The 57,671-nt window shown below is 39.0% G+C and carries 49 protein-coding genes and 1 tRNA gene (2 of these 50 cut by a window edge); 24 read left to right on the top strand and 26 right to left on the bottom strand.

What is annotated here, in order from left to right:
* Window positions 1-140 carry the 5' portion of a DUF3891 family protein gene (locus ACYVHJ_RS15240; protein ID WP_339901198.1) on the bottom strand. 601 nt of this gene lie to the left of the window's left edge, so 140 of the gene's 741 nt are visible here — the first part of the coding sequence; its start codon is at window positions 138-140; the stop codon falls past the left edge of the window.
* A 343-nt stretch (window positions 141-483) separates the two neighbouring features.
* Entirely contained in the window at window positions 484-2,676 is a 2,193-nt protein-coding gene (locus ACYVHJ_RS15235) for a carbohydrate binding family 9 domain-containing protein (RefSeq protein WP_460516193.1), read from the bottom strand.
* Between the two features lie 180 nt (window positions 2,677-2,856).
* Here ACYVHJ_RS15235 and ACYVHJ_RS15230 point away from each other — a divergent pair, with 180 nt between their 5' ends.
* The 9 genes from ACYVHJ_RS15230 (at window position 2,857) to ACYVHJ_RS15190 (ending at window position 12,816) form a co-directional block, all read left to right on the top strand.
* Window positions 2,857-4,380, top strand: coding sequence for a sulfatase-like hydrolase/transferase (locus ACYVHJ_RS15230; protein WP_460516190.1), 1,524 nt, complete (start codon window positions 2,857-2,859; stop codon window positions 4,378-4,380).
* A gap of 366 nt (window positions 4,381-4,746) precedes the next feature.
* Window positions 4,747-6,090, top strand: coding sequence for a DegT/DnrJ/EryC1/StrS family aminotransferase (locus ACYVHJ_RS15225; RefSeq protein WP_460516187.1), 1,344 nt, complete (start codon window positions 4,747-4,749; stop codon window positions 6,088-6,090).
* A 185-nt stretch (window positions 6,091-6,275) separates the two neighbouring features.
* A complete protein-coding gene (locus ACYVHJ_RS15220; RefSeq protein WP_460516184.1) occupies window positions 6,276-7,691 on the top strand; it encodes a TlpA family protein disulfide reductase in 1,416 nt (471 codons plus the stop codon).
* A 228-nt stretch (window positions 7,692-7,919) separates the two neighbouring features.
* Complete coding sequence (locus ACYVHJ_RS15215) at window positions 7,920-9,086, top strand: hypothetical protein (protein ID WP_460516181.1); 1,167 nt, start codon at window positions 7,920-7,922, stop codon at window positions 9,084-9,086.
* Between the two features lie 433 nt (window positions 9,087-9,519).
* Window positions 9,520-10,779, top strand: coding sequence for a putative DNA modification/repair radical SAM protein (locus ACYVHJ_RS15210; protein ID WP_460516178.1), 1,260 nt, complete (start codon window positions 9,520-9,522; stop codon window positions 10,777-10,779).
* A gap of 3 nt (window positions 10,780-10,782) precedes the next feature.
* Window positions 10,783-11,562: a TIGR03915 family putative DNA repair protein gene (locus ACYVHJ_RS15205; protein ID WP_460516175.1), complete on the top strand. Its 780-nt coding sequence runs from the start codon at window positions 10,783-10,785 to the stop codon at window positions 11,560-11,562.
* A 509-nt stretch (window positions 11,563-12,071) separates the two neighbouring features.
* The gene (locus tag ACYVHJ_RS15200) at window positions 12,072-12,215 is read left to right on the top strand and encodes a hypothetical protein (protein ID WP_460516172.1); all 144 of its coding nucleotides are present in this window, start codon (window positions 12,072-12,074) and stop codon (window positions 12,213-12,215) included.
* Between the two features lie 55 nt (window positions 12,216-12,270).
* Entirely contained in the window at window positions 12,271-12,540 is a 270-nt protein-coding gene (locus ACYVHJ_RS15195) for a hypothetical protein (protein WP_460516169.1), read from the top strand.
* Window positions 12,541-12,816: a GLPGLI family protein gene (locus ACYVHJ_RS15190; protein WP_460516326.1), complete on the top strand. Its 276-nt coding sequence runs from the start codon at window positions 12,541-12,543 to the stop codon at window positions 12,814-12,816.
* 216 nt (window positions 12,817-13,032) lie between these two features.
* Here the strand turns inward: ACYVHJ_RS15190 and ACYVHJ_RS15185 are convergent, their stop codons facing one another.
* The 6 genes from ACYVHJ_RS15185 to mltG all read right to left on the bottom strand — a co-directional run bounded on the left by ACYVHJ_RS15185 (window position 13,033) and on the right by mltG (window position 18,714).
* A complete protein-coding gene (locus ACYVHJ_RS15185) occupies window positions 13,033-13,455 on the bottom strand; it encodes an energy transducer TonB (RefSeq protein ID WP_460516166.1) in 423 nt (140 codons plus the stop codon).
* A gap of 482 nt (window positions 13,456-13,937) precedes the next feature.
* Window positions 13,938-14,807, bottom strand: coding sequence for a hypothetical protein (locus ACYVHJ_RS15180; RefSeq protein ID WP_460516163.1), 870 nt, complete (start codon window positions 14,805-14,807; stop codon window positions 13,938-13,940).
* Window positions 14,808-16,045: 1,238 nt separating this feature from the next.
* Window positions 16,046-16,130 (bottom strand) — tRNA-Ser (locus tag ACYVHJ_RS15175).
* A 164-nt stretch (window positions 16,131-16,294) separates the two neighbouring features.
* On the bottom strand, window positions 16,295-17,251 hold the full coding sequence (locus ACYVHJ_RS15170; protein ID WP_460516161.1) for a YihY/virulence factor BrkB family protein: 957 nt from the start codon (window positions 17,249-17,251) through the stop codon (window positions 16,295-16,297).
* Complete coding sequence (locus ACYVHJ_RS15165; RefSeq protein ID WP_460516158.1) at window positions 17,248-17,664, bottom strand: acyl-CoA thioesterase; 417 nt, start codon at window positions 17,662-17,664, stop codon at window positions 17,248-17,250. Before ACYVHJ_RS15165 ends, ACYVHJ_RS15170 begins: the two co-directional genes overlap by 4 nt.
* Entirely contained in the window at window positions 17,665-18,714 is a 1,050-nt protein-coding gene (gene mltG / locus ACYVHJ_RS15160; RefSeq protein ID WP_460516155.1) for an endolytic transglycosylase MltG, read from the bottom strand.
* Between the two features lie 220 nt (window positions 18,715-18,934).
* Here mltG and ACYVHJ_RS15155 point away from each other — a divergent pair, with 220 nt between their 5' ends.
* The 6 genes from ACYVHJ_RS15155 (at window position 18,935) to ACYVHJ_RS15130 (ending at window position 26,893) form a co-directional block, all read left to right on the top strand.
* Window positions 18,935-19,564: an L-threonylcarbamoyladenylate synthase gene (locus ACYVHJ_RS15155; RefSeq protein WP_339903967.1), complete on the top strand. Its 630-nt coding sequence runs from the start codon at window positions 18,935-18,937 to the stop codon at window positions 19,562-19,564.
* Between the two features lie 63 nt (window positions 19,565-19,627).
* Window positions 19,628-20,257, top strand: a complete 630-nt coding sequence (locus tag ACYVHJ_RS15150) for a WbqC family protein (protein ID WP_460516152.1) — start codon at window positions 19,628-19,630, stop codon at window positions 20,255-20,257.
* 90 nt (window positions 20,258-20,347) lie between these two features.
* Entirely contained in the window at window positions 20,348-22,873 is a 2,526-nt protein-coding gene (locus ACYVHJ_RS15145; RefSeq protein ID WP_460516149.1) for an ATP-dependent Clp protease ATP-binding subunit, read from the top strand.
* A gap of 207 nt (window positions 22,874-23,080) precedes the next feature.
* The gene (locus ACYVHJ_RS15140) at window positions 23,081-24,010 is read left to right on the top strand and encodes a hypothetical protein (RefSeq protein WP_460516146.1); all 930 of its coding nucleotides are present in this window, start codon (window positions 23,081-23,083) and stop codon (window positions 24,008-24,010) included.
* 212 nt (window positions 24,011-24,222) lie between these two features.
* Window positions 24,223-25,569: a DegT/DnrJ/EryC1/StrS family aminotransferase gene (locus tag ACYVHJ_RS15135; protein WP_460516143.1), complete on the top strand. Its 1,347-nt coding sequence runs from the start codon at window positions 24,223-24,225 to the stop codon at window positions 25,567-25,569.
* A gap of 31 nt (window positions 25,570-25,600) precedes the next feature.
* On the top strand, window positions 25,601-26,893 hold the full coding sequence (locus ACYVHJ_RS15130; protein ID WP_460516140.1) for an NHL repeat-containing protein: 1,293 nt from the start codon (window positions 25,601-25,603) through the stop codon (window positions 26,891-26,893).
* Between the two features lie 39 nt (window positions 26,894-26,932).
* Here the strand turns inward: ACYVHJ_RS15130 and ACYVHJ_RS15125 are convergent, their stop codons facing one another.
* Window positions 26,933-29,215, bottom strand: coding sequence for a GH92 family glycosyl hydrolase (locus ACYVHJ_RS15125; RefSeq protein ID WP_460516136.1), 2,283 nt, complete (start codon window positions 29,213-29,215; stop codon window positions 26,933-26,935).
* An 8-nt stretch (window positions 29,216-29,223) separates the two neighbouring features.
* Complete coding sequence (gene galE, locus ACYVHJ_RS15120; protein WP_339904230.1) at window positions 29,224-30,243, bottom strand: UDP-glucose 4-epimerase GalE; 1,020 nt, start codon at window positions 30,241-30,243, stop codon at window positions 29,224-29,226.
* Between the two features lie 478 nt (window positions 30,244-30,721).
* On the opposite strand from galE, the gene rpsU reads away from it, so the two are divergent.
* From rpsU to hpf, 3 genes are read left to right on the top strand one after another with little or no spacing between them, the layout of a single operon-like run.
* Window positions 30,722-30,916: a 30S ribosomal protein S21 gene (rpsU, locus tag ACYVHJ_RS15115; protein WP_014020953.1), complete on the top strand. Its 195-nt coding sequence runs from the start codon at window positions 30,722-30,724 to the stop codon at window positions 30,914-30,916.
* Window positions 30,917-30,973: 57 nt separating this feature from the next.
* Entirely contained in the window at window positions 30,974-31,858 is an 885-nt protein-coding gene (locus ACYVHJ_RS15110) for a site-specific integrase (protein ID WP_460516131.1), read from the top strand.
* A 31-nt stretch (window positions 31,859-31,889) separates the two neighbouring features.
* Window positions 31,890-32,195 carry a ribosome hibernation-promoting factor, HPF/YfiA family gene (gene hpf / locus ACYVHJ_RS15105; protein WP_339906174.1) on the top strand — a complete coding sequence of 102 codons (306 nt, stop codon included), beginning with the start codon at window positions 31,890-31,892 and terminating at the stop codon, window positions 32,193-32,195.
* Window positions 32,196-32,250: 55 nt separating this feature from the next.
* Here the strand turns inward: hpf and ACYVHJ_RS15100 are convergent, their stop codons facing one another.
* Both ACYVHJ_RS15100 and ACYVHJ_RS15095 read right to left on the bottom strand, forming a co-directional pair.
* Window positions 32,251-33,903 carry an ArnT family glycosyltransferase gene (locus ACYVHJ_RS15100; protein ID WP_460516128.1) on the bottom strand — a complete coding sequence of 551 codons (1,653 nt, stop codon included), beginning with the start codon at window positions 33,901-33,903 and terminating at the stop codon, window positions 32,251-32,253.
* A 303-nt stretch (window positions 33,904-34,206) separates the two neighbouring features.
* The gene (locus ACYVHJ_RS15095; protein ID WP_460516125.1) at window positions 34,207-35,301 is read right to left on the bottom strand and encodes a Gfo/Idh/MocA family protein; all 1,095 of its coding nucleotides are present in this window, start codon (window positions 35,299-35,301) and stop codon (window positions 34,207-34,209) included.
* A gap of 330 nt (window positions 35,302-35,631) precedes the next feature.
* Here ACYVHJ_RS15095 and ACYVHJ_RS15090 point away from each other — a divergent pair, with 330 nt between their 5' ends.
* Entirely contained in the window at window positions 35,632-36,585 is a 954-nt protein-coding gene (locus tag ACYVHJ_RS15090) for a glycosyltransferase family 2 protein (RefSeq protein WP_339903872.1), read from the top strand.
* A complete protein-coding gene (locus tag ACYVHJ_RS15085; RefSeq protein ID WP_339903873.1) occupies window positions 36,566-37,414 on the top strand; it encodes a lysylphosphatidylglycerol synthase transmembrane domain-containing protein in 849 nt (282 codons plus the stop codon). Before ACYVHJ_RS15090 ends, ACYVHJ_RS15085 begins: the two co-directional genes overlap by 20 nt.
* Window positions 37,415-37,601: 187 nt before the next feature.
* Here the strand turns inward: ACYVHJ_RS15085 and ACYVHJ_RS15080 are convergent, their stop codons facing one another.
* The 6 genes from ACYVHJ_RS15080 to ACYVHJ_RS15055 form a co-directional block, all read right to left on the bottom strand.
* On the bottom strand, window positions 37,602-38,297 hold the full coding sequence (locus tag ACYVHJ_RS15080) for a hypothetical protein (protein WP_460516121.1): 696 nt from the start codon (window positions 38,295-38,297) through the stop codon (window positions 37,602-37,604).
* Window positions 38,298-38,547: 250 nt separating this feature from the next.
* Window positions 38,548-39,378: a translation elongation factor Ts gene (gene tsf / locus ACYVHJ_RS15075; protein ID WP_339903875.1), complete on the bottom strand. Its 831-nt coding sequence runs from the start codon at window positions 39,376-39,378 to the stop codon at window positions 38,548-38,550.
* Window positions 39,379-39,485: 107 nt separating this feature from the next.
* Window positions 39,486-40,247: a 30S ribosomal protein S2 gene (gene rpsB / locus ACYVHJ_RS15070; protein WP_303613842.1), complete on the bottom strand. Its 762-nt coding sequence runs from the start codon at window positions 40,245-40,247 to the stop codon at window positions 39,486-39,488.
* A 44-nt stretch (window positions 40,248-40,291) separates the two neighbouring features.
* Window positions 40,292-40,678 carry a 30S ribosomal protein S9 gene (gene rpsI / locus ACYVHJ_RS15065; protein ID WP_339903877.1) on the bottom strand — a complete coding sequence of 129 codons (387 nt, stop codon included), beginning with the start codon at window positions 40,676-40,678 and terminating at the stop codon, window positions 40,292-40,294.
* A gap of 12 nt (window positions 40,679-40,690) precedes the next feature.
* Window positions 40,691-41,134, bottom strand: coding sequence for a 50S ribosomal protein L13 (gene rplM, locus ACYVHJ_RS15060; protein ID WP_014020964.1), 444 nt, complete (start codon window positions 41,132-41,134; stop codon window positions 40,691-40,693).
* Window positions 41,135-41,531: 397 nt separating this feature from the next.
* Window positions 41,532-41,930, bottom strand: coding sequence for a GreA/GreB family elongation factor (locus ACYVHJ_RS15055; RefSeq protein WP_339903878.1), 399 nt, complete (start codon window positions 41,928-41,930; stop codon window positions 41,532-41,534).
* Window positions 41,931-42,648: 718 nt separating this feature from the next.
* Here ACYVHJ_RS15055 and ACYVHJ_RS15050 point away from each other — a divergent pair.
* The 3 genes from ACYVHJ_RS15050 to ACYVHJ_RS15040 all read left to right on the top strand — a co-directional run bounded on the left by ACYVHJ_RS15050 (window position 42,649) and on the right by ACYVHJ_RS15040 (window position 46,609).
* Complete coding sequence (locus ACYVHJ_RS15050) at window positions 42,649-43,932, top strand: dienelactone hydrolase family protein (RefSeq protein WP_460516114.1); 1,284 nt, start codon at window positions 42,649-42,651, stop codon at window positions 43,930-43,932.
* Window positions 43,933-43,998: 66 nt separating this feature from the next.
* Window positions 43,999-45,240, top strand: a complete 1,242-nt coding sequence (locus tag ACYVHJ_RS15045; protein ID WP_460516111.1) for an NRAMP family divalent metal transporter — start codon at window positions 43,999-44,001, stop codon at window positions 45,238-45,240.
* Between the two features lie 142 nt (window positions 45,241-45,382).
* Window positions 45,383-46,609, top strand: coding sequence for an amidohydrolase family protein (locus tag ACYVHJ_RS15040; RefSeq protein WP_460516108.1), 1,227 nt, complete (start codon window positions 45,383-45,385; stop codon window positions 46,607-46,609).
* An 84-nt stretch (window positions 46,610-46,693) separates the two neighbouring features.
* Here ACYVHJ_RS15040 and ACYVHJ_RS15035 read toward each other — a convergent pair whose 3' ends face one another.
* From ACYVHJ_RS15035 to ACYVHJ_RS15005, 7 genes are all read right to left on the bottom strand, one after another.
* Entirely contained in the window at window positions 46,694-48,193 is a 1,500-nt protein-coding gene (locus ACYVHJ_RS15035) for a YfcC family protein (RefSeq protein WP_460516105.1), read from the bottom strand.
* A 416-nt stretch (window positions 48,194-48,609) separates the two neighbouring features.
* Window positions 48,610-48,981, bottom strand: a complete 372-nt coding sequence (locus tag ACYVHJ_RS15030; protein ID WP_460516102.1) for an iron chaperone — start codon at window positions 48,979-48,981, stop codon at window positions 48,610-48,612.
* A 168-nt stretch (window positions 48,982-49,149) separates the two neighbouring features.
* A complete protein-coding gene (locus ACYVHJ_RS15025) occupies window positions 49,150-50,064 on the bottom strand; it encodes a CPBP family intramembrane glutamic endopeptidase (RefSeq protein ID WP_460516099.1) in 915 nt (304 codons plus the stop codon).
* Window positions 50,065-50,287: 223 nt separating this feature from the next.
* On the bottom strand, window positions 50,288-52,669 hold the full coding sequence (locus tag ACYVHJ_RS15020) for a zinc-dependent metalloprotease (RefSeq protein ID WP_460516096.1): 2,382 nt from the start codon (window positions 52,667-52,669) through the stop codon (window positions 50,288-50,290).
* 402 nt (window positions 52,670-53,071) lie between these two features.
* The gene (locus ACYVHJ_RS15015) at window positions 53,072-54,016 is read right to left on the bottom strand and encodes an alpha/beta fold hydrolase (protein WP_460516094.1); all 945 of its coding nucleotides are present in this window, start codon (window positions 54,014-54,016) and stop codon (window positions 53,072-53,074) included.
* A gap of 79 nt (window positions 54,017-54,095) precedes the next feature.
* Entirely contained in the window at window positions 54,096-54,785 is a 690-nt protein-coding gene (locus ACYVHJ_RS15010; protein WP_460516092.1) for a helix-turn-helix transcriptional regulator, read from the bottom strand.
* Between the two features lie 455 nt (window positions 54,786-55,240).
* Window positions 55,241-56,194 (bottom strand): SDR family oxidoreductase, encoded by a 954-nt coding sequence (locus tag ACYVHJ_RS15005; RefSeq protein WP_460516090.1) that lies wholly within the window; start codon window positions 56,192-56,194, stop codon window positions 55,241-55,243.
* A gap of 337 nt (window positions 56,195-56,531) precedes the next feature.
* Here ACYVHJ_RS15005 and ACYVHJ_RS15000 point away from each other — a divergent pair, with 337 nt between their 5' ends.
* Window positions 56,532-57,464, top strand: a complete 933-nt coding sequence (locus ACYVHJ_RS15000; RefSeq protein WP_460516087.1) for an NAD(P)-dependent alcohol dehydrogenase — start codon at window positions 56,532-56,534, stop codon at window positions 57,462-57,464.
* Here the strand turns inward: ACYVHJ_RS15000 and ACYVHJ_RS14995 are convergent, their stop codons facing one another.
* Window positions 57,465-57,671 carry the end of a Crp/Fnr family transcriptional regulator gene (locus ACYVHJ_RS14995; RefSeq protein WP_460516085.1) on the bottom strand. The gene runs 378 nt beyond the window's last position, so the window shows 207 of its 585 coding nt (coding positions 379-585); the start codon falls outside the window, past its right edge; the stop codon is at window positions 57,465-57,467.

Raw genomic sequence — 57,671 nt, 5'->3', positions numbered from 1 at the left:
TCACTAATAGCGATAAGCGTTTCTATCCAATAAATGGGTCTATAAACTTCTTTAATTTCGTTAGCAATCTTTCCTGCCAACAAACCATGTGACTCATGTAATATAATATGAAGTCCAACTATGGATTTATTTACGATCATAATATTTAGTTTATATTAAAATGAAAAATGCGATTTAAGAACCAGTATTTTGGAATTTCCATAATGTTCCAAAATAACTTTTAATTGGCCTACTTGTTTTTATGAGCTTTTTCAACATTACTTCTCTACCAATTTTGATGCCCAAATTTTGAAGGCTTTGATAAATAAGAAATCAGAAAAACAGAATCTTTTTGTCAAAATAAGAGGCCTATTTGCAGCCAACTTCACTGGTGAAAAATGACATTTCAAACTTTATAAAACTTCCGTCCTCGCTATTAGCCTTATTGAATGCCCAGTAAGTAGTGTTTTTCTCTATGTTCGGATAAAATCTTTTTAGGTAAATTTAAAACCTCAAGGTATAGGCCAGTTTCATAATGGATTGAGTTTCCATGACATTGAATCGGTCTGTAAACCTTTGCCAGTTGTGATTATGGACGATAAAAAAAGTATTGCCGGGATCAATCACCCAGATAAAACGGCTGTTGGTACCCAGTCTTTCAGTGAGATTATCGTATTGAATATTGAAATTTACCGAAACCCAAGGGGAAAAATCATAACTGCTGTTTAACCTTAAAAGGTGGGTTTTAAAATCCCCTTGTTCCAAATTGACACTACTATAGCTATACGTTGCCGTCATGTTAAGGCCGGTGAAAGGTCTAATAAACACATCTGCATCCAGTTGAACTTGCCTTCCTGTCCAAAATCCTATATTGGTCAGTTTGGCTGTGCCGCCGATTTTTCTAAACGGAGCCGAGGAAGCTTCTATGGAATATCCCCTATTATAATAGTTACCCTCAGGGATTAAGAATATTCCATCCCGCAAAATATCAAAAGTGAAATCCAAAAATTCATAGTTGTGCAAGAAAGAGAAATTGATAAAATCTCCTGTTTCAAAACGTAAGCCCAATGCCCTGATAGCATGGTTTACAGTGGCCGGTTGCCAATCCATCAGCATCAGGTATTCAAAATCATATTCCCAACTTAATTCTCTTAAAATAGCGCTTCTTTCCATTAAAGGGCTGTAAGCGACTGTCGGTTGAAGCCTCCTGAAACCAATTCTTGGAACAAATCCAACGGCTGGATTATAATTGACACCAAACTCCCGGTAGGAGACATGAGCCTCCCAGGGTTGGTTGGGGAAATTAAACCTGAAGCCTCTGACAGATCGATCCATGATGCTGCTGCTATCATTAAAAGAGGTTGGGCTATGACCTACAAAGAATGCCTGAAATTGGAAGTTTTTATTGCCCAAAAACTTGGAAGTACTTAGGTTAAGGTCTGCGCCTAAGGTTTCTCTCACCGGGAGGCTGTCTCCATCGGTGTCTCTACGGGTATAAATGGCTCCGATGGTACTTTCAGCAGAAATATTTTGAAGGACTCTTCCTACAGTAAAGTTTTCTCCTGGGAGCTCTCCTGATTCCCCCGTTCTTGTTTGTATAAAACCGATATCGGTGTTTTTTATGCGGCCAATAAGTCTGGCTCCATGTTTTATAGGTATTGCCCGGCCCTCTTGTAACCCTATCTTTCGACTGAAATAGGGGTTGGGATTACTGGAGGGGGCGAATACAAACACATTAGCCCCTTGAAGGAAAAAATCCCGTCTCTCCGGTAATACTATGGGAAACCTTGTGAGGTTAACTTGCCTGTCATCTACTTCTACTTCGGCAAAATCAGTGTTGATTGTGATTCCTGCTTTTAAATTGGGGGTAATGTTATAATTTAATTCACCACCTGCATTGAATGTAGTTTGCTTTGCCATGGATTTCTCAGGATCATTTCTTACCCTTGATTGAGAGGTAATGGCATAGGGTATAGCTTCTAATCCAATGCCCTGATTAATATTTGACAGGCCCAGAAGTTTCCCTGCATTCTGAGGTCTTTCGATTCCTTGATTTCTTTTAAAGCCTTCCCAAAGGGTGATTTCATTTTTCCTGCGAATGGTTCTAAGAAAATTTATACCCCAGGTATCATTTTTGGGATCAAAATTTAAGGTCATAAAGGGTATTCGAATTTCGGCAGACCATCCTTTGTCATCACGGGCCACCCATACTCTCCAAATCCCATTCCAGTCCCTATTGACCTCAGCACCTTGGCCTGTTCTTAAAATCCCGTCTCCCATAAGGCCATGGGGATTGATTTCGAAATAGAAAGCAGACCGTTGGTCATTGTAGGTGTCCAGAATAAATGCAAAGGTGTCATCCGTATCAAGAACTGCATCCCGCCTTTTCTGAAAGGCTTTGATACCATCCGGATCGCTGTCATAAAACCTTGCAACTATGTAAAGGTTGTTTTCGTCATATGCGATTTGTATAGCGGTTTGCTCAGTGGCAAGTTGCCCTTCGAGTGGTTCCTGTTGACGGAATGCCGTTGCTGCATTGATTTTAGAATAAAATGATTCATCCAGACGTCCATCCAGTTTAATCTGTTCAGTATCGGCTAGACGATAGGCGGTAATGTCTCTAGGTTTTTGGGCATAAAGCTCCGACAGTAGAGAAAAACATAAGATATAAGCAAAAAAATATTTTATTTTTGACATATTCATTTATAATTCACCAAATAAGTGAATAATTGGGATTTGTCTGAGCTTATTATACAAAAGGGCTGAGAATTGTGTTAATAGTTAAAGCGCTGGTTGATATTACGGAAATATTCACCGATAATTAATTGTTCTTACATTCTAATCCTAAAAAGGATAAATATAAACCCTATCAATAGCATGTTAATCCCAATAAAAACGCCCAAAAATCTATGCTGCTTACTATTCCTCTTATTTGGACTAACTCAAGCGGTGAATGCTCAAAATAATTGGGTCCAAAACAATAAAGTAACAAAGGGCGTGAATAGTGAGACAGGTCCAAATGTGGTCCTCATCCTTGCAGATGATATGGGCTATGCGGATCTTCAGGGATACGGTGGAGTTGCCAACACCCCAAACCTGGATGCTCTGGCATCTGAAGGGGTGAAATTCACCAATTGCTATGCCGGTGCTCCCAACTGTTCCCCTTCAAGGGTTGGACTTTTGACAGGTAGAATTCCGGCACGGGCGGGCATGTATAGCTACAGGCCTCCTGGGTCTGTAATGCACCTTCCGGACAATGAAATAACGATTGCCGAACTCCTTAAACCTGAGGGGTATCAGACCGCTCATTTTGGGAAATGGCACTTGAGTGTTCTTCCTCAAGATGAGGAACTCAATCAGCCACAACCGCACCAGCAGGGCTTTGATTATTCACTTGGTACGGAAAACAACGCCCAACCTTCCCATCTCAATCCTGTTAATTTTATTAGGAATGGAACCCCAATAGGAGAGCAGAAGGGGTATTCCTGTCAACTGGTAGCCGATGAGGTGGACCTTTGGTTTGAGCAAAATTATCAAAAAGAACAGCCTTTCTTCCTCTATGTGGCTTTCCATGAGCCTCATGCTAAGGTTGCTTCACCTGATAATTTAATCGCCAATTACCCAGAATATGACAAGAAAACCGCTGAATATTTCGCCAATATTGAAAACATGGATTTGGCCGCCGGTAGGATTTTGCAAGCCATAAAATCAAGAGGGTTGGATAATAATACAATGGTCTTCTTTGCATCGGATAACGGTCCATATCGGATAGGTTCTCAAGGCGAACTTCGCGGATTGAAAGGGGAGGTATATGATGGGGGCATCAAGGTTCCCGGGATTTTTTCCTATCCCGGAATTTTTCCCGGGAATAGGGAAATTGACACTCCCATATGGTTTCAGGACCTACTTCCAACCATAGGTGAATTGTGCGAAGTTGTCATTCCTGAGGACAGGAAATATGATGGGATAAATTTGCTGCCCTTATTGAAAGGTGGGACTATAAATCGAGAAAAGCCCATGCTCTGGTATTTTTATAGAAGTTCTCCGGAGCTTGCCATGCGGATGGGGGATTATATGTTAATGGGCAGGTCCAATGATAAAGTACCAAGAACCCATGGGGTATCGGATATAGACATGGCTTTTATAAAAGGGATTCAACCCGAGTTTTTTGAATTGTACAATGTAAGTAGTGATGCCGGCCAACAAATGGATTTGGCAGCTGCCGAACCCGAAAAACTTGAAGAAATGAAAAGTGCCATGTTTACCTTACTGGAGGAGGTAAAAGAAGAAGGCCCCAACTGGGAAGGCCTTCCAAAATACAATGAGCAAAAAGCCAACCACAATAAGCCCGGAGAATTTATTCGTAACCAAAAGCGATTTTTGCTGAAGGGGAATGAGTGAGCTTAATTTTTAGCATCCTTCCTATTTCCTTAGAAAAGAGAGAAATTTTTTAATAATAGGGTTAATTTCAATTGATGGGAAATGGCAGGGAAGGAGAATCTATTCTATATGGACTTGATTTTACGCCTTTTTTCACAATTATATCAGAACCATCTTACAATTTTGGTTGACAGAACCTTTTATTGTCAGATTGAATCTAATGCATAAGTTGCTTACTAATAGATGATTGCCAATCCTGTGTATTTATTATTTATATAACTTATATTAGGGTGATGTCTGCTACTTGCTTATTATTTCATTTTTTTGATGAATAAAAGCTAGCAGTACTATTAAAACAATAGATCCTATTTACCTAGAACAACAGCCATGAACAAGAAATTAGACCGAAGGGATTTTATAGGGAACCTCTCGATGGCTGGTGCTAGCCTGGCCATCGGAATGCCCCAACTAAGTTTTGGGACGACAATAAATGATAAGCCTGCTTTATTGGGAGGCCCAAAGGCCCATCCTACAAGTTTTCCAAGTTGGCCTATCGTAGAAAAGTCTGATGAAAATGCGCTTTTGGAAGCCTTGCAAAGTAAGAAATGGGGACGTCTTAATGGCCAAGCAGTTGCCAGCTTTGAAGAAGCTTATAAAAACCTAAGTGGAGCCAAGCATTGCTTAGCTGTATCAAGTGGCACCAGTGCATTGTACACTGCTATGGGAGCTTTAGACATAGGCCCCGGTGATGATGTTATCATTCCTGTTTATACCTTCGTCGCAACTTACAATGTGGTGGTGCTGAATTATGCATTACCTAGGTTTGTGGACACAGATATAGAAAGTTTTCAGATAGAGGCCAATCAAATAGAGCAAGCTATTTCTCCGCAAACAAAGGTCATCATGCCAGTTCACATTGGTGGCTCTCCGGCAGATTTGGATACAATTCTTGAATTGGGTAAAAAACACGATATACCGATTGTGGAGGACGCCTGTCAGGCCCCTATGGCTGAATGGCGAGGTGAAAAGGTTGGGACTTTGGGGTTAGCAGGAGCAATTAGTTTTCAGTCCAGTAAAAACCTTACTTCTGGTGAAGGAGGGGCTTTGTTGACCAATGACAAGGAGTTTGCTGAAAGCTGTTATGATTTTCACAATCAGGGCAGGTATACTTTCGATCCAAACGAACCTTATTCTCCAACTCGAGGAACGAACCTGCGAATGACCGAATTTCAAGGAGGGCTATTGCTTGCTCAGATGAAAAGGTTCCCACAACAGGTTAATCATCGTTGGGACAACGCTGCCTTTTTAACCAGTCTCCTAAAAGAAATCCCGGGAATTCGCCCTGCTAAACTTTATGAAGGCGTCACCAAAAGTGCTTATCACCTCTATATGTTTAGGTATGACAAAAGGGAATTTCAGGGGATGGACCGCAGTAAGTTTTTGGAGGCTTTAAGAGCAGAAGGTATTCCGTGCTCAGGAGGTTATGGCATGTTGAACAAGGAGAAATACGTGACAGATCTTGCAAAAAACAAACACTACTTAAAGATCTATGGAGAAAAAACCATGAAAGATTGGCTGGAACAAAACCATTGCCCACAGAATGATCAGCTTTGTAAAGAAGCGGTTTGGTTTTCTCAATCCATGTTGCTTGGCACCCGAAAAGATATGGAGCAGATTGCCCAAGCGATTCAAAAGATTATGAAGTATGCCGGGGATTTAAAGAAAGCCTAACCATTGCATTTTGTAACTTGTAAAGATTCTGTCGTAAGTCCTAACTACTTATAGGATAATGTATTTATATATGAATGTGTTATGATTTTTTAACTTTTAGTTTTTAAAAACCTTCTGTACTTTTAATTACTCACCTAGAAGATTGAACAACAACATACAATTCATGAACCCTCTAAACTTTGATTATGAGTAACCCGATCAATTTTCCCCTGATTTTAATGATAATATTGTATGGTTGTTCCCAAAAAGAAGCACATCAGGATCCAACCATTATTGTTTCCGGAAAAATCGTAAATCTGGAGTCAGAAGAGGTTACCCTTTTTCAGCATGCAGAAATCGCTAGTGTAAAAATAGACGATGAAGGTAATTTCAAACTGAAATTTGAAGGTGACGATGGGTCAAGATATAGTTTGTCATCAGGAGGAACTCAACTTGAACTTTATCTTAGTTCGGGGGATAGCATTTATCTCACTGCAGACGGCAAGGACATCTTAAGTACATTTGAGTTTCAAGGGGATCATGAAAAAGAAAGCAAGTATCTCGTCGAAAAAGCCCAAAATGATAAAGGCTTAAGTGACATTAAATTGTTGCAGAATTCAAAAGAGGAGTATTTTAAAATAAAGGATAGCCTTTTTACACTTTCCGAAGCAAATTTTAAGGCATTTAAAATGAAAGAGGATATTGATCCGGAATTCATTATCCGAGAAGAAGGATATTACTATTTTGAGCCCCTTTGGTATGATTTACAATACCCTACTTATTATTCGCTTTTGACTGGCACACCAAAAGATTCAGTAGATTTTCCTATAGATGAAGTAATGGCTAAAATAGCTTCCATTCCTTTAGATCAAAAACAGTTTCTTAAAGTGGGGAGCTATACCCTACTTATCGAAACTCGGATTTCTAATTTAACCATTGAAATTCTGAAAAGTGATAAGACTTTGACATCGGAAGATAAAGCCAGGACCCTTGCAATAGATTCATTATTGAAAGATAAAAGTGTCAATGACTATTTTGTTTATACATCGATAAAGTCAAATATGGAAAATAGAGGACCTGTCTATGTGAAAGAAGCTTATGAGATGTTTATGAAGAAAAACGAAACCCCTAGGTATGAGAAGAGCTTAAAAAAAATAATGAATAAATGGGAAAGGATTGGCACTGGGAAAGATGTTCCTGATTTCACCTTCACCGATAGGGAAGGGCATCAAGTGAAGTTGAGTGATTTGAAAGGGGGCCTTGTTTATATTGATATTTGGGCTACTTGGTGTGGGCCATGTATCGCCGAACACCCTTATTGGGACAAATTGAAGTTAGAATATGCAGATAAAAAGGTGGCTTTTTTGACGGTGTCGATTGATGAAAACAAGGAAGCTTGGGAAAAGATGGTAAATACCAAAAAGATGGAAGGTTATCAGTTATATGCCAAAAACGCCAGGAAATCTGATTTTTCCCAATATTTTATGGTCAATTCTATTCCAAGATTTATTCTTTTAGATGAAAATAGCAAAATAATTGATCCACATGCTGAAAGGCCTTCCGGAATGATTCGAGAATCACTAGATAAACACCTGACCAATATAGATAGTAAGTCCCTGTAATATTTTGATAGGGCTTCTTTGTACCTAAATTTACGCTGTCTAGCGTTCATTCCCTCAGGCTGTGAATCCTGTTGGGATTATTCGTTTTGTAACCGGGGAAAACCTAATTTATTTTTGCTACCATAGGAATAGAATTGGTCTTTCCTTTTATCATAATTAACCGGTTATTAGTAGATTTATGAAAACCGGATTGTGGTTGGTTTAGAAATTTGCATTGAAAAAGCCGTTATGAGTGAAAATAAGAACAGCAAAAACTCCAGAAGGCAGTTTTTTGCTACTGCTGCTAAAAGTAGTCTAGTAGCATGTACTTTTGGGCTTCCCCTAAAGGAAGGGATTTCCAACCATTTTCTCAAGGGTTCTTCCTTTGAGATCAAAGATCCGGAAAAAACCAGTTGGCTTACAATCAATGGAGAATTATATGGTGCCAAACCCAATGATTTAGGGCCAATTGGTGGAGGTGAAGGATATACAATGCCTATTCTAAAGGGTGATTTTGAAGCAACAAATTTGGACGAGTTATTGGATGCCCTTGCCCAGGCAAAGTCGGGACAAGTAGTCTATATTCCGGATGAAACTAAAATTGACCTAACTACCAGGGTGTATATTGATAAACTTATTTTAGAGATTCCGGCTGGCGTTACCTTGGCTGGAAACAGGGAGTATCAGGGTTCCAAAGGTGGGTTATTGCTAAGCAATACTTTGAATACAAGCGTAATGATTCGACCGATGGGGTCAAATGTTAGGTTTTCAGGCTTGCGAATTCAAGGGCCAAATCCCGACCGACATTTGGAACATCACAAACGTTCTTTTGGTCCGAATGGATTGGGGCGTGATTATTACTATAAATTTCCGGTGTCAAGAGGGATAGTGACGGAGTTTTCGGAGTTGCAGGTGGACAATTGCGAAATCTCAGCTTTTTCCGGTAGTGGCATTTATTTGAAGAAGGGTTCTGGCCATCATATTCACCATAACTTTATCCATAAGTGCCAGTACAATGGGCTTGGGTATGGGGTAAGCCATGGCGCAGCTTCTTTAATTACCCAGTACAATTTATTTAACGAAAACCGACATTCCATTGCGGGTACAGGGATTTCCGGATGTGGATATATAGCCAGACACAATATCGAAATGGGGATTTCATTGAGTCACTGCTTTGACATGCACGGTGGTAGGGACAGAAAAGACGGCTCGGACATAGCAGGAACTACAATAGAGATCTATAACAATACCTTTAATGCACCCCAAACACCCGTAGTGATTAGAGGTATTCCGGAAGATAAATGTGACATATTCCAGAACTGGTTTGCCCAACACAAAGAGATAAAGCAGGCCGTTAAAGGGCTTTCTGAAAAAACACGAGCCATAAATAATGTCTATGTGGCTACAGTGAAGTAAAAGGTGTTAAACCAAAGGGCCCGAAACCCTATCCAAGACATCTAGAAATATCCTTTCCCCAATTTTCTTTTTTCATTAGATGGTAATTAGATTTTTAATACCTATGGTTCCAAGTGGGGGGTAGTTTATTTGTCATATAATTGATTGAAATTTAGTGAATTGTTTAAGTATTGCTTTTAAAGCTAGTGCAACATTATTAGCCTACTTTCCGTTTTTAGAATGCTTTGGAATGAACAAAGTTTGATGCTTTTTGTTTAGAATTAAGCTTTGTTTATACAGGCTATTGGGCAATAGGATTGGAGATAAAGGGGCTTGACAATGATGAGTTACCTCGACGAGGATTTCTATTAGGTTGGAAGATTAAATTTGAAATTTATCCAAGAGAAAGCAGTCACGAGGTCTTAAGCCAAAGCATTTTTCATTAGGGTCAAATATGGGATTTACACGCACACAAGAAAAATTAAAAATACTTGCAGACGCTGCCAAATATGATGTGTCCTGTGCATCCAGTGGTAGCAAGCGGAGCAACGCCAATAAGGGCCTTGGTGATGCGACAGGGATGGGGATTTGTCATTCCTATACCGAGGATGGGCGTTGTGTTTCCTTGTTGAAGATTTTGCTAACCAATTATTGCATCTTCGATTGTGCCTATTGTGTGACAAGGAAAAGCAATGACATCAAGCGGGCGGCATTTCAGGTGCAGGAAGTGGTGGACCTGACGATTAACTTTTACCGGCGCAATTATATTGAAGGATTGTTTCTGAGTTCAGGGATTTTTAAAAGTGCAGATTATACCATGGAACGGCTGGTGGCTGTGGCCAAGAAATTGAGAACTGAAGAAAACTTTAATGGCTACATTCACCTTAAATCCATTCCCGGGGCTTCGGATGAATTGATGAAGGAGGCCGGACTTTATGCAGATAGGCTGAGTGTGAATATTGAGATTCCCACCAAAGAAGGGTTGAAACTATTGGCTCCGGAAAAAAATCGTGAAGATTTTATCAAGCCAATGATAAAAGTTAAAAATGAGATCATTCAATACAAATCTGAAAAGAAACTTATAAAAAGCACCCCTCTATTTGCTCCCGGAGGGCAAAGTACGCAAATGATCATAGGTGCTAGTGGAGAAAGCGATCAGCAAATCATGTGGACCTCCAATTATTTTTATAAAAAGTTTGATTTAAAACGGGTTTATTATTCCGGCTATATACCAATCAGCTATGACTCAAGGCTGCCACATATTGGTTCGGAAGTTCCTATGTTAAGAGAAAACAGGCTTTACCAGACTGATTGGTTGATGCGCTTCTATGGATTCGAAGTGCATGAGATATTGAATGATGGGTACCAAAACCTTGATTTGGAAGTGGATCCTAAATTGGGATGGGCGCTGAGGAATTTGGAATTCTTTCCAGTGGATGTGAATACTGCTGACCGGGAAATGTTGGCACGTATACCGGGAGTGGGGATGAAATCTGTGCATAAAATCATTCAGGCAAGACGCTTTAGAAGACTAAATTGGGAGCATTTGCAACGCATTGGTATAGCCATGAACAGAGCCAAATATTTTCTTGTTTGTGCCTCACAAGATTTTGAACGGCGTGATTTGACAGGTCCTCAACTTAGGTCACTTATTGTTCAAAACACTACAAGTAAATATCAAAAAACATTAAGTCCACAACTGAATTTGTTTTGATAAATGCATAATCTTCAAGATTCCATACTTGTTTACGATGGTAGCTTTGATGGTTTTTTGACCTGTGTATTTCAGGTTTATGATTTGAAAATAAAACAGGTTATTATTCAAAAAGAGAATGAAACCCAAGCCTCTTTATTTGGTGGGACGAATGTAGTTGTTACAGACTCGGTAAAAGCTGATCGGGTTTGGAAGGGGCTAGGAAAGAAAATGTCAAATTCGGGAAGGTTGCGTATTTATTATGGGTTTTTAAGTGAGAAAAAAGGAGTAGAGAATTTATTATTGCGCTTTATTCAATATGTTTTTGGAAGTAGCCTACCGGTTGATTCAGATTTTTCTAACCCTGATGTTTTGGGATTGAGTAAACTAGCCAAAAGCGTGGGTCGCGAAAAACACCGTATGGAGGCTTTTGTCAGGTTTCGCTTGACCAAAGATGGTTTATACTTTGCCACAATTGAACCTGACTTTGATGTACTCCCGCTTATTTCCAAACATTTCCAACGAAGGTATGCCGATCAAAAGTGGGTGATTTATGACCTCAAACGAAATTACGGGCTCTATTATGACTTGCACACGATGGAAATCATAAATTTGACATTGCCTGAAGGTTTTGAGCCTACACTAACTTCTGCAGATTATTTTGCGGTCGAAGAAATGGAATTTCAAACCTTATGGAAGGACTATTTTGATAGTACAAACATTCCTTCAAGAAAAAACCTTAAGCTCCATGTTCACCATGTGCCCAAGCGATATTGGAAGTATTTAAGTGAAAAGAAAATTTGAATGGACTTGGTCTGATAAAGTTGAAGCAGCTTAATTCAAATAACTTGATATAAATGAGCATGCAAATTGGACTTTTGCCTGTTAGTGAATAGTATGATTTAGCTTTTGCCCTTACATTTTATTTTTTTTCTGCACCATCAGATATCCTTGCTTTATCTACTGTGATATTTAGATTAACCTTTTTGGATTATTTGGAAAGTAAGGAGGTATCAGAAGAATTAACCCTGCGTATGTACTGGGATCTTTCCGGACCTGAGGATTTTCTTCAGTAAAATGATCAGGAAATAAATTTTGTGAACTGGGAAATGGCATTTTTTACTAGTTAAGCTTGTGGCTATAGTTAATATAGTAATCGCAATAGAATTAATTACTGTATTTTAATAAATACAAACCACCTAGCATATGAGTACAAAAGTTGATATCGTTAAATAGATAGGTTTCAATGTTGGTATAGTTTGCCAATCTATTCCAGATATTCTGATTCAGCCAATTCTTAAATCATTCAAACAATGAAGTTAAAATACCTAAAAATCCTTATCCTAGTATTGATTTCCACAGGACTCAAAGCCCAAAATATAGTGGAGGAGGTAGAATATCGATACCGAATATTCTATGATAAAATTTACTCCAGTATGCCACACATTACCGAGTAGGAAAAAGGATAGAATCCTGCTCTCTTGGAATAATCCTGAAGGCTACAGCACTCGGATGAAACTTCAGTTTTGGCAGGAAAAAAGTATCTATACTTTCGGCGAACCCTATGAAGTCCGAAGTTACTCTTGGCAAGTAAAAGACTATTTGATTCAAAACAATTTAGAAGACCAGACCTATCTGAAATACATGGACCAAATGGGCAAAACCTATATCGTTCGTGACAGCCTAAATACTCCAAAATGGAGGGTAATGAACGAAATACGGGATATTCTGGGTCATATGTGTATGAAAGCTGTAGCTGAAGACAGCCTCAAAGGCCAATAGATCACTGCTTGGTTTGCATCAGATATTCCTGTCCCGACGGGGCCTGAGGAGCAATTCGGACTTCCGGGTTTGATTTTGGCTTATGACATCAACGATGGTATGCTCATTGTGGAGGCAGAGAAAATCACTTTTGGAGAACCGGAAGAAATCATCACCTTGCCAAAGAGAATGAGAGGGAAAGAAGTATCAGGTACTGAATATCACGACATAGCCCGAAAGTTTATCCAAACTTCCATCGAAAGTAGGAGAGCCTGGATGTGGGAAATAAGATATTAAGAAAGCTGTAGCAAGATTAGCCTAAAATAGGCAATTGAACTACTATTACCTGCTGAAATCGCTTTAAAATCAGCCACTTTGTTGTTATTTTCAATTTCGCCTGAGCGGTGCTATGCTAAAATCTCGACTGACTGATTTTCTTGCGACTATAGCACACCCGCATTTTATTTGCACTAGCCTTGGCAGGCTTTATTAGACTTTTTTCTTATTTCAGACTCAATAATTAAAATTAAAAGTAAGTTTTACATCCACTTTTTTATCATCTATTTCACCAGATTTCCAATTTGGCATTCTCTTCAGAGCCTTAACAATAGATTTATTTAGCCTTTTATCTTTTCCTTTAACAACCTGAATATCTCTAATACAGCCATTTTTTTCAATAATAAAACTTACATATGACCTACTCTTTTCACTCCTATTTAAGTACCTAGAACTAATATTTTCCTGAACAAATGAGTAAACCGCAACATTTCCCCCTTTAAACTCAGGCATTTTATCGGCAGTTAAATAGTTGCCAATAGAATCAACTTCATGATTAATGCTGTTATACACTACAGAGTTGGAGTCAACTATTTGACCTGATAGCTCTCCGGCAATCATTATGTGAATTGATGTAAATATTAATATTTTAAGATTCATAATCTATCTTTAATAGGGTAAGATTGAGTTCGTTATTATTATTATTAAGAAGTCTATGGGTTGACCATTAAATAATTTAACATAAAATTGCAATAGTGGATTATCAAAGAATTAGGGAAAGTTAAATTTACTTTTACAAAAGGAATAGCAGTTCCAAATTTATGGAACTGCTATTAACTGATGAAACAACGTTTGTAATTGTAAAAGTAACCAATACAATTAAAATATTTAGGTTTTACTTCTACCAAGTAGCCATTTAAACCCATAATAGCTTAAATAGAACCATAATATTGCAGCACCTATTGAGGTGTAAAAACCGATTTCTAATGGGTTAAAAGATCCGAAAGAACCAAAGGCCATAAATAAAATAGCCATGCAAAAACTACCAATTATAAATCGTTTTTTTAATTTTTCTATTTTAAAGTTATTATCCATTTTGTTAGCTTAAATTTTATTTTAATAAAGTGCAAGCAATTCATTTTTTATAAACGAAAACAGGATAATAAAAGACCTGATACAATACTATATGAGGCACCGGAAATAAAACCTCCTGCTCCACCAACCATTCCAGCACTAGCACATCCAGTAACAGTTCCTAATAATGGGAAAGCAACAGTTCCGGCAGTGGCACCTGCGTAACACCCTGCAACCGCACCACCAGCAAAACCAACAACAGCATCAGCCCAAACATTTCTCATATTAATGGAACATCCATATACTTGATTTTCATCTCTTTCACCTCCATTAATTTTATCTCTAACTTTTCCGATCCCATCATTGATAATAAAGTCAGAAACCGCTCTAGTTCCAGTGGAAAGTGAAAGTAGAGAAATCTTTTCCTCATAATTAAGTGAAGATTCTAAAATCTCATTTTGAAAAGAATTGGCGATTTTTTTTGCAGAATAAGGATCGTCTGTCTGAAGCAATTGTTCAACAAACTTATTGGACATTGAAATTTGTCTTGTATTAAAAATGCTCGCATCATTTAACCTTGGCTGTTCTGTTCTGGCATCAGGTTTGTTTTTTGAAATCAATAAATTTTGCATTCTAATGGAATAATTGTTGATCTGGTCTTCACTAAAGTAAAAGATTTCTTCATTTAACCCGTTCAAGATATCCATAAACAATTTTTCCTCAAAATTTGAATTAACGAATTGTGAAGTTGGTAACTTCTTATCCAACCTCTCAACGACCAGATCTAACCCAGTAAGATAGAAATTTTCCAATTGTTGAATTTCATGAGCATAATCTTCATCAATAGAATACTCCATAGGTGGAATTGATTCAATTTCCTTGCAGGAAATAATGAATAACAAGAAGGTTAAGGGATAATAAATTGCTAAATTTTTCATTGTAAAAAGACATTAATTTAAACATTTAATCTATAAAAAACACAAATTTCCGACATAGTCGGAACCGAGACTAGAATGATGATTTAAATCTTTAAACGTACTTCTTATTGTTAACAATCTCATTGAAATTAAAATAATTACATTTAAAATGCAAATAAATTGATAGAAAATAATAAGGTGCTCATTCTAAATTCAAATTTTAACCTTATTTTAGTACCAGTCGAAGTACCTAAAATGGCTAATAGATAGAATGCAGCATTTAAAAGGCATTGCAAACGCCAATCTGAAGGGATTCTTATATTAATACCAGTCCATACTCACACCAAAGGTTCATATGGTTGTATGAATTAGTTTAATGGGATTTTTTAGGCAATACAGCTTTTCCTGAAGTCCCTCTACGAATTTTTAAATAAATTCCTTACCAAGCCTCATGGTCCTTTAGAACTGATTTTTCTACACTACCCAAAATGAAACTACTACAGATGAAAAGTTGTGTTTTAATGAAATGATTTAAATAAAGAATGAGGTTGCTTTCGAAAACTTTGTATTGAAATAGAAGTAAAGAGATACCAGGCCAAATGTGGTAACTGCATGTAAGAACCCGATCAGGAATGCCAAAACGATGTCCTGATGAAGGTAGAAAACGATTTGGAGGGGTAGGGCAAATGACAAAAGACCGATAATATATCCTCAAGTAAAGGATTTGGTCTTTTGTGGTACCATGGCTCTGCCATAAAACGGACATTCAATCACATTGTGCTTTTTTAATTTTAGGATCAACGCAAATGGCTAATTTGAAACTTATTGGCAAAAGACCTGCATTACCTGCATTAATAGAGTGAGCCTCGGTAGCTGAAAGAGTGACAAATAAGATTTTAGAATTTGTAGAAAACTTTATAAGTGGGGTGACGGGATAATTACATCCAATGTATTCCAAACAAGAGTTCACCAATTTATTCAGAAACTGAATCAAATAAATTCAAATCCTCGACAGAAAATACAAACCATTTATAGTATCTGTATTTTATTGTTCAAAAATCAACACCCCAATTTGCACCCCTACAAAAAGACCTAACTAATTATATTTCAAATGATTTTTTTTTAGTTCAGCAGAGGAGGAGAGGGTTGAGCGTAAAGAAACAGTCCGGTGGACTGTTTTAGCGACGGGCCTGGTTGCTGGGTGGCTCCCAACGACTCAAAAAAAAAACAGCCTAGCAAATTGCTAGGCTGTTTTGGTGCAGAGGAGGAGGGATTCGAACCCCCGGTACCTCGCGGTACAACGGTTTTCAAGACCGCCGCATTCGACCACTCTGCCACTCCTCTAGTTGGGTCTGATGCTTAATATTGACTCGATTAATCTTCCGATTTTACAAGCCTAACTTTTTATAATTGTCGATCACTTCTCTTTTGATGTGAATCGGAAGGCAAAGGTAGCCCTAATTCTAATTAATGCAAATGCTGAAGGGGTAAAATTTTTCTAAAAAATGCTAATTTTTTGACAATGAAGGACTTGTTTTTTTGGAGGGCTTGGTGTGTAATGCCTTTTGGAGGCTTACATTGATCTCATATCCGACCAATACCAAGATGGAGGTTATCCATAGCCAAAGCATTAGTGCCAGCATGGTACCTATGGACCCATACAATTTATTGTAGCTCGCAAAATTAGTCAGGTAATAGGAGAATAAGAAAAAGCCCAAAGTGATAAGCAAGCCTGATACTACGGCTCCTGTGGAGAAAAAATTCCACTTCTTACTTACAGCAGGAGCTACCCTGAAGATGTAAGCATTGGTGATAACGAAGAGTAGCAGCAATACAAAAAACCTGAAAAAGGCCAGGGAGTAATAATATATATTGTTGGAGATGAATTCGAATTCGGAGATTTTAAAGAGCAATTCACTTCCTAATATCATGATGATAACAGCCCCGCAAATGCTAAGCACCAATACCAATACGATGCTAACAGCTATCAGTCGGGTTTGAAAAAAGCCCCTGTATTCTTTTGTACGATAAACAGCGTTAAATGCATTCATCAGTGAAATTACCCCGTTTGTGGACAAGTAAAGAGCAAAGAAAAAGCCCAGCGATAGCATGCCCTGCCGTGGTTTGCTAACGATGTCCATAATGGTGGGCGCCGCCTCGTTATAAATGCTCTCCGGTAAAATATCACTCACAAATACCAGGATATTAGATGTCGTTACATCATGGAAAAAATACTGGATATAGGGGATAATGTTTAATAAAAACAACAGCATAGGAAAGAGGGCAACAGTAAAACTGAATGCCATGGCACTGGCCCGCTCAAATACATCATCTTTCTGCAAGTGATGCAAGAAAATTTTACCTACATCATATAAGTTTTGAGCAGGGTTGCCAAAATGGATAGGCTTAAGGAGCAATGCCTTATCACTTAATCGCGCTAATATGCCGTTGAGTTTTTCTTTCACTCCTTTGAATTGAAATAAGGTTTGAGAAGTTCTATAAACCTCGCAGGAGGCCTGCATGGTCTATGGGTATCTGTTTTCAAAAAGGTAAGCAATGTTTCCCCAACATGAATAAGTTCCTCTTTCTCATTGAATATTTCATAATGAAAGCGGATACGTACACCGGGCATTTCCTTGATGCTGGTTCTGATGGTCAGGTTTTCATCATACCTGCCGGGCAAAAAAAACTTGCTGTGATTTTCCAACACGGGCATCATCACACCACTTTCCTCCATTTCTCGGTAAGAATAACCAACACTGCGAAGTGCTTCAACCCTGCCTACTTCATAATAGGTCGCATAATTCCCGTAATATACGTAACCCATTTGGTCCGTTTCTGCATACCTTACTCTTAGCTTGTGTTCCTTTATAAACATCTACTTGAAAATTTTAGCTGCGTTTAATGCGTTTTGATAGCGTCGGGCATTAATCATATGATCCCTAAGATTGGTGGCAAATGAATGATAACCCGAAAAATCCTCTTTGGCACAGAAATACAGGTAGTTATGTGTTTGGTAATTCAGGACGGCATTCAAAGAGCTGATCTCAGGTAACACTATTGGTCCCGGAGGTAGCCCTGCATATTTGTAAGTATTGTATGGGCTTTCTACCTCCTTGTGTACATTGAGCACCCTTTTGATGGTAAAATCCTTTAAGGCAAACAATAAAGTGGGGTCTGCCTGTAATGGAATACCTCGCTCCAATCGATTGATATAAACTCCAGCCACTATGGGGCGTTCATCTGCTTTATTTGTTTCTGATTGAACGATGGAAGCCAAGGTGGCTACTTCCAGAGGAGTCATTTGTATGGCTTCTGCTTTGGCTTGTCGCTCTTCTGTCCAGTACCTCTCATATTCCTTATACATGCGCTCAAATAATTCCAAGGGGCTAATGGTCCAATAAACTTCATAGGTATTGGGGATAAACATGGCCATTATCGTCTGACTGTTGAAACCATATTTTTCTACCAGAGCCTCATCTTGAATAATGGATAAGAAATCTTCTTTTCCCATCTCCAGTGTGCTTGTGATTTTCTCTGCCAGCTCCTGCTTTAACCTGATATTATTGAAGGTAATATTCACAGGGGTCTGCCTTCCGGAACGCAGTATGGTGATCAATTCTTTGTTGGAAAGTTTAGGCTGAATAACATAATGTCCCGGTTTCACTCCTCCTTCAGAATAATTCATGACCTTGGCTACAAAGCTAAAAGTAACTACCTCGTTTACAATTTTTCTGTCGAGCAGTTCCTGCCTCACTTGGGAGAAAGTGCTGCCCTTAGGGATGTTTAGCACGGCAGGGTCTTCACTGTCTATCAGTACATTGGGTGAGAAGAAGGCTTGGTAAAAATAAAAACTTAAAGAAGTGAGTAGTACAGAGAATGCAACTAGTCCTACTAATAGGTATTTTCTTTTTTTGTCTGTAAGCATTGTATCTATTGACTTTCCGGCCAATTGAAGGCCATAAATTGACTCGGCTAATGGTTTAATTGAAGGTACAAATATACTATTTAATCAGCTAGATGCTTTTTATGAAAAATAAATTATATTTAAAATTGATACTTGGCTTTTATTTTGTGGTATAATTGGTTTAATTTAAGCATAATTAAAAGCAGTGTATTGGCCTGTCCAAAGCTAAGTTGAATAAAATATGGCGGCGGTATTTATTAAATTGTATCCTGAAAACCCTGATCCTAGAAAGATTAGTCAGGTGATTGATGTTTTGCAAAAAGGGGGTGTGATTATTTACCCAACCGATACAGTTTATGGCATGGGTTGTGATATATTCAATCAAAAAGCCATTGAGCGGATAGGATTAATTAAGGGAGTGAAACCAAAGAAAGAACATTTTTCTTTTATTTGTTATGACCTCAGTAATATTTCTGAGTATACCAGATCACTGAGTACTCCCGTTTTTAAATTAATGAAAAAGGCACTTCCGGGTCCCTTTACATTTATATTGGCTGCGAATAATAAAGTGCCTAAATTGCTAAATAGCAAAAAGAAAACAGTTGGGATAAGAGTTCCTGACCACAGTATACCACGCCTACTTGTAAAAGAGTTGGGCCAGCCCATTTTAACCACTTCTATCCGAGATGAGGATGATGTCATTGAGTACAGCACTGATCCTGAACTTATTTATGAAAAGTACAAGGACCTAGTGGATGTTGTCATTGACGGTGGCTATGGAAACAATGTTGCCTCCACAGTGGTGGATTGTTCCTCGGATCAAATTGAAGTTTTAAGGGAAGGATTGGGGGAAATTTCGGAAATAATTTGATAATTTCTTCGTTTCTTTTGCCGGTGGCATTTCTTGGGATTAACTTTCGGGAAACCGAATAAGATGACCAAGGAAAGTAAGGTATTGACGACCGATTTATTGTATTTGCCTCCTCTGGCATATTTTGTTGCAATAAATGGAGCCAGTGAAGTTCATGTATATGCCGATGCGGTACTCAATAGGCAATCCTATGCAAACAAAGCAGAGGTACTTCTGGCCAATAAAAGGGAAACCCTCACTGTGCCGGTACATGGTTTAAGAAAGAGGCTTGCAATAAAGAATGTGAAAATAGATTACCATCAGAAATGGTTGAATGTTCACCTGAGAGGAATCAAAAGTGCTTATGGGAAATCACCATTTTTTGAGTATTTTTATGATGACTTGGAACAAATATATTTGCGAAAGCCTGAATTTTTAATAGATTTAAACTTGGAATTACTGACACTTTGTCTTAAGTTTTTACGATGGAATGTCAGTTTGGTAGTAAAGGAGAAAGTAGAGAACAGGAGCCAAGAAAACGATTTGAGGGGCTTAATTCATCCTAAGTCATTGATAGACAAGGGTAAAATTTATAAACCATCGCCCTATGTACAAATTTTTGGCGCAGACTTTGTTCCTAACCTCTCCATTGTGGATTTGTTGTTTTGTGAAGGTCCGGCAGCTAATGAAGTTTTGAACCTTTCCCGAAAGTAATTGAACAATAAGTGAAATAATTGTGTTTAATAACAAGTTCATTTGTATTAAATTGAGATTGAAATATTACCATAATAAAGGAAAGATATAATGGAAGCAAAATTTTCAAACAGAGTAAAAGAGGTGATCTCTCTTAGCCGCGAAGAAGCTTTGCGCTTGGGTCATGATTACATCGGTACAGAACACCTCTTGTTAGGAATGATTCGTGAGGGTGAAGGTGTAGCTGTTTCCATTCTAAAGAAATTGGGTGTGCCATTGGACGAGTTGAGGAATGCGGTGGAGCGGGCAGTAAAAGGTACGGCCAATCACAACGTGAAAAATCTTGCCAATATTCCCCTGACAAGACAATCAGAAAAAGTACTAAAAATAACTTATTTGGAAGCTAAGATTTTCAAAAGCCAATTGATAGGTACAGAACATTTGTTATTGTCAATTTTAAGGGATGAGGACAATATTGCTACGCAAATCCTTCAGAAATTTGACGCAACCTATGATACGGTGAAAGAAATGTTGGAATTTCAAACAGACCAAACCCCTAGGTCTGGTACTGAAGCCGATGATCCCGATGAAGAAGGTTCTAAATTATTTGGTGCCTCAGGCGGTGCTTCCGGAAGTTCTAAAGGTACTACCGAAAAATCCAGAACTCCTGTTTTGGATAATTTTGGAAGGGACCTTACTCGAATGGCCGAGGAAGACAAACTTGATCCAATCATAGGCAGGGAAAAAGAAATAGAAAGAGTTGCTCAGATTCTTTCCAGAAGAAAGAAAAACAATCCTATTCTAATTGGTGAACCTGGGGTGGGTAAAACAGCTATTGCCGAAGGCCTAGCCCTAAGAATTATCCAGAAAAAAGTTTCCCGGGTTTTGTTCAACAAACGAGTAGTAACGCTGGATCTTGCCTCACTTGTTGCTGGAACCAAATATAGAGGGCAGTTTGAGGAGCGTATGAAAGCCGTGATGAACGAGTTGGAAAAATCTCCAAATGTGATCTTATTTATTGATGAGTTGCATACTATTGTAGGCGCCGGTGGGGCCAGTGGTTCTTTGGATGCCTCCAATATGTTCAAGCCGGCACTTGCCAGGGGAGAAATACAATGTATTGGTGCCACTACTTTGGATGAATACAGACAATATATTGAAAAAGATGGGGCTTTGGCCAGAAGGTTTCAAATGGTAATGGTTGATGCCACCTCACCTGAAGAAACGGTTCAAATCCTTGAGAATATCAAAGATAAATACGAAGACCATCACAATGTATCCTATACACCGGAAGCAATCCAGGCCTGTGTCAATCTTTCTGATCGATACATCTCAGATCGTTTCCTGCCGGACAAGGCCATTGATATATTGGATGAAGCAGGAGCCCGGGTACATATCAACAATATTCATGTTCCTGAAAATATTCTTAAACTCGAGGAAGAGGTTGAGAAAATTAAAATAGAGAAAAACAGGGTTGTAAAAAGCCAAAAATACGAAGAAGCGGCTCAACTTAGAGACAAGGAGAAAAAGCTTCTAGAGCAATTGGAAAATGCCAAAGCCAAGTGGGAAGAAGAAAGCAAGACCAAGCGTTATGCGGTTGAAGAGGACAATGTAGCCGAGGTAATTGCCATGATGACAGGCATACCTACCCGAAGAATTGCCCAAAATGAAGGAGCGAAACTTCTGAATATGGGAGAAGAACTGAAAGGTAAGGTTGTCGGGCAAGATGATGCCATCAAGAAATTGACCAAAGCCATACAGCGGACAAGGGTGGGATTGAAAGATCCTAAGAAACCTATCGGCTCCTTTGTATTCTTAGGTCCTACCGGGGTAGGTAAGACTGAATTGGCAAAAATGCTTGCCACTTATCTGTTTGACAAGGAAGATTCACTTGTGAGAATTGACATGTCGGAATACATGGAGAAATTCAGTGTTTCCCGATTGGTAGGAGCGCCTCCGGGCTATGTAGGATATGAGGAAGGTGGGCAGCTGACAGAAAAAGTTAGAAGAAAGCCTTATTCTGTAGTCTTACTGGATGAGATCGAAAAAGCACATCCTGATGTATTCAATATCTTATTACAAGTATTGGACGATGGGGTTTTGACAGATGGTCTTGGCAGAAGGGTAGATTTTAGAAACACCATCATCATCATGACTTCCAATATTGGAGTTAGAGACTTAAAGGATTTTGGTGCAGGCATTGGTTTTGCCTCCAAAGCAAAAGAGGAGAATATGGACGAGGTAATGAAGTCCACCATTCAAAACGCGCTTAAAAAGGCATTTAGCCCTGAATTCTTGAACAGATTAGATGATGTAGTGATATTCAATTCTTTGAACAAGGAACATATCCATAAAATCATTGATATCAATTTAAAGAAACTGTTTGCCAGAATTACTGATCTGGGTTATACCATTGAGCTTTCAGAAAAAGCAAAGGATTTTCTCTCAGAAAAAGGATATGACAAACAGTATGGTGCTAGACCTTTGAATAGAGCCATACAAAAATATTTGGAAGATGCCCTTGCAGAAGAAATCCTTAAAGGAGAATTGTCTGAAGGAGATGTTATTCTTGCAGATTATTCAGGAGAAGGGGATGAGCTTGAAATTAAAGTAAATAATAAAGAGAAAGCTGATTAAAATTGGTCGTGTATTTCTTTAAGAAAAGGACAGTGAATGGCACTGTCCTTTTTTGTTTTTATGGCTAATTAATATTATCTACAGGGAGATTTCACTTGAACCTTTTCGTCGGCCATCGGGTTATTGATTATTATAATTGTCAGATAAGCAGCGAATACCAAGTTAAAGTTTGATTAATTTGAACCATGAGTTAAAAATATTACCCCAATGAGCTTTTTTATCGAAATGCTTCTAAAATTATTTTTTTTACTTTCAATCATACCTTTTTTACTTTCTGAAAAACTTCAGAAAAAGTATGACATGAAAATCAATGCTCAGATAGACTATGCTTTGTTTTCAGGGCCGGAAAAAGTGGCACTGATTGGAGAGAAATTTATTGAAGAGACCAGCGGCATGGCCGTTTCAAGAAAAAACCCTTCCTGGATTTATGTTCATAATGACAGTGGAGGAGAGCCTGAGGTTTATATTTTAGACACCTTAGGGACTTACCTGGGGACCTTGAAAATCGAAGGAGTGAAAAATCGGGACTGGGAAGATTTGGCCATGGGACCGGGGCCCCTAGATGGAGAAAACTACCTGTATATTGGAGACATAGGTGATAATTTTGGCAGGGAAGAGGAGTTAATCATTTACCGGGTTCAGGAACCCGATCAGCTAGATAGTGAAATAAGTGTAAAACCCGAAATAATTAAGCTAAGGTATCCGGATGGACCAAAAGATTCAGAAACCTTGCTGGTGGACCCAATTAGTGGTGATCTTTTTGTGTTGACCAAAAGGGAGTCCAAAAACACGCTTTATAAAGCAACGAAGGATTTATTGATTGATGGAAATGCTGTAGAACTGGAAAAAGTTTTGCAATTGCCTGTCACCCTCTCTGTTGGGGGAGATATTTCTGCAGATGGTTCTCAAGTGCTGATAAAAAATTACTGGGTGATTTACTACTGGTCCAGGATGGAAGGGGAGACTTTAGAGGAAGCACTTTCACGAAAAGCCGTTTTGTTGCCCTATGAGCCTGAGCCACAAGGAGAAGCCATTGCCTTTGAACCGGAAGGGGAGACCTATTTTACATTGAGTGAGAAGAAATTGCGAATAAATCCGGTTTTGTACAGATATGATAAAGCCAAAACTGGAGATTGACAGCCAGTAAATAGGTGCAATTAGTGATTATGTTTTTTCTGCAAAATTTGTCTTCAAAATGATGGGTTGTGTGAATATTTTCGATTCAGCTTAATAAAAAGGGTGCTATAAAGAGCCAAATATTGGGAAAAAATGTATTATTGAAAGCTTTACCATTTATCATCAGGTTTTCTCCTCCTTTTTGTATAATTTCCCTTAATAAATCATCGAATATGAAGTATACGAGAAGAGATTTTGTTAAAACCAATGCCGTTGTAGGTACTGGAGCCTTGATGGGTTTCAATTTTACTATGACAAATGTGAAACCTGCACTGACAGGTGGCAAGCCTGTGCGTACCGCCTCTTGGCCAAGTTGGCCAAAGTGGAATCCTGACACGGATGAACCTAGGGTATTAGAAGTATTAAGGAGCGGGGTTTGGTCCAGGTCTGAAGTAGTGCAAGCGTTTGAAAATATATGGGCTAAAACTACAGGATCAAAAAGATGCGTGACTGTCGTTAACGGTACCAATGCGCTTATAGCCTCATTAACACAAGCTGGCATAGGTGGTGGAGATGAAGTGTTGGTTTCCTCATATACCTTTATTGCAAGTGTAGCGGCCATACTACAGACGGGAGCAATGCCTGCATTTGTGGATTCAGATCCTGAAACTTTTCAGCTTGACCCTAAAGAAATAAAGAAGAAAATCAACAGCAAAACCAGGGCAATTTTGCCGGTACATATTTTGGGCTTGCCGGCAGATATGGACAGAATCATGTCCATTGCCAAACAAAACAACCTGATTGTTGTGGAAGATGCATGCCAAGGTTGGTTGGCAGAATATGACCATAAAAAAGTAGGCACCTTTGGTCTTGCCGGTTGTTTTAGCTTTCAGAATTCCAAAAATTTACCCATGGGAGAAGGAGGTGCCATCGTAAGCGACAACGATGAGTTTATGGACAAGTGCTTTTCTTACCATAACTATGGGTACCCATATGGATCCCTGGTTGGGGCTGTTAACCAAGGAGCTGTTATGGCAGGAACTAAACTCAGGCTAACGGAGTATCAGGCGGCCATTGGCTTGAGTCAATTGGAACGGTTGGATGATGAAACAAGATTGAGAGAGACCAATGCAAGCTATCTTAAAGAACAGTTGGAAGGCATTCCCGGGATTAGCACTTATGTCCTGTACCCAAAGGTTAATCGGGCAGTTTTTCACCTTTTCCCTTTCCGGTTTCATAGGGAAGGGTTCAAAGGGCTATCCAGAGATGTTTTTATAAAAGCTTTGCGAGCAGAGGGAATCCCCTGCAGTAGTGGCTACACTCCCCTGAATGATAAACTGTACTTAAAAGATGCTTTTAATTCCAAAAATTACCAGCGAATGTATCAGGCGGAAGAATTGGATTTTGAGAAATTTGTAGCTGAAAACCAATGTCCTATAACGGATAAGCTGTGTAACGAAGAGGCCATATGGTTGTCTCAGCGCATGTTGCTGGGGAGCCGCACTGATATGGACGATATAGCCAATGCCATAAAAAAGATTCATGAAAATGTAGAAGAATTACTTACCTATAAAGGATAATTTAATACCATAATTAAAATTGAACAAACCATTGAAATCAGAAAATAATAAAGAAGGGCTATTGGCACAAGCCTACTATTCAGGCTTTGAATTGGCCCATGACACTTACCAGGCCATGAGTTGTGCCTCAGACGGGAAGATTTACTATGTATTGTCCTCGGAGTCTGTAACCAAAGCCGGTCAACTGTACAGCTTTGATCCGGAGACTGAGAAGATAGAATGGTTAGCTGACCTTTCAGAGGCTTCCGGAGAAGGGGATAGCAATACCTTACCACAAGGAAAAAGTCATGTTCCTTTTTTTGAAAAAGAGGACAAATTGTATTTTGGAACCCATATAGGTGTTTATGAAATGATTGATGATATGGAGCGACTTCCCGTAAATCCAATGGATGGGGTCGCACCTTATTTGGGAGGACATTTCTTGAGTTTTGATATGAAGACCAAGGAGATAGAAGATCTTGGAATTGTTCCAGATGGAGAAGGGGTGTTAACCATGACCATGGACACCAAGCGAAATCAGATTTATGCACTTACATGGCCAAGCGGTAATTTTCTACATTTGGATTTGAATACCTCGAAACTAAAAGATTTCGGTCCAATTTCTGAGAAAGGTGAAGCTGGGATTGTAGGAGATGACTATAGGGTTTTGTGCAGGTCATTATTGGTTGTTCCGGATACCGGTAACCTGTATTATACCACCTCCAAAGGAGATATTTTCAGCTATAATCCCGAGAAAGAGGAGGGGCCTTCAAAGCTGCTTGACGTTCATATGAGAAGGGATTATTTTGGAGAGTATGATCCTAAAGTTCCCGGTAATATGGGCTACAATTGGAGAAGGATATTTTGGCATGAGGAAGATAATGTGGCATACGGGATTCATGGCAACTCCAATTACCTTTTTAAATTTGACCCGGAAAATGCAAAAATTGAACTACTGGACAGGCTTTCTTCGCTTCCTTCTAAAAGAATGGGAATGTTTGATCAGTTCAGCTATGGCTACCTGGGCTTTGACTTGGGGCCGGACAAAGAAACCTTGTATTACCTTACAGGAGGCCCATTAAGTGATAGACCCCCCATTGATGGAGCCAAGAAAATTGCCAAAGGTGCGGCCAAAGAGCTGGAAAATTTACATTTGGTAACCTACCATTTGCCTACAGGCACTTACAAGGATCATGGCCCGGCTTTTTATGAAGATGGAAGCATCCCTACTTATGTAAATGCCATAGCCATTGATAAAAGCAAAAATGTCTATACCATGGCAAGAATGCAAATGCCATTTGGAGAGATTCAGGATTTGGTGAAAATTCACTATCCTAAATCATAAAAAGATAAAAAAAGGAGCCTATTTTAGGCTCCTTTTTAATTATTTACTTTTTGAACTCATTATTAATTTTATCAGTCCTCCTTTGACAAGATCTTCATGCCTTAGTCCGATACCTTCGATCGTTTGACCATTGAAGGTTTTCTGAGAAAGATAATAATTGTTCGGTCCATTGTTTTCTGCCTGAATGGTGATTGACTTTCCGGGATAGTATTCTTCATTCAAGTGAATTACGGCTTTGTCAAAGATAGGGCTTCCCAATTCATAGATGGGGTTTTCTTCAGTGCCGGCATTCATCTGAAACAATCCCAGTTTCATCAACACGGCCAAAGAACCCATAAGTCCTTGGTCTTCATCTCCATTGAAACCGCTTTCGGGAGATAGCCCAGAAAATGCTGCCTCCAATACTTTTCTTGACCAATATTGTGTGAGATCAGGCCGGTCCAAATAATTGAATATATAAGCCGTCTGAATGGAAGGTTGATTTCCATAATTAATCGGAATTCTACGGTACTCGGGATGGGTTTCTACAGAATGGGAGGTTCCAGATGTAAAGCCCAGTTTTTCAGCCTTTTCAAATTGTTCGTTCAGTCGAGCAGCAGCTTTTTCTTTTCCACCCATTAGGCCGGCCAAACCTTCTATGTCATGGGGTACAAACCAAGTGAATTGCGCTCCATTGGCCTCTACATAACCTTTGGCATAGTTGTAGGGATCAAAGGGGTTGGCCCATTTTCCATCTACATTCTTAGGCCTGATCCAGCCACTTTCCGCATCGTAGAGGTTTTGGTAATTTTTTGAACGTGCCAAAAAATTATCAGCATCCTCTTTTTTGCCTAAAGCAAGTGCGAGTTGCGCAAGAGTCCAATCCTGATAACTGTACTCCAAAGTTTGTCCGGCACCTTGTTCATGTCCTCCAAAACGGCCTCTTGGGTTAGGGTAAGGAACGTAGCCCATTTTTATATAGTCTTCCACATTACCTCCTTTAGCAGTTTTGTGCTCATAACCTGACCTGCTCATCATTCCTCCGGGCATATGGTTTTTACGGAGTCCCTCGTATGCCTTGTCAATATCAAATCCTCTGATTCCTTTTTGGTAAAGCCCTACAAACAGTGGGGTGCTAGATGCACCGGTCATGACATAGGTGTAATTGCCTCCTGAAGGGCCCCGTGGAATCAAACCTCCATCTTGGTAATATTGAAGCAAACTGTTGGCAAATTCTTCAGCTATTTCCGGATATACCAAGCCCCACAATACATTAATGGTCCACTGAGCACCCCAAAAAGAATCGGAATTAAAGTGCCTAAAAAGTGGCTTTCCTTGGTCATCTACTGGCAATTGACCAACCCGGAAAGATGTTCCGGTATTGTCCGGGTAAGCACCATTTACATCACTAATGGTCCTTCTTCCTTGAAGAGATTTCCATAGATCTGTATAAAAACGCCTTTGTTGCGTTACTGTATTACCTTCTACTTCAATACGACCGAGAAGTTCGTTCCAAACCTCTTGGGTTTCTTTGACCACCTTGTCAAAATCCCAATGAGGAAGTTCTTCTTTCTTATTTAAGGCTGCATTTTCAGGCTTAGTATAAGAAAGTGCTACTTTCATTTGTAAAGGCTTTCCCTTACTTTTTCCAAAGCTCACTATTTTATGTGGAGAATCTTCAGACTCCACCCAATCCACTATGGGTTGATCAAACTCGACTTGGAAATAAACAGTCAAAGTGTTGGGCCTTCTGGATGTAGGGGAATTGGTGACTTGCCCTTCCAGTAGATATGGTGAAATTTGTTTTAAACTTCCATCGATCATTTTACTGGGTCCTAACACTCCTTCTAAATGGAATAAAATGGCCTGATTTTTATCTTCAGGAAAGGTGTACCTATGTAAGCCTACACGTTGGGTAGCTGTTAATTCTGCAGAAATACCATAGCGTTTTAGAAAGACTTTGTGGTAACCGGGCATTATGGTTTCCAAGTCCCTGTCGTAAGTAGAGTAATAGTCTGCCAGCAGATCCTCAGGAGCTGCATCAAAACTGACAGGCATCACAGAAACGCCGGACATTTGCCAGGCATGAATATGACTGAAACCTTTTACTGTATCCGAATTATACCTGTAACCACTTCCCCAAGCACCGTCAATTTCGTGATCAGGGCTTAAGTTAACCATTCCAAAAGGTCTGGTGGCGGCACTAAAATAAAACCATCTTGAGTTAGCGGCATCCAAAAGAGGATAGACTTTATCAATAGGTTTAGGTTCTGGGTTTAATTGGAATCCCATGGATGGGATTACCAATAAGATTGTTAATAAATTGACTAGGAGTTTTAGCATATTGATAGCTATTGTTTTTTAGAAAGTGCCAATTGCCAGTTCCAGCTGTCTCTTAGCGCTTCCTCCAAATTGAATCGGGCTTTCCAGTTTAATTCATCGTTGATTTTTGCTGTATCAGCCCAAACTTTAACCACGTCACCAGGTCTTCTGGGGCCGATTTTATAATTGAGGGGTTTACCACTTACTTTTTCAAAGGCCTTGATCACATCCATTACTGTGTTTCCATTACCGGTTCCCACATTGAAAATATCATAGAAAGGGGCTTCTTTTCCTTTAAGATGTGAAATGGCTTTTACATGTGCTTCTGCCAAATCCATTACATGAATATAATCCCTTACACAAGTACCGTCTGGGGTATCGTAATCATCTCCAAATACAGTCAATTCTTTCCTTATCCCTACACCTGTTTGGGTGACAAAAGGAACGAGATTAGAGGGAACTCCTAAAGGTAATTCACCTATTTCAGAAGATGTATGCGCACCAATCGGGTTAAAATACCTCAGGGCAATAGCGGATAAAGCAACCTTACTATTTACCTGATCCACTAGGATGTCTTCGCAGATCTTTTTGGTATTTCCATAAGGGCTTTCTGCTTTTTTCCTTGGTGTGGACTCTTTGACGGGGAGTTTGTCGGGCTGACCGTATACAGTACAGGAAGAAGAGAATACCAGGTTTACCACATTGTGTTTATTCATGGTTTCCAAAAGAACCACCAAACTACTGATATTGTTGTGATAATATTTTAAAGGAAGCATTGAGCTCTCACCTACAGCCTTGAAGGCAGCAAAATGAATCACTCCTGACAGTTTGTTTTCAGTAAAAATGCGGTCCATTAAAGCAGCATCGTTACAGTCTCCTTCGTAGCAAAGGATGTCCTGACCTGTGATTTTTTTTAATCCATCTAAAGCGCTTTTTTCTGAGTTTGAAAAATCATCGATGATGATGGGCTGGTAGCCGGCTTCCAAAAGAGCCACCGCCGTATGGGAACCTATATATCCGGCCCCACCAGTTATTAAAATATTTTCCATGCTCAAATATAAAGTTTTATCCTATTCATAGAAAGAAATCAAACTTAATATATCATGGGATGATTGCCCAATATATTATTTATGCCAAAGGAGGAGGCTTCAGAGGATTTATTGATTCAGTTATGCTTTTCTTCGAGCTATGTATTCATCGAGGGATGGAAGGCTTTATTTGACTAGGAACTTAGCATACATGATGGAAGGAAATCAGTTGATAGGACTCGGGATCCAAATGGGTTTCCGGTTTTGCTTTAAGAAGAAAAGGGAAATGGCAAGAGAACTATGCGGTTTACAAAAAAAAAACAGCAAAGCGCTGGCTTTGAATGTAAATGAGCGAGGCAGGTCTAAAAGGTTGGATTAGCCTTTATGTTGGCTATGTTGTACTGATAATAATTCGGAGAATTCTCTAATGGTTTTGGTGTTTGTTTTGGGGTGTCAATAAGTTTCTCTACCTTTGCAGGCTGAAAGGAGGTGTAATTATATGATCGTAGTAAACGTAAAAGAGAACGAATCTATCGAAAAAGCGCTAAAGCGTTTCAAGAAGAAGTTTGACAAAACTGGAGTCATCCGTGAATTGAGAAGCAGACAGGCTTTTGAAAAACCTTCTATCACTAGAAGAACAGAAGTAATTAAAGCAGCTTACAAGCAACGCATGCAAGAAGAAGAAGGTAAATAAGAAAACCTTTCTTTTTCAGAAAATATTGAGCATATTGATGTTTTATAAGACATCAATATGCTTTTTTCATTTATCAGCTATCTTGAACACGAGAAAAGAGTAAGCCGGCATACCATTTTGGCTTACCAAAAAGACCTGGACCAGTTTATGGAATTCATAAACACGGCTTTTGGTATGGCTCACCCTGAAGAGGCAGGTCATGCAGAAATTAGGGCTTGGATGGTTGACCTTATTGAAGATGGACTAGAAGTCGCTACAGTCAACAGGAAAATGGCCACTTTACGGTCATTTTATAAATTTTTATTGCGGTCTGAAATTATCAGTAAAGACCCTACTTTTAAAATCCGCTCCTTAAAAAAAGGGAGAAGCCTGCCCGCATTTATTCAGGAAAAGGAAATACAGACTTTATTAGAAGAAAGTAATTTTGCTCAAGATTTTGAAGGACAGCGAGATCGGATGGTCTTGCAAACCTTGTATCTCACCGGAATCAGGTTGTCTGAATTAATAGGTTTGGAGTGGTCTTCCGTGGACCTTAGTCAGTTACAAATAAAGGTTTTGGGAAAAGGTAAAAAATTTAGAATAATACCCATTTCCGATAGCCTTAGGAACGCCATTCTACTGTATAAAAAAGTTTTTGAAGATAGTTTTTCTATTCCAAACGAAAATGATTTCTTTATCGTTAAATCAAATAGAGAGCAGGCTTACCCAATGATGATTTATCGAATTGTAAAGAAATATTTAAATCTTTTTGTCCGAAACACCAAAAGTAGTCCTCACCTTATGAGGCATACCTTTGCTACTCATTTGCTTAATAAAGGAGCAGACTTAAACGCTGTCAAAGATCTTCTGGGCCATGCAAGTCTTGCTGCAACCCAGGTTTATACTCATAATTCTATTGAGAAACTTAAGGCTGTGTATGAACAAGCACATCCTAAAGCTTAAATTAAAGTTTAACTTTTAAACGTTTATTATTATGAAATTACAAATGCATTCAATTCGTTTCGTTGCTGATCAGAAATTGATCGATTTTATCCAGAGAAAAGCGGATAAACTTGACACCTATTTTGATCAAATCATGGATGGAGAAGTGTTTATGAGGTTGGATAAAAATGATAAGAGTGAAAATAAAATCGTTGAAATCAAACTGAATGTACCCGGAAAACAATTTTTTGCAAAAAGTCAAAACGACTCTTTTGAAGCTGCAGCAGACGACTCAATAGAAGCCCTTAGAAGGCAAATTAAAAAGCACAAGGAAAAGCTTGTTCTGGCCAAACAATAAATAATTGGTCATTTTAATATAATGAAAGGGTTGCTTATGGCAACCCTTTCTTAGTTCATACAGGAGACCTATCTATCCAATAATACTTTTTCCCCCATTTTATTTTCTCCTCAGCTGTGTTGCCGTTAATGATGGCCATTATCATCTCATTAATATATTTGGGATCCCAGTTTACACTAATTATCTCGCTTTGAGGAAACCTGTTTTCTAGCTTTTTTAGGTTGGGTTCGTCACAGATGATGTAAGCATAACTTTCAGGAACCTCATCAATGGAAGCAAATGTCTTCATTATATAATCGGGTCCTAGCCCTATTCTAATTTTACTGGCATAGTGAAGGTTCCCCAAAAAGGCAATTTTGCTGTTTTTAGGGATCTCATGGTTTTCAAAATAGGACTGAACTTGTCTCCCTTGGTTAGGAATGGACAATGGGTGAGTAATGATAGAAATGGATAGAAATAGCATTAAGATGGAGAGTCCAAGTGTTTGCAAGGGATGGTCAAGCTTTTCGGATCTCTTCCATAAGAACAAACTTAGAGCAAGGGCAATAAACCATTGGAAATAGATCCAGAAAGGCCCACCTAAACCCAAATGGGCAAAAAGGCCCACGGCTAATACCAGCCAGTTTATGGCCAAAAATAATCTGCTCCAAATTTTCATACCTTTATTCGAAGCAGGGTTTTTTCTGATCAATATACCGGCCAATAGGACGGCAGCCATGGGGGTCACCGGAAGCAGGTAGCGCTCATAAAATGTGGATACCATAGCAGTCATGCCGATAATGGATAAAACCCAAACAACTGCAAAGCCATAGATGGCTTTGTCTTGATCAAAAGTGGCTTTAAATCCAGCCACAACTCCTTTTAGTCGTAAGCCGATCCAAGGAATAAAAAGTAACACCATTAAGAGGACTGCAAAAACAAAATGTCTCACAATCATCCATACCCTATTTCCCACACGCATGCCCACTTGATCTTCAATAAAAGAATCTAGATAAACAGGGCCAAATTTCAAATACATGGCAATAAACCAAAATAGGGCAATAAATAAACCAATCCCAATGGCGGGGAGATACAAAAGTTTGGTGATTTTAATGCGGTTCCAGGGGTTAAATATCATATAAGCCATGGCTACAAAGCCCAAGGCTGCTGCCGGTAACCCTTTGGTTTCAAAGGCAAAAGCCAATCCCAAATAAAAAAACCAAAGGTATCTTTTAGGACTGTCGTTACCATACTTTAATAATCCGGTAACTCCTAGGGCTGCCAGTGTCATAAAAAAGGCCAGCAAAATATCAGGAATCGACCGGGTGCTACTAAAAATGATAATAGGGTGCGTTGCAATGATCCAAGCAGACCAAATAGGGAGCTTTGGGTTTTTGCCAATTATTTTTGCAATCTGATATACCAAAGGGATGATGCCGGCACCAAATAACAAGAACAATATTCTTGAAGAATAGGCCGCAACTCCCAGGGTTTTAAAGCCGGCAAGAACAAACCAATAGGTTAAGATTGGTTTTTTAAACCTTAATTCACCATTTCCTAGATATGTCGTAAGAAAATCTCCATTTTGCATCATCCGGATAGCCGCATCGGTATAATACATCTCATCCGGATAGTGTAAATGAAAATCTAAAGCGAATGGGCCGACCAAGACCAGAAAGGCGATCATGGGGAAGCCGTAGGAATTAATCCATTCCGGAGTTTTATTCATAGCTAAAAATTGATAAGAAGTAAAATTAAAAAAATAAAACGCTTGAATAGGCTATTCTAATCAAAAGTACTTTGAAAATTTTTGATCGGTATAATTTTTTCTGTTGAGGGGGCGGTTTTGGACTATATGTGTGGATATTGTGTGCGTCAGAAGATAGCAGTATTGTAACCTCCTTAGGCCACAATACTGCTGGTTTTAATGGATACGCCTGTTGAGGCGCAGTTTTACATCTATCAAATCAAATGAATCATAATTTCTAGGGTAGATGCGTATTTCGAGTACCTACAGAGTTTGGTGGTTGAACTATAATTTGACCCTTTTTCCCTTTTCGGCCGATTTCAATATGGCTTCAACTATTTTTATATCCCGAAGCCCTTCTTCTCCGGGCACCATAGGAGCTTTATTTTCTATAATGGCCAAGGCGTCATCATCCATTTGTTTGGTTTGCTGCCATGGGACTTCATAGCTATGATTAATTTTACCCAATGGGCTTTCTCCTTTAGCTCCTCCATAACTAGAATAAGGTTTCAAGTCGATGTCTCCTTTTTCACATTCTACGATCATAAAATTGGTTCCTTCTGCAAATGTGGTTCTAATGTCAGCAAATACTCCACCGGGGAACTCCAGTTTGGCTGTTACTTCGTCCGCAAGCCCATCTTTATAGATTTCCGGTCTGGTGGAGATTGCTTTGGCTGAATGTACAGCTATGGGCTCCATATTTGTTCCCAATCTTGCACCCTGGATGGCGTATACGCCCATGTCATAAATAACCCCGCCTCCCATTTCTTTTTTCTGTTTCCAATGGTCGGTCCTATTTTCTCTATAGCCGGCTTCGCAGTTCACATATTTTACCTTGCCTAGCTTTTCTTCTTTTATAATTGACCTGTACTCTTGGGTATTTGGTTCGTGATGTAAACGATAACCGATTGTAAGCTGTACATTATTCTTTTTACAGGAATTGATCATGTTTTGACATTCTTTGCTTGTTACAGCCATAGGTTTTTCACACCATACATGTTTTCCTGCATTGCTTGCCCTAACCACATATTCTTCATGCATGGATGGTGGAAGCACCACATAAACAACGTCAATGTCGGGGTTGTCAGCAATGGAATCAAAATTTTCGTAGTTGTATATGTTTTTTTCAGGGATCTGGTATTTTTCTTTCCAGGCAACAGCCTTTGAAGGAGTTCCAGTGACAATCCCTGCCAGGTAACAATGTTCCGTCTCCTGTAAAGCAGGTGCCAATAAGTCTGTGCTATAATAACCTAGGCCGACAAGTGCTACGCCGAGCTTTCTTTTCTTTTCGGATGCCAGCAAATGGTAAGGATTCATCAAAGCCAAACTACTTCCTAAGGCAAGTGATTTTAGGGCATTTCTTCTGGATTGCAAGTTCATTGGGTTCGGTATTTTGTATGGGTTAAAATCTTAAATGAAAATAAAAGACAATCTGACAAAACTGTATTTTTCTTTTATGATTAAAAAAACGAAAGAAATTCCATTTGATGAAATAATGGAATCTTCCCCAATAGAAATCAATTCTATTGTGTATTGCTATTTTAAGTTGTCATAGCACTCGTTTTGGATTAAATATAGGCAAATTTGTCTTCCCTTCAAAAAGAACACTAAGTTGTTAATATTAAAAATAATGATTTTTTAATAATAGGTTTTAAGGCTTCCATTTGTCATAGCTTTTAAAAAGCCTTAATTTCGTCCAAATTTTAAATCATGACTCAGCCTGAGATTTCCGTTGTCATTACCATTTTTAATGAAGAAGGTAATATTGCTCCCTTATTAGATGCCGTATATGAATCATTATCAGCCATTGACTATGAACTGATACTGGTAGATGATGGGTCTACAGATCGTTCGGTTGAGAAAATGAAGGCGCTGGCCAATGAAAGAACAAGGGTATTGGTGTTTAACAAAAATTATGGCCAAACTACTGCTTTGGCAGGAGGGATAGATCATTCCAATGGGAAGTATATCGTAACCATGGATGGCGACCTCCAGAATGATCCTAGTGATATTCCTATGCTGTTGAAAATGGTTAGGGATGAGGATTGGGACGTTGTGGCCGGGAGAAGGGCCAAGAGAAAAGATGGCTTTGTGCTCCGGAAGCTGCCCAGCAAAATGGCCAATTGGTTAATCCGCCACACAACTAAGGTGTTTCTTTCTGATTATGGCTGTAGCCTGAGAATATATAAAGCACATATTGCCCAAAATATGGGGCTTTACGGAGAACTTCACAGGTTTATTCCCGTTTTGGCAAAACAAGAAGGGGCACGCATGACGGAGGTAGATGTAAAGCATCACCCAAGGATTCATGGTGAGTCAAAGTACGGACTTAGTAGAACTTTTAAGGTCATTGCTGACCTTATTTTAATGCTCTTTTTTCAGAAATATTTTCAGCGACCCATACATATATTTGGTACATTAGGGCTTTTTGCATTCACAGGGGGAGTATTGGTGAATATTTATTTACTTGTACTCAAGCTAATGGGAGAGGATATCTGGGGGCGTCCCATACTTTTGGTAGGATTTATTTTATTACTTGGTGGAGTGCAGTTGATTACTACAGGAATAGTGGCTGAAATAATCGTTAGGACCTATTATGAATCCCAGGATAAAAAGACATATACAGTGAAAGCAATTTTTCAAGGTGATAAAAAAGAGGCTTAAATTTTTTCTTAAAATCCTACTTACCAGTCTGGCGCTGTATTTGGTTTTTAGTAAAATAGATACTAAAGAAACCTGGAAGGTGATTCAAACCTCTCATCTAGGATGGGTGTTCCTGGCTTGGATGTTTTTTGTAGCTTCAAAGTTGTTCAGTGCAATACGTCTGAACATTTACTTTAGGGATATTGGTCTTCGCTTACCTGAAATCAAGAATATAAAATTGTATCTCATAGGAATGTTTTATAATCTTTTCCTACCCGGAGGCATTGGGGGAGATGGTTATAAGGTTTATTTACTCAATAAGGTACATAAAACTCCTGTGAAACAATTGATCAATGCGGCCTTACTCGACAGAGGAAATGGCTTGGCAGTATTACTCTGGCTGATGTTTTGCCTGATGTTGCTCTTGAACTTACCCTGGGATTTCCCCATTACTATGTTTTGGCTGGGGATATTAGGAATTGTGTTTATCCCGATTGGATTTTATCTGGTGATGTTGCTTTTTTTTAAACAATTTATGGGCTCTGTGCCGTCCACCACCGGGTTTTCCTTTCTAAATCAATTGCTGCAATTGTGCAGTGCCTACTTTATTTTAGTTAGTATGGGGGTAGAAGATCAATACATCCCTTACCTTTTTGTGTTTCTTGTTTCAAGTACGGTTTCCGTCTTACCACTGACCATTGGAGGAGTGGGGGCTAGGGAGCTGGTTTTTGTCTTTGCGCATGATTATGTAGGGATAGATCAGAATGTGGCAGTAGCATTTAGTCTGCTGTTCTTCCTTATCTCAATGCTAACATCCTTGTTTGGGCTGTTTTTTAAGCATGAAGCATAAGGGTTTTGGAGGTAGACAAGGCCCAAGAGAGTTTAACTTTTTGTTACAATCTCACCAATCCCTTGCGATGAGTTACTAGTCAATATTCACTTTATGGCTTTGCAATTGGAGTAGCTTATAAAAGCCTATGGATAGTCAAAAGTTTAACCAATCGCAGGACCATTGCATAATGCGATTAGAAAACATCCTATATGCCCACCACCGCAATTGCGATTTGAACTATTTCTAGGCTTGATCTTTGAGTATTATAGTGAAATACCGCATTTTCCCCTGGACTTTTGGTCGTTTCTACAGCTCCTTTGGGCAGGAAACGGAAAGGCACACTGCTGTTATAATTGACTTTCAACTCCAGTTGCGTATCATTTCCCTTAAATTCAATGGGTAATTTATAACCCAATGCTAACCCATAAGCCATGGTAAAGGCCGAATGGTCCAAGCCTTCTTCTAAGATTTCGGAAAATATCGTTTCTCTGATCATATAGCGGGTATATAAATTGCTTAACCCTATTTGTGCATCAATAAAGAGCCTGTCCATTTTTACCCAGGGTAGGTAATGTTTATAATGGGCCTTGATATTTAGAATATTACTGTTTCTGCGTAGTCTCAACACTTCTGAATCTCCGTTATACAGGTCATCTCTTTTTTCTAATGAGGAGCCATAGATCCCATAGCCAACACTTAGGCCTGCAGCAACCGGTAGGCTAGGGAATTCGTAATATACAGACCCGGCTATTTCAGGGAAGCTATTGGCTTGAATTTTTTCTTTGAAATCATTGATAGGGAAGTTGTATTTGGTTTCTATACCGAATATTATGTCTTGAGCCATTCCACTAAAAGGAAGAAAAAAAAGTAAAAATAGTGATCGAACAAAGTTTGAAGCCATAACATTAAAAACGATAAAGTTTGACTAAGGATTCAATTTAAACCATTTTTATTGGAAGGCCCCATTATGATTTTGGCTTAAATAAGATACTGTGTATCCTTTTTTTTGCTGTAGTGGGTAGAGATGTATGTAAAGCTGGGAAATTGATTAAGGGAAAGAGTTTATAACTTGCTTTTATTAAGGCAGAGATATAAAAAAAACCTGACCAAAATATTGGTCAGGTTTAAATATATGTTGATTTCTTTAAGGATTAACCTATAGAAACTCTTTTGAAACTTGATACGGTCAAACCTTTGCTAACGCTGTCAAGGTATTGAGCGATGGTTTTGCTAGTGTCTTTCACGAAAGACTGGCTAAGCAAAGTATTCTCTTTATAGAACTTGTTTAATTTACCCATGGCAATTTTCTCAAGCATTGCTTCTGGTTTACCATCTTGTCTGGCTTGGTCTTTACCAACTTCGATCTCTCTTTCAACAACAGAAGAATCTACACCATCTTTGTCAAGTGCTACCGGATTCATGGCAGCAATTTGCATGGCTACATCTTTACCTGCTTCGGAAACATCAGCACCTTCGGTGTTGGTTAGCCCTACCAATACACCTAACTTACCGTTGGAGTGTATGTAAGGTTCAACCACTTCCGCAGTTACTTTCTCTAGGTGAGAAACACCAATTTTTTCACCGATTTTACCGGTCATTTCAGTGATTTTTTCACCTATGGTGATGCCTTCAAAAGGCAATGCCAAAACAGCATCAATGCTTTCAGCGTCTGCTTTTACTGCTTCAGCCAAGATGGCATTAGCAAAGGCAGAAAACTCATCATTTTTGGCAACAAAGTCAGTTTCGCAAGTGAGTGAAAGGATAGTTCCGGTTTTACCGTCTTCACTTACACTAGTAACCACAACGCCTTCTTTGGTTTCACGGTCTGCTCTGGAAGCTGAAACTTTTTGTCCTTTTTTTCTAAGGATATCAATAGCTTTTTCAAAATCTCCTTCAGCTTCGGTAAGGGCTTTCTTACAGTCCATCATACCGGCCCCGGTTTTTTGTCTCAGTTTATTTACCTCTTGTGCAGTAATAGCCATTGGTTTATTTTTTTTGTTGAATTAAATTAGGTGTTGACAATAAAACAAAAATTGAACAGCAAGCTGTCGCAAGTGTCCAATTTTTGTAATTAAAATGTCAAAGTGGATTATTCTTTGGTTTCAGCGTCGGCTGCTTTTTTTGCTTCTTCCTCTTCAGAAAGTTTAGCATCGTCTTTGTCTTTCTTACGTTCAGACAATCCTTCTTCAATAGCAGCACCGAATGCTTTCACCAATAGTGAAATGGATTTAAAAGCATCATCATTTGCAGGGATAGGGAAATCTACCTCATTCGGGTTAGAATTTGTATCTACCAATGCAAACACAGGGATACCAAGTTTCTTAGCTTCCGCCAAGGCAATATGCTCCCGTTTAATATCTACAATAAAGAGGGCTGCAGGAAGTCGTGTAAGGTCAGAAATACCTCCCAATACATTCTCCAGCTTTTCTCTTTGACGGCTGATCATCAGCCTTTCTTTCTTTGCTAGGTTTTTGTAAGCGTCGTCTTTAGACATTTTGTCTATTGTCGACATCTTCTTCAAAGATTTACGGATGGTAGCAAAGTTTGTCATCATACCACCAAGCCATCTTTCAGTAATGTATGGCATCTTAAGCCTTCTGGCTTCTTCTGCTACCAAATCTTTGGCTTGTTTTTTCGTAGCTACAAACATGATTTTTTTGCCTGAGCGTACGATCTGCTTGATTGCGTTGGATGCTTCATCAAGGCAAACGAGCGTTTTGTTTAGATCAATAATATGGATCCCATTCTTCTCCATGAAGATATAGGGTGCCATTTTAGGATCCCACTTTCTTGTTAAGTGTCCGAAGTGAACACCAGCATCCAGTAAGTCTTTATATTCTATATTGGCCATTTAATAAATTGTTGTTTATGATATTAAGAAAAGAATATATCCAATTATCTCTTAGAGAACTGGAATCTTCTTCTTGCTTTTCTTCTTCCTGGTTTCTTACGTTCAACCATTCTGGAATCACGCGTTAAGAATCCTTCTTTTTTCAACGGACTTCTGTGGTCTTCGTTGATTTCACAAAGGGCTCTAGATATCGCCATTCTGATGGCTTCTGCCTGACCACTGATTCCACCGCCATCAACATTTATGTTAATGTCGTAGGCACCGTCCTCATTGACCAATACCAAAGGTTGCTTCACCACAATCTGGTGTAGCTCAAAAGGGAAATACTTGTCCAAGGCCCTTTTGTTTACCGTGATATTACCGTTCCCGGATTTTATGTAAATCCTGGCTACGGATTCCTTTCTTCTTCCAATTTTGTTAATTACTTCCATTGACGGGTAGCATTAAAGTTTTACTTCTTTAGGTTTTTGTGCGCTGTGCGGATGCTCCGAGCCGGCATATACATACAGGTTAGTGTATAGTTTTCTACCAAGTCTGTTTTTTGGAAGCATTCCTTTTACTGCTTTCTCTACCAGAGTACGAGGAGATTTTTCCAAAAGGATCTTTGGAGTTGCTATACGCTGTCCTCCGGGAAATCCCGTGTGACGTACATATACCTTCTCTGTCCACTTCCTTCCGGTAAGTCTTACTTTCTCGGCGTTAATTACAATAACGTTGTCTCCGCAATCAACATGAGGGGTAAAGTTTGGCTTGTGCTTCCCTCTCAACATTTTTGCCACTTCGCTTGAAAATCTGCCGAGTACCTGGGATTGGGCATCCACTACTACCCACTCCTTCTCCACCGTAGCATCATTCGCTGATATGGTCTTATAGCTTAAAGTATTCACTGTGTAAATGTTTAATAATTAGCTTGTTAAATACATTTCACCCTCAAAAAGGGACACAAAGATAGAAGTTAATTCCTTCAATTCCAATAGAAAGCAAAGTTTACTGCCTTATTTTCACAAGAATAGCCATTGCTGTCTACCCATTCAGCAGGTGCTTTAGCCCCTTAACAGGACGAAACGGCTTTATCTGTCATTGAAATGTTTGATTTGATGAAACAAAAGTAATGCTTTTATAATTGATTTGCAGGCATGTTTCCACCATAATCTATAATTAAGGAAACTTAAGGTAAAAATCGGCCTTTTCAATCTATTCCCTTCCTCGTTTACTAGCTATTCCTATAGCACAAGTCTATGGTTTCCTTTACTTTCGATTGTCCCATTTTATTAAGGGGATTGCTTATTTGGTCACCATTTCTTTTTGAACTTGAGTGGTGACCTTTACGATTTTAATCTTTCTTAAGCCTCCGGGCAATTCCCAATCCACCGTAGCTCCTTCTTTGAACCCGATTAATGCAACGGATAGTGGTGAAAATACGGATATTTTATTTTGTGCTAAATTGGCATCTTTAGGGATTACCATCTTCATTTTTATCGTTTGTGAAGGTTGTCCTAATTCCACTTCAAAATGAGAATTTAACTGTATTGTACCTTTCGGGATTTTATTGTCGGGGACTTTTTTTGCCAAATTCAATTCATCCATTAATTGACCTACTTCTCTTGTTTTTTGAGCTGGAGTAAGGTTGTTAATGATGTTCTTAATCGTTCTGTAATCAGATTCTTTAACTATAGGTTTCATAATATTTTAATTTTTTGGAAAATAGCACTAAACCAAAGGTGGATTTACCCTTGTGAATCAATGCTTTTTGAGATTAAATGATAAGACTGTTAATTTCCGCCTAAATGACTAGGTTAAAGCCCTCTACCCCGGTTTATTTGGTAGAGGGTAATTTGATAAAGGCTTTATTGTGAGCGAGTACAATCCAATTCGCCTTCAATTCTTGAAGGGAAGTATTCCTGATGATGGCGTTATGGATGTAGGAAGTGTTCATGAAATAATTACTCTCAAGATATAAAAAAATATTTATATAGTCTAATTTCCTTTAATTTTAGTTGATCTGTATTTTGGGTAATAGTTCCATTGAGGATTGATAACGGAAAGGGAGCTTTCAAGGTTTCTTTTCTGTAAATTCTTTACTGTTTTAAAAAAATAGCCATACCGGATTGCGCTGAAGCAAAAGTAAAAGCCCTTTCGTTTTGAAAATTCGAGAACGTTCCCGTAATTATTTTCTTCTCGATGCTTTTATTTAAAGGCTAGATTGGATAAATAGTCTTCTGTTGACTTATTATAAGGATTTTGAATTGTTTTAATAGTCACTTATGCTTCAATGCGCTTGTTTAAGATTTGTGTTGAAGGGTAAAAGCCCTATCGGTTTTTACTGTAAATTGTAATGGAGAGCTTTATATTTTCAACCCCTAGATTGGCACCATTTGTTTCTTATTAAAAGGCCCATGAGATGAAAAACACCAGAAGGTTATTTATAAAATTATCCGGAATTCTCAGCCTTGGTTTATTCAATAGGGTAAATGCGTTAAACTCGCCTAAACCAAAGCCAAGTGTAGCTCACTTAGAAAGTTCATTTGCTTCCGGTCTCGAAGACAAGGGAAAAAGCATCATAGGTGAATATGGTAAATGGGCCGGCGGCTTACTTGAGGGAAGGCTTCCACGTCATTCTTATCGAAATGACAAGTGGGCAGCTATTGATCAATGGAAGGCAAAGGCTATTAAAATCACTGAAGAGAAGTTAGCAGCGCCTGATTTGGGTGGAGTGCCTGAGGTTAAGGTTGACAATCAATTTGTTTATGATGGCCTTTCAATAGAAGAGCTCAGTTGGAAGCTTCCCACAGGAGGGGAGTCTCAAGGAATAGTTTTGAAACCGGACAATGCCAAAGGCAAATTGCCTGGTATTATGGCCTTTCATGACCATGGAGGTTGGAAGTATTTTGGGAAAAGGAAAATAACCCGAACAAGCGAGGAACGACACAGCATGATGGTAGACCACCAAAAAATGTATTATGAAGACCTGGCCTGGGCCAATGAAGTGGCCAAAAGGGGGTATGTGGTCATGGTATCCGATGCTTTTACCTTTGCGAGTAGAAGAGTATTGCTAAAGGATGTGCCGGAAAACTTACGGCAAGGCCTGAATGATGATAATCCGGAATTGCCGAAAAATGCCAAGGCTTATAATAAATGGGCTGCTTACAATGAAGACACCATGGCCAAATCCCTGTTTAGTGCCGGGACAAGCTGGCCGGGAGTGTTTCTTGCCGAAGACCAGAAAGCGCTTGACATATTGTGCAATCGTGAAGATGTGGATCCGGATAAAATAGGCTGCGGTGGGCTTTCAGGAGGAGGCATGCGTACGGTCTTTATGGGAGGCCTTGATCCGAGGATAAAATGTGCGGTTTGTGTGGGGTTTATGACGACCTGGAAAGATTTGGTTCTGCACAAGTCCTTCACCCATACATGGATGACTTTTGCCCCCGGATTACCTCGGGAATTAGACTTTCCTGAAATTCTGGGCCTACGTGTTCCCCTGCCCACTATGGTGCTCAACTCCGTTGAAGATGGATTGTATACTTTGGAGGAAATGCAAGAAGCAGATAAAATATTGTCTGAAGTTTATAAAAAAGCCGGGGCAATTGACAAGTACCGCTGTACTTTTTATCCCGGAGGCCATCAATTCAATAAAAAAATGCAAGGAGAAGCATTTGATTGGTTTGACAAATGGCTAAAGTAAAAAAGCTTTTATTATCTTAAGGTTTTAAAATATTAAATTGACAATCCACCCCATTTTAATTGATTTATGAAAGACAACGCTATCTTTAAGAAGATTATTTTTGCCATCAGCTTGATAGGCCCGGGTTTATTTCTGATCGGATATAATATTGGAACAGGAAGCATAACTACCATGGCCAAGGTAGGTGCAGAATATGGAATGATGCTAACTTGGGTATTGCTGTTGTCCTGTATATTTACCTATGTGCTGATGGTGGCCTACGGCAAAACCACACTGGTCACCGGAAATACTGCCTTGTTTAATATCAAACATAAGTTGAAATACGGAAGTGTATTGGCGGTTTATATTATTATCGCCTTGGTCATTGGTGAGATAATGGCGCTAATGGGGATTTTTGGGATTATTGCAGATCTGATCCAAGAAGGTTCCAGGCTTATATTGGGAGGAGAAGGTTTCAGTACATTTTGGATTACCCTGGTGTTGGTGGTGGCTTTGTATTCTCTTTTTTGGTTTGGGAATTACCTGATTTTTGAAAAAGTATTGGTTTTTTTCGTGGCTTTAATGGTGCTTTCTTTTATTGTTGTTTTTGTTTTACTAAAACCGGATTTTACCACTATCGTTTCGGGTATGGCCCCTTCTATTCCCGATGAACCGGGAGTATTGCGGCTTATAGCAGCCATTGCTGGCACCACTTGTTCCGCTGCAGTTTTTATTATTAGAAGCACCGTGGTAGCAGAAAAAGGCTGGACCATAAAGGACCTAAAGCATGAAAAAAAGGATTCATTGGTTTCTGCTACCATGATGTTTATCCTTAGTGTAATCATCATGGCTGTGGCAGCAGGCACCCTGCATGTCATGGGGCTAAAGCTGGACAATACGGTAGAAATGATTAAATTATTTGAACCCATAGGTGGTGAATTTGCTGCGTTTATATTAATTCTTGGAATTGTAGGAGCAGGGATTTCCACAGTCTTTCCCATAATTTTAATAGCTCCTTGGCTAATCAGTGATTTTACCGGGAAGCCTAGGGATATCAAGTCTCCAATGTATAGATTATTGGCTTTTATAGGCATTTTGTTTGGTTTTGGCATGCAGTTTATGGAGGCAAGGCCCCCATTAATCATGGTCTTTTCCCAAGCCTTTCAAGCTTTTATTCTACCTGCAGTAGCCATTCCTGTTTTTCTCCTTATCAACAATAAAGAATTGATGAAAACCAATGTTGCGGGACTTAAAGAAAATATTGGATTGGTGGCGGTAATTCTCTTTAGCTTACTGACAGCTTATTTCGCTGTGGCAGAATTCCTTTAGAATGGATTGTAAAGCCTGTTGTCCGGCTTTAGCTAAAGTTATTAATTGAATTTTAAATTTTATGTTCCCTTATTACCCCTTGTTTTATTTGATTTGAGGGTAAGGTGCTGGTAACAAGATGTATACTAAATAATAAATGAAGATGAATAATAACAGAAGAGGTTTTTTGAAAAAGGCGAGTTTACTAGGTCTTGGAGCTTCCGGAATGACATATGTTCAAGGTTGTGGGCCAAAGAAACAAGAAGTTATCGAAACACCCTTAGCTAAGGAATGGGCTTCTGACCCTGAATGGTTAAAAGTAAAATATGGGGCATGGAGTGGCCCGGGAGTGCCTGTAGGCCCCGGCCCTATGGATGATGTATTGGTTAAGGATTATGCACCCAAATCCACAATCATTGCTGAAGAAACCTTCATTCCTAAAGCGAAGTTTTCTGTTATTGATGCACACGTTCACCATTATAGCGAAATTGAAGCTGGAGGAAATCCTAAACAGGTCTTGAAAGACTGGGTGAAAACAATGGATGAAGTGGGTGTAGAAAAATCGGTGGTGCTTACTGTAGCCACAGGTAAGGAATTTGACAGGATGGTTGAATTTTATTTGACTGATTACCCGGATAGGTTTCAACTTTTTTGTGGCATCGAGATGGAAGGAATTGACAAGCCTGATTATCCGGAGAGAGCAGTAAAAGAGTTGGAACGTTGCTATAAATTAGGCGCCAAGGGAGTGGGAGAGGTGACGGACAAAGGTTTTGGTGTTTCTCGTGACCAGACTTTAGCTCCTGATGAAAGAATGCATGTTGATGACGATAGATTGGATCCATTTTGGGCAAAATGTGGAGAATTGAATATACCTGTTAATGTACACCAGGCAGACCACCCTTCAGCTTGGACGCCACCGGATGTGCATCAGGAAAGGACCCCAATATTTCAACAATTCAATAAGTATGACACAGATGGATTGACTTATGATCAGCTGGTAACTTATTTGCCCAAGTTACTGGTGAAGCACCCGGGAACTACTTTTATTGCTTGCCATATGGCCAACTTGGGCAACGATTTAAAGCGGCTCTCACAAATGCTAGATGATTTCGATAACCTTTACCTGGATATTTCTGCAAGAGATTACGAAATTGGAAGGCAACCAAGGTCTGCTGCAAAATTTATCACCAAATACAGTGATAGGGTCTTGTTTGGGACAGATATGGGACTGGACAAACAAATGTACCAAGCTTGGTGGAGGCTTTTGGAAAGTGCGGATGAGCACATGCCGGGCAGAGTGTGGTGGAGATATTATGGTCTCGAACTCCCTGAAACTGTTTTGGAAAAATTATACCGAACCAATGCGGAGAAAGTGCTCAACTGGACCTGATTGTAAAACTAACCTGATTAGGTTTGAGACTTTATTACTGCCAAATATTTCAAGGACAAGGTCCATTTATTTTGTCCTTAGGTGTCAAACCGCGTAAACGGAAAAGGTTAAGAATACCATACTGGTTACCAATAAGATGAATAAAAGAGGGCTGATAAATTTTACCCATTTGTCAAATCCTATTTGTACCATCGCTAAAGCCGGTAATATCAAGCTTGTGGGGTTGATAAGGGCAAAAAGCCCCATTCCCAGCAGATAAGTGTCAACTATCGTTTCCCGCCCTATGTTCACTGTATCTGCTAAGGGAGCCATTATTGGCATCGTTAGCACAGCCATTCCTGAAGATGAAGGCATAAAAAAGGATAGCCCTCCATAAACAAACAACATAAAATTTGTAAATATTCCTTTGTTCATGCCTGCTGTGACATTGCTGGCATGAAATAGAATTGTATCGCTAATAAGTCCATCCTCCATTAATATGGTGATGCCCCGAGCGATACCAACAAGGAAGGCAACCCCAAGCAAAGTGGATGCACCATTGGTAAACGCTTGAACAAAAACAGTTTCTTTTACCTTGGCAATAAACCCTATGACAATGGCTCCCACAAGAAATGTACTGGTCATCTCTACAAACCACCAATCCAGAAAAGATACCCCAACAATCATCAGTAGGAAACTCAAAGAAAAAACCACAATTATGAGTTTTAGCCTTGGATTGAGCTTGGGGGGAGATTTCACTGAGTTTATACCAAAATGGGCTTTTATTGTCTCTTTTTGCTCCGAAATAATGGATTTTGAGGGGTCGGATTTTACCCGCCTGGCATAATGGAGGATATAAAGAATGGTGATGAGCAGGCATAGTAATAACATGATCAGGCGATGGTCTAGTCCTGTTGTCCAATTAATTCCTGCGGCATCTGAGGCTATAATGGTGGAAAAAGGATTGGTGGTGGAACACATTGTCCCTATACTTGAACCAAGATAAATACATGCAAGCCCAACCATGGCGTCATATTTTGCTGCCAGAAATACCGGTATTAATATCGGATAAAAAGCCATGGTCTCCTCTGCCAAGCCAAAAGTGGTACCACCTGCTGCAATTAGGCTGGTTACCAAAATAATAAGCATATATTCTCGACCCTTAAGGCTTTCTGACATGTAAGCAATTCCTGCATCAAAGGCACCTGTTAGGTTCATTATGCCAATTAAGCCTCCAATGATTAAGATTAAGAAAATAATATCGGAAGATGCTATGATTCCTTTTATCGGTGATTTTATCAAGGCTCCGATTCCCTGAGGTCGTGCATCTAATTCTTGATAGGTATTGGGAATAGCGATGGGCTTATAAATATCGCCGGATAGAAACTTTTCAATGGGTATTTTTATGTTGAGCTCTTCTAAGGTCTGTTGAGTGGCCGGAAGTTCAATGCTTTGAGTTAAGCTACTTTTCACGAATAAATCGTCTTGGCTTTGGTAGACCAAGGTGTCGTATTTACCGGCAGGAACCAACCAGGTTAAGGCAGCTACCATCGCTGCGATAAGAATTAAAATAGTATGAGCAGTTGGAAGTTTAAGTTTGTTCATTTTGCTTGTCTATCTCAAGTATTTGCCTGATCTCTGGGGTTTTTAGCAGGATGAGTCCTTGCTATCCAATATACCAATTAATTCTTCAGAGCGAAAGAATTATAGAATAACCATCGAAGGAAGAGGCTTATAAAAGGAAAGTAGCTGTTCCTTTTTATAAGCCTCGGTTGATTACAAAAATTGTCGTTCTTTTGACCTAATGGCGGAATTGCTGTCGTGTGAGGGTAACAATATCAATTGGTGTTGTTTGGTATATTTGGAAATTTTTTCATACGTTTTTCTGCTTTCTTTATAGTCGGCGTTTATGCCGGCTAATTTCTTATTTACCAATTGTTCTTGATGATAGCACAGATCCCCGGCCAAAAGGTATGCGTCTTGAGGAAAGCTAAATTTGATCCCCTTATCATCAATAGAGATCAGTCATTTTGCTGTTGTTTTTGATTCAGTTTGGCTTGCTCAATGATCAGCTGCTTTATTTCCCTTGTAGGAATCTTTTGGTCAAACTTAATCTGAATGGTTTTTTTACCGGTTTTATAACCTTTCTCCTCAAGCGATTTCCTTACATTTTCAAGCAATGTATCTATGCCAACACTGACGTGCCTTTTGGCCAATGAAAAGCCGACAAGAATGCCATGGAACTTGTATATAGGTACATTCCAACTGATCCCGCCGATAGCATCCGGAACTGTAGCTTCAATTAGCTTTTTTAGCTGCAGCATTAGCTTTTGAGATTCAGTTGGAGAAATTTGGATAAACTCATCCACTGTTTTTGGTTTTGAATTTTCCATTTTTTGTCTTTCAATTTACTGACCTAAAATACCAAGATTTATCGATAAGTCCCAACCCGATGTTTGGTATCCTTTTTTCGTATAAAATAACAAATGGACCTCCCTCTTTAGTCACTAATTCAGTGGAAAGGATGTATTGATATTATTAGGCAACCGAAAGTTTGGTTTTCAGAGAGATGAGCTGATTTTACTTGTCATTATTTTTTCTTTACTTAATTTAATGTCATAGATAAAAAGTGCCAACAAAATAATTAATAGGGAAATAAACCCTGATAAACCCGATAGGCCAACGGTCAAATCATTGCCACCCTCAATGACCATGATGGCTATGCCTGCTGTAGCATTTAAGGTTCCATGCATAATGGCTGCAGCCAGGACAGACTTGGCCTTCAAGGTAATGTAAAGAAATAGAGGGGTTAGTAAAATGCACCAAATGGTCATCATTATTATTCCAAATTCCGGGTGTTGGGGATAGTTATGTCCCATTAAAATAAGGGGAGCATGCCAAATACCCCAAATAAAACCGATGGTAATGGAAGCCTTTGGGAACTTCATGTACTTATAGGATTTCAACAAAAATCCTCGCCAACCAAGTTCTTCCCCAAAACCTGCTATGGCATTAATTGTAGGACCGGCGATCAATCCTTGCAAAAGAACCAACCAAATTGGATGAACAGGCATACTATCGAATGCCTGCTCCATTTGTTCCACTTGTTCCGGGGTTAGTAAATCATTAAACCTATTTACCATCCCTGCCATCTCAGGACTAAAAGTCACATTAGGTATTAACAAACTTATGCCAAGCGCACCAAAACTCAAGATTACCGGGATAAACCAAGCAATTAAAAACCACCGATTAAATTTGAAGGATATAAGAAGTTTTTGTTTTATTTTCTCTTTGTGAATATATTTTTCAACCAAGATCGCACAAAACATGGGGACAAACATATAAGCGATCGCTAAGGCAGTTGAGCTAATATTGTTACCATACTGTCCACCAAATAAATGATATAGCCCTACCATTGAAAAACTTATTGTGAAGGTTAGGGTCAAAAATAGGCTTGTCTTATTGAATTTGGCCATATGGGTTTGTTTTTCAACTTTTTTAAAATAAACACTTAATGCTATCCAAGGTACGAATTACTACAAAATGCTCAATCCAACTTCGCCAAGGTTGACTTCAACAGGCCTGAATGACCCTTTTCTTTTCAAGCTATATTAGGAGCCCAATCAAAACTGTTTATAAAATTCATATCATTACCTATCGTTCACTTGTTAATAGGGAACAATTCAATTGAAATACGCTTTAGTAGAAGTCATGAAAATTCCCACAGCCAATTGGTGAGCCCGGAGGCATTTCTTGAATCTCTGGTTTTGTCCAACTTTCGGGTTCAGTTGTTGCATTGGTTATCATCTCAATTAATGCGGCCAGGTGTGCCCTTTCTTCAAAGCTATCTCCATTGTTAGTTAAATACTTGGGTTTAACTTCTGCCTGTAAATAATATTTAGAAATGGCTTTTACTTGGAGGTCAGGATTTTTTATGCTCGACTGGATTAGATGTGCTACCAGGCTTGTTTGTACAATTTGATTAATCTTTCTCTCTTCATCGGTTTTAACTTTTGCATTAAAAATTGTTTGGCAGATCTGATCGTAAAATGCTTTAAGGTCATATCCTTTTTGCTGATTGATTCTTGCCAATCGTTCTGAATGAAACATTAAATCAAATAAATTATTTGTCGCTGCAGCAGCTGCAGCAAGAGGGTCTAACAAAAATCCGGTATTTCCGGCAAAGGACTCTCGGTCTTTGTTATAACCATAGGCAGGTGGCGGAATCAACGCTTTTATATGCTGGGGAATTTGTAAATAATTTGGCGTAATAGTTTTTAATAAAGCTTCCACGGCCTGTTCTTGGGTTTTCACATCAACCGGATGAATATTTGGCCTTTGATCGTACCCTTTCACGGCATAGCTATAAGCTGCGCCACCAATCAGTTTGGAAACTGCTTCTACTTGATAACGATTCATAAAATAAAGCGGGACCAAAATATTTTCCAAAGCTGAGTAAGGCGTTCCCTCCGTTATGGTGTTTTCTCCAAAGTTTTTCATAGAAAAAGCCCTGACTTTATTTAAACGTTCCAATTCGATAATGGCATTGTTTCCATTGTCCCAAAGGTGGGCCGTCGGATGCAAACCTCCTCTCGCACGCGCATCTTTGTCAGATATAAATTCGGTATTGGATTGTAACGTTTCTTTTAAAATTTGCTCCAAAGCTGCTTGTTCATTGGTTTGTGGATCAAAATCTTGATAGCCATAAAGGATGGCTCGTTTATCCCAGTCTCCAATTTGATCATCATAGGCATTGCTGATGTCTGCCTTTCCATTCACAATATCAATCAGGGGGTGAGGGTAATCCATAACAGAGGCCCTATTGTCGACAGAAGCGGCAAAGTTGTGCGCCAAACCAATGGTATGGCCAATTTCATGAGCTGAAAGCTGACGTAATCTTGCCAAGGCAAGTTCCATTAATTCATCGTGATTAAGGTTTGAATTGGCATAGGGAGACATAATTCCTTGGGCAATCATAAAATCTTGCCGAACGCGAAGTGAGCCTAAGCTAACATGACCTTTTATTATTTCTCCCGTTCTTGGGTCAGTAATGGTACTTCCATAACTCCAGCCTCGTGTACTTCTGTGAACCCATTGTATAACATTGTAACGGATATCCAAAGGGTGCGCATTTTCCGGCAATACTTTTACCTGAAATGCATTGATGTAACCTGCTGCTTCGAAGGCTTGATTCCACCATTTTGCCCCCTCGAGTAAACCAGACTTTACGGGTTCCGGACAACCCGGATCTAAATAATAAACAATAGGCTCAACTGCCTCGCTCATTTTTGCCGTGGGGTCTTTTTTCCTTAATCGATGCCTTGTAATTAATCTTTTTTTTATGTTTTCATAAATTGGTGCAGAATAATCTGAATAGCCAATACCAAAATAACCTGCTGATGGATGAAATTCCCTGGGTTTGTAATTATTGTCCGGCAAACGAATAAATGAATGGTGCATATTTACGGTTATAAAACCTGCATCCGGAGTTACACTACGAATTTCTGACCCTTTAGCATTGCCCTTAAGGGTAACCATTGCTTCAAATTCAGTATTATCAGGAAAGCTGATTGTATTTGGTAAATAAATGGCAGACTTCGATTGATCCACTGTATAGTTGCCTTGATTTTTCCTACTTAAAGTGTTGGCAATACCATGGGCATCACGAAGCAAAAAATCTGTAATATCAATTCGGTAGCGTCCATTGTCGGCATTAAGAATCGGGAATCCGCCAATGACGGATTTTGCAAATGCTTCTTCTATAGAATTTGCCTCTGCCTGGTTATCGCTTGTTCCCCGAAAATTATAATTGGGTTGTATAAGCAAAATTTTATTACCGACTTTTTCAAATTTCACTATTCGTCTTCCTCCCAATTGACCACGGTCTAATCCTAAGTCATTAGATCCAACCCCTGTTGCTAAGGCGTTGACGTATAAAAACTCTTCCCCAAGTTCATCAATGGTAAGAATGATTTTGCCATCTTTTTCCTGCCATTCAAAATCAAAAAAACCTTTGTTTTGTTGAGTCGAAAAGCCAAATACGGGGATGAATAAGAAAATTAAGGTTTTTAGAATAGACATAGTACCTTGTTTTCCTTAAAGATAAAGATTGATAATGGAAGAAGGAATCACTTTTACAGAAAAAATAGGAGACCTTTAAAGGAGGGTAAACTATAAAGCGAAGAGTTAAAATGTCCCAATAGTGGTAGCTACCGTATATTTTTTTTATACCAAGGTAGAGAAAAGGGCCAACCAAACTTAAGACAGGCTTTATTACTATTTTAGCTTTTATGTAGCTTCCTGAAGTCTAAAAGGGGAGTCAGTTACCAAATTTTATAGAAGAAACTACTGCCCTAGAAAATGCTATCTTCAATCAATGAAGAAAATTAACTTTCTCCCTAAAAGCCAAACAAACTTTTTGTACCGGTAAATATTTTACCAGTTTCTTTAGTCTGTTTGGCTAATAGGAGAATAGGTTTCAATTTAGGATTGCTTTTGGCTTAGCCATGCCAGAATCGCTTGTGTCGTTTCTTCCGGTTTTTCTTGTTGTATACAATGACCACAATCTATACTGACCACTTCTGCATTGGGAACAAAATCTGTTAGGTTTTCTGATTTAGGAATCATGTCTTGTTCACCATAAATCATTAGCGTAGGGTGTGGAATGTTAGGCTTTATATCAGCCATTAAATGCCAATTTCGGTCCAGGTTTCTGTACCAGTTAATACTTCCTGTAAAACCGGATGTTTCGAAGGCGGAAATATAAACAGCCAATTCTTTTTCACTCATTAGGGGTTCACCAAGAGGCTTTTCTTTCCTTGCTAGATTAATCATTAGCATGCCCGGTTCGGGTGGAGTGATTGGTACATTTTTACGGAATATATTGTCTAGGAAATTAGATGTATTATCATTTAATATGGCATCTGCTACTCCTTGTTGACGGTTAAAGTGAACGAAATAGTTCTCTTCTCCGAATATTTCTTCCATCCATTCTATCCAGGGTTTTTCTCCACGAACTTGATAAGGTAAAGCCAAGTTTATTATTCTTTTTACTCGCTTCGGATGGAGCAAGGCAAGACTCCAGACAATATTTGCACCCCAATCATGGCCAATAAAAGTGGCAGCTTTATATCCGTAGTAATCAAGTAATGCTATTAAGTCCCCTGTTAAATGTTCAATGTCATATTGTGTTATTTCTGTAGGGCAGGATGAGTTGCCATAACCTCGCTGGTTAGGTGCAAGGATATGATAGCCGGCTTTGACAAGTTCCGGAATTTGAAAACGCCATGAGTAGGCCGTCTCAGGAAAGCCATGGCAGAGTACAATAGGTTTGCCTTTATTTTGTTTACCTGCCTCAAATACTTCCAGTTCAATACCATTAACTGAAATCAGGGTGGAGCTTGGGAATTGGGTGGACTTCTTTTTCATTACTTTTGTTTTTTTTAAAATATTAGAATACAAAAGTAAATTCAGCCGGTGACAGCCTTATGGCAAGGGTCAGAAAGGGCTAATGGTATTTGTCAAAATATTCTTGTAGAGTCATTTTATGAGGTTCAAATTTTTCTGTTAGGATCTCCATCTTTTGAATTCTATCCGGTCGAAAAAATCGAAATTCATCGCGCAAACGACACCAGGCAACCAAATACCAATTTTCAGAATTTAATATTGCAAATGGCTCTATTATTCTTTCGGTCACCATTTTTTCCTTGTTGACATACGCTATCCTTACAAGGTTAAAATTGGTCAATGCGTATTGTAAATCCGATAAATTGTCACTATTCCTTTTTTGGCTTAGCACTTGTTGGTACTGAGTCCTGCCCGTAAGTAAGTTAGTTTTGTCTTTGACGGTGTACTTAAGGATTGATTTAATTTTCTCAATGGCTTCCCCGTAATCTTTTACAAAAGATGCATCCTTACTCTTTAGCACCAGTTGTTCCGCAAGTATCAAAGCATTTGCTTGTTTTTCGGTAAACATTACGGGTGGGATTTTGTAACCCTCCATTAGAGAATAACCTTTCCCTTCTTCTGTTAAAACAGGTACGCCGGATTGCTCCAATGCTTTTATGTCCCTGTAAATCGTTCTTTTACTTACATCAAATTTATTTGCCAATTCCGAAGCGGTCACCACTCGTTTTGTCTGCAATTGAATCAAGATTGCAGTTAACCTTGATAATCTGTTTGTTTCGGAATAATCCATTTGAATGGCAATATTGATTTTTGTAAATGGAGTTTAAAATTAAGGTTTCGGAATCCTTCTACTCAAGGCAATGATGTTTCCTCTTCGTGGAAAAGCCGATTAAGGACAGGGGCTTGTTTTTTTATGGTCACCTAAGATAGGGATTTTAGTAGTCATTTGCCTAAAATTTCAAAAGGAAACATTTCTGTAGTAATGGATAAAAGGCCACTTCCCCTAGTGTTTAAGAATATTCATCATTGATTTATTTTAAGTTTTTGTTGAACAGCAGTTAAGACCTTTAGTATTTCTCCCCTTGTGAAGCTATTTGGGATGGTTTTAAGTTGTTAAAGCAACACCTTAGGCTCGAAAATTAAGCTTTATGTTTAAATTCCCTTTATAGTAGGGTTGTAAAACGATATGAAGCATATCTTTGATATTTTTCATCTGAGGTGTTTTTAATGGCTAGCTTTTATAAATTAAATATCCCACTTTACACCTGTTTCCTTTTCTGAAAGCTCCCACAGTCTTTTAGCGATCGCCTTGTCTTTGGCATGAGGCTTAAGTTCATGCGGACCTACAGGTCCTACCCAATTGCTTCTGCCCGTTGGACCATAAAATGCGGTTTGGTCTAAATCAGGCTCTGTGGCGCACATCAATTCTGGATAGGCTCCATTTTCAGCAGGTTGTGTCAAAGGCGATAACTTCATAAGACCAAAAATAATTTTCATCATAAAACTTCCACTTGTTGCGATTAATGATGTTCTGGAAGAGCCGGGATGGCATGCATAAGCTTTTACATCCGTTTTACCGGCATTGGCCAACCTGTATTGCAATTCGTAAATGGTCATGATTTGGGCCAATTTGCTCTGGCTATAGGCATCATTGGCTGTATAATCCTTGTCCCAGTTCAAATCATCAAACTTGATGGTTTTGATACCCATGTCGTAGCCCAGACTACCTACGGTAACAATACGCCCTTTTGATTTTTCAATCATAGGGAAGAGTAAAGCTTGCAAGGTGAAATGGCCAAAGTAATTCACGCCCATCTGGCTTTCCCAGCCATCCTTTGTGAGTTGTTGTTGGGGTACTTGCGCAATGGCACCATTGCACATTAATGCATCTATGCGGTCTACTTTTTCCAAAACTTCGGTAGCGGCTCTTTTTACTGATGCCTGTTCTCCCAAGTCCATGGAAATATTGCTAACATCAATCCCGCCTCCAAGGTTTTCTTTCAATGTAGCGATGGTAGCTTGTGCTTTTTGTGGGTTCCTGTTAAGCATCACTACCTTTGCGCCTTTCAAAAGTAGAATGCGTGCTGCTTCAAAACCAGTACCGCTTGTAGTACCGGTAATTACGAAGGTCTTGCCTGTTAAGTCTTTTAGCCTATCGGGCGTCCACCCCTTTTTGCCAAATTGATTTGTTGTGCTCATCTCTGTTTTAGTTTGTTGATATAAAGATGAGATTAGCAAGGCCTTGAAGACGTATACACTATTTCGAAAGGTGTATACTTTTTGGTTTTCTTCCTTTAAACAAGGCAATTTTGGAAAAAAAACAGGAGTTTTCAGCGTAATTTATTGTGGATAATAAATAAAAGGGGAGGAAGTAATCTTTGCTAAAACAAAACCTTTGAAGTCACTTCAGTGGGTAGCATTCTTAATAAATACACCCATCAAATTTAATTTCATTGTTGCGATCATTTCTTAACCCAAGTCAATGAAATTAAATTCTTGTATGTACAATTTTGTGCTATCAATTAAACAACAAAATATGAAAGCGATTAAATGTTTAAAGTACGGAGGGTCTGAAAATTTAGTACTCGTACATACTGAGAAGCCTTCTCCAAAGCACAATGAAGTGCTTATAAAAATTCAAGCCACTTCAGTTACCGCAAGTGATGTTTTGATTCGCAGATTGAATGAGCCAGTAATAACAAGATTAATTCTTCAACTCATATTTGGTTTTGGAAAGCCCAGAAACCCCATTTTCGGAATGGTGTCCTCCGGAATAGTAGTGGGCAAAGGAAAAGGTGTTTCCTCATTCAATTTAGGAGATGAAGTTTTTGCCTATGGTTCCATCTCCCCTACAAAACGCCGTTTTGGCTCATATGCAGAATACATCTGCCTACCGGAAGATTGGAATATTGCCCTTAAACCTACCGGTATTAGCCATACTGAGGCGGCTGCTATCCCTTATGGGGGATTACTTGCTTCACATTTACTGAATAAAACTTCCATTAATAAAGGAGATAAAGTATTGATTTATGGAGCTTCAGGGAGTATAGGCACCATGGCAATACAATTGGCGAAAGATGCGGGTGCAGAGGTCACAAGTGTTTGCAGCAGCAAAAATTTTGGCTTGGTCAAGTCCTTGGGGAGTGATGAGATGATTGATTATACTGCCAAAAATGCTATAAATCAATTGGAAACCTATAAATATGTATTAGATGCAGTAGGAAATTCTAAATCGTCCCTTCTTAAAGAAAAATGCAAAAAGATGATTATGCCAACCGGGAAATATATATCAATTGATCAAGGTGTGCCATTAACACCAAAAAGTGCTTTTCTTAATTTAAAAAATCTTGTAGTAAAAGGAAAGGTAAAGGCTGTGATTGATCGTATTTATCCATTGGAAAAGATGTCTGAAGCTCACGATTATGTTGAGAATGGCCACAAAAAAGGAAATGTGATAATTACTGTTTAATTATTTAGAAGGGGATGAGGAGATACGTTTTCTGATACGGCTTAAAGATTCGGGTTTTATCCCAATATAGCTGGCAAGATGATATTGAGGAATTCGCTGTACTAGTCCCGGTTTTGAATTTAATAATTTACGATAACGCTGCTCGGGAGAATCTGTGTAATAGGATGTCAAGGCTTCTTTTTGTTCAGCAAAAACGGCCTCCATTAT

It is taken from the genome of Cyclobacterium sediminis (genome assembly GCF_054781075.1).
The sequence above is the reverse complement of the archived record's forward strand: the minus strand, read 5'-3'. Positions and strand labels throughout refer to the sequence as shown.

Excerpts from the sequence above, each read along its gene's own strand:
- ACYVHJ_RS15235 (WP_460516193.1), bottom strand. The coding sequence starts at position 2,676 with ATGTCAAAAATAAAATATTTTTTTGCTTATATCTTATGTTTTTCTCTA.
- ACYVHJ_RS15230 (WP_460516190.1), top strand. The coding sequence starts at position 2,857 with ATGTTAATCCCAATAAAAACGCCCAAAAATCTATGCTGCTTACTATTC.
- ACYVHJ_RS15225 (WP_460516187.1), top strand. The coding sequence starts at position 4,747 with ATGAACAAGAAATTAGACCGAAGGGATTTTATAGGGAACCTCTCGATG.
- ACYVHJ_RS15220 (WP_460516184.1), top strand. The coding sequence starts at position 6,276 with ATGAGTAACCCGATCAATTTTCCCCTGATTTTAATGATAATATTGTAT.
- ACYVHJ_RS15215 (WP_460516181.1), top strand. The coding sequence starts at position 7,920 with ATGAGTGAAAATAAGAACAGCAAAAACTCCAGAAGGCAGTTTTTTGCT.
- ACYVHJ_RS15210 (WP_460516178.1), top strand. The coding sequence starts at position 9,520 with ATGGGATTTACACGCACACAAGAAAAATTAAAAATACTTGCAGACGCT.
- ACYVHJ_RS15205 (WP_460516175.1), top strand. The coding sequence starts at position 10,783 with ATGCATAATCTTCAAGATTCCATACTTGTTTACGATGGTAGCTTTGAT.
- ACYVHJ_RS15200 (WP_460516172.1), top strand. The coding sequence starts at position 12,072 with ATGAAGTTAAAATACCTAAAAATCCTTATCCTAGTATTGATTTCCACA.
- ACYVHJ_RS15195 (WP_460516169.1), top strand. The coding sequence starts at position 12,271 with ATGAAACTTCAGTTTTGGCAGGAAAAAAGTATCTATACTTTCGGCGAA.
- ACYVHJ_RS15185 (WP_460516166.1), bottom strand. The coding sequence starts at position 13,455 with ATGAATCTTAAAATATTAATATTTACATCAATTCACATAATGATTGCC.
- ACYVHJ_RS15180 (WP_460516163.1), bottom strand. The coding sequence starts at position 14,807 with ATGAAAAATTTAGCAATTTATTATCCCTTAACCTTCTTGTTATTCATT.
- ACYVHJ_RS15165 (WP_460516158.1), bottom strand. The coding sequence starts at position 17,664 with ATGTTTATAAAGGAACACAAGCTAAGAGTAAGGTATGCAGAAACGGAC.
- mltG (WP_460516155.1), bottom strand. The coding sequence starts at position 18,714 with ATGCTTACAGACAAAAAAAGAAAATACCTATTAGTAGGACTAGTTGCA.
- ACYVHJ_RS15155 (WP_339903967.1), top strand. The coding sequence starts at position 18,935 with ATGGCGGCGGTATTTATTAAATTGTATCCTGAAAACCCTGATCCTAGA.
- ACYVHJ_RS15150 (WP_460516152.1), top strand. The coding sequence starts at position 19,628 with ATGACCAAGGAAAGTAAGGTATTGACGACCGATTTATTGTATTTGCCT.
- ACYVHJ_RS15145 (WP_460516149.1), top strand. The coding sequence starts at position 20,348 with ATGGAAGCAAAATTTTCAAACAGAGTAAAAGAGGTGATCTCTCTTAGC.
- ACYVHJ_RS15140 (WP_460516146.1), top strand. The coding sequence starts at position 23,081 with ATGAGCTTTTTTATCGAAATGCTTCTAAAATTATTTTTTTTACTTTCA.
- ACYVHJ_RS15135 (WP_460516143.1), top strand. The coding sequence starts at position 24,223 with ATGAAGTATACGAGAAGAGATTTTGTTAAAACCAATGCCGTTGTAGGT.
- ACYVHJ_RS15125 (WP_460516136.1), bottom strand. The coding sequence starts at position 29,215 with ATGCTAAAACTCCTAGTCAATTTATTAACAATCTTATTGGTAATCCCA.
- galE (WP_339904230.1), bottom strand. The coding sequence starts at position 30,243 with ATGGAAAATATTTTAATAACTGGTGGGGCCGGATATATAGGTTCCCAT.
- rpsU (WP_014020953.1), top strand. The coding sequence starts at position 30,722 with ATGATCGTAGTAAACGTAAAAGAGAACGAATCTATCGAAAAAGCGCTA.
- ACYVHJ_RS15110 (WP_460516131.1), top strand. The coding sequence starts at position 30,974 with ATGCTTTTTTCATTTATCAGCTATCTTGAACACGAGAAAAGAGTAAGC.
- hpf (WP_339906174.1), top strand. The coding sequence starts at position 31,890 with ATGAAATTACAAATGCATTCAATTCGTTTCGTTGCTGATCAGAAATTG.
- ACYVHJ_RS15100 (WP_460516128.1), bottom strand. The coding sequence starts at position 33,903 with ATGAATAAAACTCCGGAATGGATTAATTCCTACGGCTTCCCCATGATC.
- ACYVHJ_RS15095 (WP_460516125.1), bottom strand. The coding sequence starts at position 35,301 with ATGAACTTGCAATCCAGAAGAAATGCCCTAAAATCACTTGCCTTAGGA.
- ACYVHJ_RS15090 (WP_339903872.1), top strand. The coding sequence starts at position 35,632 with ATGACTCAGCCTGAGATTTCCGTTGTCATTACCATTTTTAATGAAGAA.
- ACYVHJ_RS15080 (WP_460516121.1), bottom strand. The coding sequence starts at position 38,297 with ATGGCTTCAAACTTTGTTCGATCACTATTTTTACTTTTTTTTCTTCCT.
- tsf (WP_339903875.1), bottom strand. The coding sequence starts at position 39,378 with ATGGCTATTACTGCACAAGAGGTAAATAAACTGAGACAAAAAACCGGG.
- rpsB (WP_303613842.1), bottom strand. The coding sequence starts at position 40,247 with ATGGCCAATATAGAATATAAAGACTTACTGGATGCTGGTGTTCACTTC.
- rpsI (WP_339903877.1), bottom strand. The coding sequence starts at position 40,678 with ATGGAAGTAATTAACAAAATTGGAAGAAGAAAGGAATCCGTAGCCAGG.
- ACYVHJ_RS15055 (WP_339903878.1), bottom strand. The coding sequence starts at position 41,930 with ATGAAACCTATAGTTAAAGAATCTGATTACAGAACGATTAAGAACATC.
- ACYVHJ_RS15050 (WP_460516114.1), top strand. The coding sequence starts at position 42,649 with ATGAAAAACACCAGAAGGTTATTTATAAAATTATCCGGAATTCTCAGC.
- ACYVHJ_RS15045 (WP_460516111.1), top strand. The coding sequence starts at position 43,999 with ATGAAAGACAACGCTATCTTTAAGAAGATTATTTTTGCCATCAGCTTG.
- ACYVHJ_RS15040 (WP_460516108.1), top strand. The coding sequence starts at position 45,383 with ATGAATAATAACAGAAGAGGTTTTTTGAAAAAGGCGAGTTTACTAGGT.
- ACYVHJ_RS15035 (WP_460516105.1), bottom strand. The coding sequence starts at position 48,193 with ATGAACAAACTTAAACTTCCAACTGCTCATACTATTTTAATTCTTATC.
- ACYVHJ_RS15030 (WP_460516102.1), bottom strand. The coding sequence starts at position 48,981 with ATGGAAAATTCAAAACCAAAAACAGTGGATGAGTTTATCCAAATTTCT.
- ACYVHJ_RS15025 (WP_460516099.1), bottom strand. The coding sequence starts at position 50,064 with ATGGCCAAATTCAATAAGACAAGCCTATTTTTGACCCTAACCTTCACA.
- ACYVHJ_RS15020 (WP_460516096.1), bottom strand. The coding sequence starts at position 52,669 with ATGTCTATTCTAAAAACCTTAATTTTCTTATTCATCCCCGTATTTGGC.
- ACYVHJ_RS15015 (WP_460516094.1), bottom strand. The coding sequence starts at position 54,016 with ATGAAAAAGAAGTCCACCCAATTCCCAAGCTCCACCCTGATTTCAGTT.
- ACYVHJ_RS15010 (WP_460516092.1), bottom strand. The coding sequence starts at position 54,785 with ATGGATTATTCCGAAACAAACAGATTATCAAGGTTAACTGCAATCTTG.
- ACYVHJ_RS15005 (WP_460516090.1), bottom strand. The coding sequence starts at position 56,194 with ATGAGCACAACAAATCAATTTGGCAAAAAGGGGTGGACGCCCGATAGG.
- ACYVHJ_RS15000 (WP_460516087.1), top strand. The coding sequence starts at position 56,532 with ATGAAAGCGATTAAATGTTTAAAGTACGGAGGGTCTGAAAATTTAGTA.